Below are 57671 nucleotides of genomic sequence, written 5' to 3' on the forward strand. Positions count from 1 at the left end.
TCGGGCAGGCGCTGGTTGTGGTCAGCCAGCGTGTAGCCCAGCGCGTTATAGGCATGCGCGTGGTCCGGGTCCAGCGCAATGACCTGACGCAGCATGCGTTCAAGATCGGCCAGACGGTTCTGGCGTTCGTACAGCATCGCCAGTTCGTATTTGATTTCGACCGTGTCCGGCAGCGCCTGGTCGGCGGCTTCCAGCGTGGTCACGGCTTGCCCCACGCGGTCGGCGTCACGCAGGATCTGCGCCTTGGTCAGCACGCCCAGGGTGCGTTCTTCTTCATCCTGCGGGCCGGCGGAATCAATCATGGCCAGCGCGTCGTCGACGCGGCCGCTCTTGGCGCGCAGCGCAGCCTGACGCATGCGCACGGAATAGCGCAGGGTCGGGTCGTCGATACGGCCAAGTTCATTGATGGCTTCGTCGTAGTGGCCCTGGTCTTCAGCGATGCGCGACAACAGCACATGCGCGTCGGCGGCGGCGGCCCCCGCGTCGGTTGCGCCCGGCACCGTGGCGCGCTGGCGTTGCTGCTGCACATCCAGATATTGCTGAAGCAGCGTCTTCGCCTGCGGCAACTGGCCCGCCTTGTAGGCCAGCTGGGCCTGCATGAAGAGCAGGTCGAAATCTTCCGGCGAGCGGCGGGCCATGGCCTGCAATTCGGCCAGCGCGCCGTTGTAGTCGCCGCTGTCGGCCAGTTGGCCGGCCAGCATCAKGCGAACCTTGCGGGCGCTGGGATTGCGGTTGATATAGGCGCGGGCTTCGGTTTGTGCGCGTTGGGGGTCGACCTTCGAGCCATATTCCAGCACGCGCTGGGCGGCGGGTTCGGACTTGGGGTCGGCCGCCAGCGCCGCGCGGGATTCCTGCGCCGCGCGCTCGTAGTCGCCCGCGGCCGAGGCCACGTCGGCCAGCGCCAAATGGGCGGCAGGCAGCTTGCGCACGCTGTCGCTCAAGGATTCGTCCAGGATGCGCAGCGCCAGACGGCGGTCGTTCAGGCGGCTCAACACGGCCAAGGCCTGGCCGATGGCGGCCGGCTTGTCGCGCGAAGCGTCGATACGGTTGCGCAACGCTTGAGCCAGGCCCTTGGTCTGCCCGTTGGCGGCGGCCAGCGCCAGCTCGGTGGAGCTGGCCTCGACGTCGTTGGGAGACAGGCGCGCCCAGACCCGGGCCGCGTCCAGCGCGCCGGGCAGGTTGCCGCCCGCGAGCTGGAATTCCAGGCCGCGACGGGCCAGGCGGGGGTCGCCCGTGTCCCGGGCGAGGCCGACCATGGTGGTGGCGGCCGTGCCGTACATGCCGCGCTGGGCGGCGATCTCCGACGCGAGGACGCGATAGAAGATGTCGGCGGTCAGTGATACGTAGGGCAATTGGCCCGGACGCAGGCGGATCACCTCGGTTTCTGGCTGGCGGTTCTGCGGGGCCATACGCGGCCCGGTCGCATCACGCGTCCGGCTGTCGGCCGCCTGGGCTGGCAGCGCAAAACCTGTTGCCAGCGCAAGCGCCAGCGCGGCGATCCCGATATTCATTTGTTTGAAAGACGACTTCACGCGGCCCGTCCGGTTGATGGCACAATCTTCGTACACGCAATTGATGATCTTACACTGGCTCATGCCGGAACTGCCTGAAGTCGAAACTACGCGTCGCGGAATCGACGCCGTCATCACCGGCCGAACGTTGAATCGTCTGGTCGTCCATGAACCCCGCATGCGCTGGCCCATCCCCCCAGATCTGCCTGCGCTGATCGGCGGCCGCGCCGTTCTGGAGTGCGCCCGCCGGGGCAAATATCTGCTGCTGCGCTTTGAACACGGTACCCAGATTGTGCATCTGGGCATGTCCGGGTCGTTGCGCCGCGTGGCTCCCGGTGAATTCTTGCGCAAGCACGACCACGTCGAATGGATTTTCGATGACGCCGTGCTGCGCCTGCATGACCCCCGCCGGTTCGGCGCGGTCTTGTGGCACCCCGAGGCCGACGGCCCGATCGACGCCCACCCGCTGTTGGCCAAGCTGGGCATCGAACCCTTCGACCCGCGCTTTGACGGTGCCTGGCTGCATCGCCACTTCAAGAACCACAGCGCCGCCATCAAACAGGTGCTGCTGGCGGGGATGGCGGTGGTGGGCGTGGGCAATATCTACGCATCGGAATCCCTGTTCCGCGCGCGCATCAACCCGAAGACGCCGGCCAACAAGCTGTCGCTTGCGCGCTGCGAGCGGCTGGCCGACATGGTGCGCGCCACGCTGGCCGACGCCCTGACCTCTGGCGGCAGCACCCTTCGCGACTACGTTGGCGCTACGGGCGAACCTGGGGCCTACTTCGAGATCCATGCCGCCGTCTACGAACGTGAAGGCCTGCCCTGCCGGGTGTGTTCCACCCCGATCCGGCGCTTCGTCCAGGGCCAGCGCGCCACGTATTACTGCCCGAAGTGCCAAAGGAACTGAATCATAAGTCCCCGAAAACCCTCGGGAAATCCCTGTAAAAACAAGGCCGTTTGTTTATAGCGAACGTATTGCACAAACACTAACGCCACGCTATATTCCTTCCACACACCTATTCCTATAACAGTGGAAGGAGCCTCCATGAGCAAGCAATTCGCCTCGCACGCCGATATGGACGACAAGGTCGTCTCGTTCGAAAAACTGTCCGACAACGCCTATGCCTACACGGCCGAAGGCGACCCCAACACGGGCGTGATCATCGGCGACGAGGCCGTCATGGTGATCGACACCCAGGCCACGCCGGTCATGGCGCAAGACGTCATCCGCCGCATCCGTGAAGTCACGGACAAGCCGATCAAATACATCCTGCTGTCGCACTACCATGCCGTGCGCGTGTTCGGCGCTTCCGCCTACAACGCCCAGGAAATCCTGGCCAGCCGCGACACCTACGACCTGATCGTCGAACGCGGCGAACAAGACAAGGCCAGCGAAATCGGCCGCTTCCCCCGCCTGTTCCGCAACGCGGAATCGATTCCGCCGGGCCTGGTCTGGCCGACGATGACGTTCAAGGGCGAAATGACCGTCAACCTGGGCAATCTGGAAGTCAAGCTGCTGCAAGTGGGCCGCGGCCACACCAAGGGCGACACCATCGCCTGGCTGCCCGAACAGAAGATTCTGTTCGCAGGCGACCTGGTCGAATACCAGTCCACCCCGTACTGCGGCGACGCCTACTTCCGCGACTGGCCCAGCACGCTGGACGCGCTGTCGGGCTTTGAAGCGGAAAAGATGGTGCCCGGACGCGGCCCCGCCTTGAAGAGCGCCACCGAAGTCCGCCAGGGCCTGGCCGGCACCCGCGCCTTCCTGACCGACCTGTACGGCGCCGTCAACCGCGGCGTGGCCGAAGGCAAAGACCTGAAGACGATCTACCGCGAGGTCTACGACTTCATGAAGCCGCGCTACAGCGACTGGGTCATCTTTGACCACTGCATGCCGTTTGACGTGTCGCGCGCCTACGACGAGGCCTCTGGCCACACCCACCCGCGCATCTGGACCGACAAGCGCGATCTGGAAATGTGGGCGCAGCTGGAAGGTTAAGGCGCACGGGCCGCTGAAGACGGCCCTGCCCGAACTGGAATTTGGCAAGAACCGAAGACGCGCGTCGCAAGACGGCGCGCGGCTTCGCGCATAAAAACAAAGTGACCCACACAGGAGACAACCGTGGGAGACATCGACTTTCAGGCGATGGAGTTCGCCTATGAAAAGCACGCCGACCAAAGCGCCGGCGCAGCGCCGCGCCACCAAGTGGTGGTGGTGGGCGCCGGCCCGGTCGGCCTGACCACCGCGCTGGATCTCGCCCGCCAAGGCGTGCGCGTGGTGGTGCTGGACGACGATTACCGCTTGTCCACAGGCTCGCGCGCCATCTGCTTTTCCAAGCGCACGCTGGAAATCTGGGACCGCCTGGGCGTCGGCCAGCGCATGATCGACAAAGGCGTGTCGTGGAATGTGGGCAAGGTGTTCTTCCGCGAACAGGAAGTGTGGCGCTTTGACCTGCTGCCCGAACCCGGCCACCGCCGCCCCGCCTTCATCAACCTGCAGCAGTACTACGCCGAAGGCTATCTGTACGAGCAGGCGCGCCAGGAACCGAATATCGACCTGCGCTGGAAGAACAAGGTGGCCGGCGTCACGCAGGCCGATGACGGCGTCGACCTGACGATCGAAACCCCCGAAGGCCCGTACACGCTTCACGCCGACTGGCTCGTCGCCTGCGACGGTGCGCGCTCGCCGGTGCGCAAGCTGATCGGCCAGGAAAGCCACGGCCGCATTTTCCGCGACCGCTTCCTGATTGCCGACGTGAAGATGAAGGCCGACTTCCCGACCGAACGCTGGTTCTGGTTCGACCCGCCCTTCCATCCCAACCAATCAGTACTACTGCACCGCCAGCCCGACAACGTCTGGCGCATCGACTTCCAGCTGGGCTGGAATGCCGACCCCGTTGAAGCCGTCAAGCCCGAGAACGTGCTGCCGCGCATCCGCGCCCTGCTCGGCCCCGACGCGCAGTTCGATCTGGAATGGGTCAGCGTCTACACGTTTGCGTGCGAACGCATGGACAAATTCCGCCACGGCCGCGTGGTGTTCGCCGGAGACTCCGCGCACCGAGTTTCGCCGTTTGGCGCACGCGGCGCCAACAGCGGCGTGCAAGATGCGGAGAACCTGGCGTGGAAGTTGAAGCTGGTGCTGGCGGGCCTGGCCCCCGATACGCTGATCGACAGCTACAGCGCTGAACGCGAGTTCGCCGCCGACGAGAACATCCTGAATTCGTCGCGCGCGACCGACTTCATCACCCCCAAGAGCGACATCAGCCGCAGCTTCCGCAACGCGGTGCTGAACCTGGCGAAGACGCATCCGTTCGCGCGTTCGCTGGTCAACAGCGGCCGCTTGTCATTGCCCGCAACCTACGCCGCGTCGCCCTTGAACACGCCGGATGCCGACGCGTTCACGGGCCGCATGGTGCCGGGCGCGGTGGCGCTGGACGCGCCTGTCGCCGCACACGGCGATGAAGGCTGGTGGATGTCGCAACTGGACGGCGGCTTTGTGCTGGCCGTGTTCTGTGACGGCGCGCTGCCCAGCCGCGATGTGCAATCCGCTTTGCAAGCGCTGCGCATGGCGGCGGTGCCCGTCAAGGCCGTGCTGGTGGCAGGCCCGCAGTGCGACGTGTCGGGCTTGTCTGCCGACCTGCCCGTGGTGACGGACGTTCAAGGGTGCCTGGCCAAACGCTATGACGCAGAAGCCGGCACGGCTTACCTGATCCGCCCCGACCAGCACATCGCCGCGCGCTGGCGCGCGTTCAACGCAGAAGCCGTCGCCGCCGCCGTAAAGCGCGCAACGGGCCACGCGTGAATCCAGAGGTCATTCCATCATGCTGATTACTGAAACCAATCTGAGCTCGCCGGACGACTTCTACGAGGCGCTGATCGAAACGCACCGCGACCTGAGCAACGAGCAAAGCCAGGAACTGAACGCGGCGCTGATTCTGCTGCTGGCCAACCATCTGGGCGATGTGGCGCTGCTGCGAGAGGCGTTGCAGCAAGCGCGGGCATCGGTGACGAACACAACGACGGTTTGAAGGGCCATAGGATGGGTGAAGCGCGCGGCCCGGCACGGAAATAATCATCCGCCCGAGGCGCGCGCCACACCCATCCTAGGCGCCCACCGCGAACGTGTTGACGATCAACGCGCGCAGCCATTGGTTGCCGCTGTCCCGGTCCACCCTGCGCTGCCAGTACAGGTTCGTCTGTAGCGCAGGCACTTTCACCGGCGGGGTCATGTAGCGCAGGCCGAATGGCGGCGCGGCGCTGGCGGCCAGCTTTTCAGGCACCGTCGCCAGCAAATCCGTTGCGCTGACGATGTACGGCACGGCCGAAAAATGCGGCACGCTGAAGTGCTCGGCCAGCACGATGCCCGCGCGCTCCATCGACTGATTGACCTGCCCGTAAGGCGCAGCGCGCGACACGATCAGATGGCGTTCCGCCCGGAACGCCTTGATGCCCATGCCCGCATGCGCCGTCGGATGCGCCTGCCGGAACAAGGTCGCATAACCCTGGCGAAACAGCATGCGTTGCAGCGTGCCCGCGCCCATTTCGTCGAACGCGCCGATGGCCAGATCGACGCGACCCGACTCCATTTCGCGCGGCAGGTCTGGCCCTTGCACCCGCACGGAATCGATGCGCACCTGCGGCGCGACTTGCACGCACACTTCCATCAAGCGCGGCATGAAGTGGATTTCGCCTACGTCCGTCATGGCTACGCGAAAGCGTCGCGTGCTGGTGGCGGCGTCGAACACATCCTGATCTTGCAAGGCCTGCGTCAGCACGGTCAGCGCTTCGCTGACGGGGCCGGCCAGCCGCTGCGCGCGAGGGGTGGGCAACATGCCCTGGGCGGTGCGCACGAACAGTTCATCACCAAAGGCGTCACGCAAACGGCGCAAGCCGTTGCTGACCGCAGGTTGCGTCAAATCCATGCGGCGCGCCACGGCCGACAGGTTGCGGTCTTCCAGCAGGTGCTGAAACAGGATCAACAGATTCAGATCGACATCACGCAATTCCGCCATCACGCCCCCTACTATTCACAAAATTTATAGTCTGTATTTTTGCATTCCCGTAGCCGTAGCGGGCGTTTTTTCCGACAATGGCGAATCGGCCCTGGGTACGCCCAGCACAGCCACCCCATACCGATCGCGCGGCCAAGCACCGCGCCGCCACCCAGGAGGATTCCATGGAACTGCAATATCTGACCGGTTTCGGCAACGACTGCGCCACCGAGGCTTTGCCCGGCGCGCTGCCCGTCGGCCGCAATTCGCCGCAGCAATGCCCTTACGGCCTGTACGCCGAACAGCTGTCCGGCACGGCCTTCACGGCCCCCCGGAACGAAAACCGCCGCTCGTGGCTCTACCGCATTCGCCCGGGCGCGCAGCACAAGCCGTTTGAAGCGTTTGGCGGCGCGGCGGGCTGGGAAAGCACGTTCGGCCACGGCCCGGTGACGCCGAATCAGTTGCGCTGGAGCCCGATGCCCATCCCGGATGCGCCCACCGACTTCCTGGAAGGCGTGAAGACGTGGGGCGGCAACGGCAGCCCCGACGAGCAAGGCGGCGTGGCCATACACATGTACGCGGCCAACCGTTCGATGCAGGGCCGTTTCTTCTACAACGCCGATGGCGAGCTGCTGCTGGTGCCGCAAGAAGGCCGTCTGCGTTTGGCCACCGAGCTGGGCCTGATCGACCTGGAACCCTTGGAAATCGCCGTGATTCCGCGGGGTGTGCGCTTTCGTGTCGAGCTGTTGGACAGCACGGCGCGCGGCTACATGCTGGAGAACTTTGGCGCCGCGCTGCGCTTGCCGGAACTGGGCCCCATCGGTTCGAACTGTCTGGCCAACGCGCGCGACTTCAAGACGCCGGTTGCCTGGTATGAAGACGTGGAAGGCGATTTCGAATTGATCGCCAAGTTCACGGGCGGCTTCTGGCGCGCGTCCATCGACCATTCGCCGTTGGACGTGGTGGCCTGGCACGGCACGCACGCGCCGTACAAATATGATCTGCGCCACTTCAACACCATCGGCTCGATCAGCTTCGACCACCCGGACCCGTCGATCTTCACCGTGCTGACCGCGCCGTCCGACACCCCGGGCACGGCCAACATGGATTTCGCGATTTTCCCGCCGCGCATCCTGGCGATGGAAAACACGTTCCGTCCGCCCTGGTTCCACCGCAACGTGGCCAGCGAATTCATGGGCCTGATCCAAGGCGTCTACGACGCCAAGGCCGATGGATTCGCCCCCGGCGGCGCCAGCCTGCACAACTGCATGAGCGGCCACGGCCCCGACGCCGAGACCTTCGAAAAGGCCTCGCACGCCGACACGCACGCCGCGCATTACATTCGTGACACGATGGCGTTCATGTTCGAAACTCGCCGCGTCATCCGCCCGACGGAGCAAGCGCTGGCGTCGGTAGAATTGCAGGGCGACTATTACCGGTGCTGGCAGGGTATCGTGAAGCACTTCGACCCCACGAAGGCGTGACGGCAGCCCCGCGCTGATCCCTCCACGGCGGTGCGCGACAGCGCATCGCCGTTTTGGCATTTCAGCGATACCGTATTTCGGCATTCCCATTCCCACCATTACAGAAGAGACACGCAGCCATGACCACCACGATCAACGAAACCCACGATCCGTCCTTGAAGAGCTGGATCGCCAGCGCCAACACCGGCACGTCAGATTTTCCGGTGCAAAACCTGCCGTATGGCGCGTTCCGCCGCAAGGGCGCACAAGAGTCGTTCCGCCCGGGCGTGGCGATCGGTGACCAGATTCTGGACCTGGCCGCGCTGGCCGCGAAAGCACCGTTCGAAGGTCTGGCCGCTGAAGCCTTGGCCGCCTGCGCGGGAGACAGCCTGAACGCGCTGATGGCGTTGGGCCAGCCGCACTGGAGCGCGCTGCGTCTGGCGTTGTCGCGTGCTTTGCGTGAAGGTGCCGCGTTGCGCGCCACGGTCGAGCCGCTGCTGGTGGCGCAGGCCGACGCGGAGTACACGACGCCCGCGCGCATTGGCGACTACACCGACTTCTATATTTCGGTGCACCACGCCACCGCAATCGGCAAGCAGTTCCGTCCCGATAACCCTTTGCTGCCGAACTACAAGTGGGTGCCGATCGGCTATCACGGCCGTGCATCGAGCATTGGCGTGGACCAGAAATTCCCGCGCCCGGTTGGCCAGACGCGTCCCGCTGCTGAAGGCGAAACGCCGCAATTCGGCCCRTGCGCACGGTTGGATTACGAACTGGAGCTGGGCATTTTTGTGGGTACGGGCAATGAGCAAGGCGAGCGAATCGGTCTGGCCGATGCTGACGCGCATGTGTTCGGGCTTTGCATTTTGAACGATTGGTCGGCGCGGGATATTCAGGCGTGGGAATACCAGCCGTTGGGGCCTTTCCTGTCGAAGAATTTTGCGTCGACGATTTCGCCGTGGATTGTGACGATGGAAGCGCTGGAGCCGTTCCGTACGCAATGGAATCGTGGCCCGGCCGAACCGCAGCCGATGCCGTATCTGGCGTCCGATGCAAACCGCGCGAAGGGTGCGTATGACGTGCAGTTGGAGGTGCTGATGACGACGGCGCAATCGCGTGAAGCGAAGCTGCCGCCGGTGTCGCTGTCACGCAGCAATTTCCGGGATGCTTACTGGAACGTGGCGCAGCTGATTACGCATCACACGGTGAACGGCTGCAATCTGCAACCGGGCGACATGCTGGGAACGGGCACGCTGTCAGGTCCGCAGCCGTCGGAAGCCGGGTCGTTGCTGGAGTTGAGCAATGGCGGGAAGACGGCGATTGATCTGCCTTGGGGGGAGAAGCGGACGTTCCTGCAGGACGGGGATCAGGTGATCATGCGGGCGGCTTGCGAGAAGGCGGGGTATCCGAGGGTTGGATTTGGTGAAGCGTCGGGGGTGGTGTTGCCGGCGCGGGGTTGATGATTGCTTGCTCGCGGGGGGGGTGTTTGCTCGCGGGGTTGAGGGGGGTTATTTGCGGGCGGCTTAGGGGGATGTAGGTCGCCCATCGGCGCGGTGGCCCTGGCGGCGTGCGCCCACGATTGCGGTCCGGAGCCTTCGCTCCGGACTTGCCTAGGCGGCCCCCCCCGTTGTCATCTTCGTCACCCGCCGTTGGCGGGTTCCTTCAGATTCCCTCGGGCGCATCGAGGTTGCACGCCGCCAGGGCCACCGCGCCGACGGGCTGCCGCCGTCTTGGGTCGGTGCGCTGCTAGGGTGTGCCTTATTCACGAGTGCTGCGGGGCCCGCCGAGTGGCGGCCGCGCGGGCGGCCTTACTCGGCATACGCACTGGGGGTCGCTCGCTTGGTGATCGCTTCGCGAATGCGGGGCGTGGTTTGTTGATGTCCCTCGCACGTGTTTTGTGGGGTAAAGGGTGGCGCGCGGTGGGCACTGCCTTGCGCGTGCCTACCCTTTGCGTGCCATCCCCCCTCAAGGCAACCGGTACTTTTCTTCGCGGTAGACCCAGCTTGCCCACAACGCGTGCGCTAACGCTTCTTCCGTCAGCGTCGGGTCGGCGGGCGTGATCGGGGCGTACACCTCGTCCTTGCCAACCGGGGCGGCCTCGTATTTGAACTCTCTGGGTTCCTTGGCGGGTTCCAGCACCAGCAGCTTGTCGCCTTGCAAATACCCGAAGTTGTCTGCGTATTGCATGATCGCGCGGTTGGGGTCGCGTTGGGTCAGGTCGGCGCCCAGCATCGGGTTCACGTTGTCCAGGCCGATCAACGACAACAGCGTGGGCGCCATGTCGATCTGGCTGACCAGGCGTTCGTCTTGGCGTGGCGTGATGCCTGCGCCCAGGAACATTGCCGGGATCTGGAAGTGGCGGACGGGGACGGGGATGGAACCGTAGACGCGGGAGTCGTGGTCGGCGATGACCAGGAACACCGTGTTGTCCCAGTACGGCGCCTGCTTGGCTTTCTCGAAGAACTGGCCCAGCGCCCAGTCCGCGTAGCGCACCGTGTTGTCCACAGTGGCGGGGTCGCCGACCGGTTTGATGCGGCCTTCGGGGTATTCCCACGGCGAGTGGTTGCTGACCGAGAACGCCAGCGTGAAGACGGGTTTGTCGCCGTCGGCGCGCAGCAGGCGGTCGACCTGGTTGAACATGTCTTCATCGGAGGCGCCCCATGACCCTTCGAACACCGGGTTCACGAATTTGGGGCGGTCGATGACTTCGTCGAAGCCGTTGCCCAGGAAGAAGGCGCGCATGTTGTCGAAGTGAGATTCGCCGCCGTACACGAAGCGCGAGTGGTAGCCGTGTTTGCCCAGTACCTGCGCCAGCGTGAAGAAGCCGGTTTGCGAGCGGGGGAGTTTGACCACGGCATCGGCGACGCTGGGCAGGAAGCCGGCGGTGACGGCTTCGATGCCGCGTACCGAGCGCGTGCCGGTGGCGTAGGCGCGGTGGAACATCCAGCCTTCTTTCGAGAGGCGGTCGATGTTGGGCGTGAGGTCGCGGCCGCCCAGGCTGCCGACGTATTGTGCGCCCAGGCTTTCCTGCAAGATGATGACCACGTTCAACGGTTTGTCGCGGCGTACCGTGGCTTTCTGTTCGTGCAGGCTGGGGTAACGCGGGTCCAGCGGCGCGCCGGTCAGGCCGGCCTTCTCGCGGACGATGGCGTTCATTTGGTCGACCGGCATCTTCGGATACATGGCGGCGGAGGAGCGTTCATCGCGCATGCGATAGGCTGCATCAAACACGCTGTACAGCGAGTTCAGCGCCAAGGAATTGACCATGGCGTCCGAGCTGAAGGCCACCTTGGCCGGGTTGATCGGGCGATGTTCCAGCGTGCCGCGTGCGCCCAGGAACACCAGCGCCAGGATCACGAACGATGCAATCGGGCGCTTCCACCATGCCATGAACGGGTCACGCGCACGCGTGGGGAACAGCTTCACGGCCAACCAGGCCGCCACCACCAGCACCACGAACGCGGCCAGCAGCACGCCCTTGTAGCCCTGCCACAGCATCGAACCCACTTCCTTCGGATTCAGCAGGTAGATGAAGTACAGCCGGTTCGGCCGTGTGTCGTATTCAGCGATGAATTGCGGCGTGGACACTTCCAGCAGCGCATACAGCATCCACCAGATGCGGAACCACCATGCGGTGATGCGGGCCGCCAAAGGACGGTGCCCGAACCAAGGCGAGAACACCGCCGGCAGCGCAATCACCATCGACAGCAGGCAGACGTCGATACGCAATCCGCCGAACAGCACCGGCCACAGGCCGCCAGCGGCTTGCACGCGGTCCCACATCCAGAACGACAGCCCCAGACGCGACAGCGTCAGCAGCGCCAGAATGGCAAGGATGAATCGAAGTGTCAGGCGGCGCATGCGGCGGCCCTCCCGAGATAGCGAGCGCTCGCCGTTTCAGATGAAAGAATGCCGCGGGGGGTGCCTAGCAAAGCCATGCTGCGTCGATGTCCGGAATGAAAACGGGCAAAGATTAACGCGGTTTTGCGCCAACCAGCGGCCGATCGCCTGACGTGAGCGTGACATCGTCGTAACGCCAAGGCGACGTAGGCGTCAGGCCAGCGTGACATCGTCGTAACGCCAGCGCGACGTAGGCGTCAGGCCAGCGTGATGTCGACGTCACGCCAGCGCGATGTCAAACGTTGTACGACATCGTATTTCGCAAACAGGGCCGCATCTGACGCGGCCCGTCTGTCGCCCTATTGCGCGCGGCGCAAGCGTTCGCGGCTGTTGCTCAAGTGCGTGCGCATGGCGGCGCGGGCGCTCTCGGCGTCTTGCCGCATGATGGCGCTGTAGATGTCTTCGTGTTCGAGATTCACGCGCGCCAGATAGGCGGCGCGGTCTTCATGCGCGAACTTGGCGGAATTGATGCGCGTGCGCGGAATGATGGCCGAGCCCAGGTGCGACATCAGGTCCGCAAAGTAGCGGTTGTCGGTGGATTGCGCGATCAGCAAATGGAATTGAAAGTCGGGCGTGATGGTGTCGCCGCCGCTTTCCAACGCGCTGCGAAACAGGTCGAGCGCGCGGCGCATGTCTTGCAACTGCGTGTCGCTGCGGCGAATGGCGGCCAGGCCCGCGGCCTCGCTTTCCAGGCAGATACGCAGTTCCAGCAGCACCAGCACATCGCGCACGGTGGCGATGTCGGCGGGGTCGACGCGGAAGTCGCCACTGCCGTTGGGCTCTAGCGCATAGGTGCCGACACCGTGATGCGTTTCAACCAGACCGGACGCTTGCAAGCGCGACAGCGCCTCGCGCACGACGGTGCGGCTGACACCAAACTGACGCATGATTTCGGATTCGGTGGGCAGCTTGTCGCCCGGGCGGATGTTGCCGCTGCGGATGCGTTCCGAGATGCTTTCCACCAGGCCTTGGGCCAGATTTCGGGGACGACGCTGCGGCAGAACAGAGGTATCGACTGGAGCGTTCACGGGATGTAGTCCGAAATTGATTGCACAAAGCTTGACGCTGAAATTTGGGGCTAATTATACTTTGCGCAGGTTGTACGACAACGTACCAGATCGCCCCCCCTCTGCACAGGCTTCTGGACGTTCATCCGCATGAGTATCTGCCTGGATATCCGTCTCTTTCACCGAGCGTTGCGACATGAACCAAACCGTCAACACCCCGCCTGCCGAGTTCCGCTGCCATCGTTTGCTATTGACCGGCGCCGCCGGCAACCTGGGCAAGGTGTTGCGTCCCCGTCTGAAAGCCCACGCGGATCTGCTGCGCGTGTCGGACGTGGCGGACGTCGGCCCCGCCGCCCCCGGCGAAGAAACCCTGCCCTGCGATCTGGCCGACGCGGCCGCCGTGTCCACCTTGGTTGAAGGGGTCGACGCCATTGTGCATCTGGGCGGCGTCTCGGTAGAGCAGCCTTTCGACGTCATCCTGCCCGCGAACATCCAGGGCATCTACAACCTGTACGAAGCCGCCCGCCTGCACGGCGTTCGACGCGTGGTGTTCGCCAGCTCGAACCACGTCATCGGCTTCTACGAACAAGGGCAGCAGCTGAATGCCGACGTCCCCTTGCGGCCCGACGGCTATTACGGCTTGAGCAAAGCCTACGGCGAACACCTGTCGCGCTTCTACTTCGACCGCTATGGCATCGAAACCGTGTGCGTGCGCATCGGCTCGTCGTTCCCCGAACCCAAGGACCGCCGCATGATGGTCACGTGGCTCAGCTACGACGACCTGACGGAGCTCGTCACGCGCGCCCTGTTCACCCCCGGCGTTGGCCATCTGATCGTCTACGGCGCGTCCGCCAACCGCGACCGCTGGTGGCACGATGACGCCGCGAAAGTACTGGGGTTCGTCCCCAAGGATTCTTCCGAACGCTTCCGCGCGCAAGTTGAAGCGCAGCCGCCGCTCGCGGCCGATGACCCGGCCGCCCGCTATCAAGGCGGCGCGTTCGTCAAGGCCGGCCCGTTTCCCTTACCCCCCGCCTCCAAGTAAACGCCACCATGTCCACCCTGGCTGAACGTATCGGGGATCTGGTTTGCGGCGTGGGCGAAAGCCCAGTCTGGCGCGCCACAGAGCAGGCCTACACCTGGACCGACATCCCCGGCAAAACGCTGCACCGGTGGTCGCCCTCCCATGGCACGTTCGAGCATTGGGCGCTGCCGCAGATGGCGGGCTGCATCGCGCCGCGCGGCGCGGGCTGGCTGTTGGCGATGGAAGACGGCCTGTACGGCTGCGGTCCGCTGCAAGCGGGCGCGCCCTGCCAACCTGAACGGATCGCTGCGGTCGCCCACGCGGCCAGCGGCATGCGCTTTAACGATGGGCGTTGCGACCGCCAAGGCCGCTTCCTGGCCGGCACGATGGTCATGGACATGGGCTTGGCGCAAGCCGCCGGCAAGCTCTACCGCTACGACCCCCACGGCGTGGCGGTGCTGCTGTCTGACCTGATCGTGCCCAACGGCCTGGCGTTCAGCCCGGACGGCAAGACGATGTACCTGTCAGACTCGCATCCGTCGCGCGCCAGGGTCTGGGCGTTTGACTACGACATCGACACCGGCACGCCGCACAGCCGCCGCCCCTTCATCGACGCCCTGCCCGCGGGCCGGCCCGATGGCGCGGCGGTGGACACCGATGGCGGCTACTGGATCTGCGGCAACGACGCCGGCCGCGTCTACCGCTACACGCCCGAGGGCAAACTCGACCGCACCTATACCGTGCCCGCCGCCAAAGTCGCGATGTGCGCCTTCGGTGGCGCGGCCATGGACACCCTCTTCATCACATCGATACGCCCCGCGAACGCCGCCCCTGGCGCGCCCGACGGTGGCGTATTCGCCCTGCGCCCCGGCGCGCAGGGCCTGGAGGAAACCGCAAGCACCGGTTAGCACCCGACCGGAGCGCCCGCATCGTCCCGCGCCCCACGCAAAGTAGGTCTGTACACATAGAGCTTCGAGGCCGACCCGGCCCTTAACGAAACGCCGTACTCCAACCGGAGGTAGACATGCTGCGCCCCACCCTGACCCGCGCCATCCTGGCGGCGGCTGCCTTGCTGACGCTGATTCCCGCCACCCAAGCCGCCGAACTGCGATCCGCCGACATCCATCCCGACGACTATCCCACCGTGCAGGCCGTGCGCCAGTTCGGTGAACTGGTCAAGCAACGCACCAATGGCCGCATCACCGTCAAGGTGTATGCCGGCGGCGCGTTGGGTAACGAAGACGATTCGATCGAACAGGTGAAGATGGGCGCGCTTGCCATGGCGCGCGTGTCCAGCGCCGCCATGCACAACATCTGCCAGACCACGCGCGTGCCGTCGCTGCCGTTCCTGTTCCGCTCGAAAGACCATCTGCACAAAGTGCTGGACAGCGAAATCGGCGACCAGATCCTGCGCTCGTGCGAAGCCGCGGGCTTTGTCGGGCTGGCCTGGTACGACAGCGGTTCGCGGTCGATGTACACGCGCAACAAGCCGATCAAGACGCTGGCCGACGCCAAGGGCTTGAAGATTCGTGTGCAGCAATCGGACCTGTCTGTGGCCATGGTCGAAGCGATGGGCGGCAACGCCACGCCGATGCCGATGGGCGAGGTCTATACGTCGCTCAAGACCGGGCTGGTGGATGCCGCGGAAAACAATTTCCCCAGCTACGAAAGCGCGCATCACTACGAGGTCGCCAAGTTCTACTCGATGACCGAACACACGATGACGCCGGAAATTCTGATCTATTCCAAGCGGCAGTGGGACAAGCTCACGCCCGAAGACCAGAAGATTCTGCGTGAGGCCGCGCGCGAATCGGTGCCCTATATGCGCAAGCTGTGGGACGAACGCGAGCAGAAATCCCGCGCGGTGGTAGAGAAGGCCGGGTCGCAGATCGTGGAGGTGGACAAGGCGTCGTTCCAGGGTGCGATGAAGCCGGTGTACGACCGCTTCGTCACCACGCCCGAGATGAAAGACCTGGTCGCAAAGATCCAGGCCGTCCAGTGAGGACATCATGTTGGCCACTCCTACGAATGAACCTGAGGTGACCGGGGGAGGCGGGGCGCAAGCCCTTGCCGCTCCGCTGGACGCCTACACGCGCGCCTGCGCGGGGATTGCCCGGGTCTGCATGTGGACCAGCGTGTTCGGGCTCGTCTGCCTGATCATCGCCGTCAGCCTGCAAATCTTTGGCCGCCACGTGCTCAACAGCACGCCCACCTGGGCCGAAAGCCTGGCGCTGCTGCTGGTGCTGTACGTCACCATGCTGGGCGCGGCGGTTGGCGTGCGCGATGCAGGCCATATCGGCTTTGAATCGCTGCTGGACGCCTTGCCCCCCGTTGGCCAGCGGCGGCTGCGGATCTTCATCCATCTGCTGGTGCTGCTGTTTGGCGTGCTGATGGCCTGGAACTGCGGGATGCTGGCGGAATCGGTGTCTGCCTACAAGATCCCCAACCTGGGCATTTCCAACGCCTGGAAATACATCCCCGCGACGCTGTCTGGCGCCCTGATCGCGCTCTTTTCCGTTGAGCACATCATCGCCATCCTGCGCAACCATAAGGTGGTACCGGCATGGCGCTGACACTGCTTTCCTTTACGTTCATGGGGTTTCTGGTGATCGGCGTGCCGGTGGCGTTCGCCATTGGCTTGTCGTCCATCACCGCCATCATGGTCGAAGACCTGCCCTTGCAGGTTGCGTTCCAGCAGATGACCTCGGGCATGAACGCCTTTTCGTTCCTGGCCATTCCCTTCTTCATCTTCACGGGCGAACTGATGCTGTACGGCGGCATCGCCGACCGCATCGTGACGTTTGCGAAGTCGCTGGTGGGGCACGTGCGCGGCGGGCTCGGCATGTCCAACGTGGTGGCCTGCACGCTGTTCGGCGGCGTGTCCGGGTCGCCCGTGGCCGATGTGTCGGCGATGGGGTCGGTGATGATCCCGATGATGAAGCGCGAGGGCTATCACGCCGACTACGCGGTGAACGTCACCACGCATGCGGCGCTGGTCGGCGCGCTGATGCCTACCAGCCACAACATCATCATCTACACGCTGGCGGCGGGCGGCAAGGTGTCGATCGCGGCGCTGATCGCGGCAGGTGTTGTGCCCGCGCTGATCCTGACCTTGTGCAATCTGGCGGCGGCGTACTTCGTGGCGCGCAGCCGCGGGTATCCCGCGGGCACGTTTCCGGGATGGCACATCGTGCTGCGTTCGCTGATCGCGGCGGCGCCTGGCCTGTTTGTTGTGGTGTTGATCATCACGGGCATCCTAAGCGGCGTTTTCACCGCAACGGAATCCGCGGCGGTGGCGGTGTTGTATGCGCTGGCGCTGACGATCTTCGTGTACCGCTCGCTGACGTGGGACCAGTTCGTGCGCGCCGCCAGCAAGGCCGTCAAGACAACCGGCGTCGTGCTGCTGCTGATTGGCATCTCGGCCACCTTCGGCTATCTGATCAGCTTTTATGGCGTGGCGGAAAAGACGGGCGAATTGATGGCGTCGGTATCGACCAGCCCGTGGGCCATCTTCTTGATGGTCAACATCATCCTGTTCGTGCTGGGCACGTTTCTGGACATGGCCGCCACCATCCTGATCTGCACGCCGATCTTCCTGCCGATCTGCATGCAGTACGGCATGGGGCCGGTGCAGTTCGGCATCGTGATGCTGCTGAATTGCGCGCTGGGCTTGAACACCCCGCCCGTGGGGACCACGCAGTTCGTGGGGTGCGCCATCGGCGGCGTGTCGGTCGGCACCGTGATGCGCACAATCTGGCCCTTTTACGGCGCGCTGCTGGCCGCGCTGGCGCTGGTGACCTATGTGCCCGCGTTTTCGCTGTGGTTGCCGGGCGTGCTGCTCAACTGAACCGGCGTTTGCCGGGCCGGGCCGCGCGCAGCGGCTCGGCCCACGATCACCGGGTAGAAGAACAGCGCGGCCAGAAACCAAAGCAAGGTGGCCGACCACAATGTCTGGCTCAGGAAATGGGCGCCTTGCAGAATACGCACCACGGAAAAGGCGACGCCTGCGGTCACGCCCAGGGCCAGGCCCCACCAGCGCCACGCCGGACGGTTCAGCGCCCAGCCCGCGAAATACAGCGTCAGCATCGAATAGCCGGCGCCCGCGTGGCCGCTGGGCAATGCGCCGCCCGCCCGCGCACGCGCCCACGTCCACCAGTACAGCGGGTATGGCGTGTAGCCGCCCAGCGTTTCCAAATCATAGGGACGCGGCAAGGTCGTGTGGTGTTTGAGCTGGTTAACCGCCAGTTGGCCAACCAGGCAGGTCGCCGCAAGCGCTAGCGCTGGGCCGCGCCAGGGACGCAAGGCGGGGATGCGAAAGCTTGCCACGGCCGCCGCCACGGCCGCCAACGCCACGCCAATCGGCAGCGCAAGCACCATGCGATGTCCGAACAGATCGAACCAACGATTCAGGTGCAGCGGGAAATCATCCAGGGCGGGATCGAACAGCGCGCGGGCGATGCGCAAATCCATGCCCGAGGCATTGGCCCACCACGCCAGGCACGCCAGCATCAGCGTGACGCCGACGAGCTGCGTGCTCAGATACCACGCAGGCGACGGCGCATGCGGCGCGGACAGCAAGGGGGACGACATGGATCAATGGACTGGGGACGCGTCGGACAAGCAGAGAGCTTAGAGCGCGGGCAGTCGAAAAATCGTCAAATTCGATCTTGTGTCTTGGGCGCAACGCCGGCTGTGGAGCCCGCGCGCGGGGTGCTGGACGTGGCGGAATTCGTGGCGGAATCAACGCCGGCTGCCGCGTCGAAGCGCAACGAGAATCGCGTGCCACGCGTTTCGGGTTCGCGCGACGACGCCACCGTCAGCGACCAGCCCTGCATGTCGCAAACGCGCTTGGCGATGGCCAGGCCCAAGCCGCGCGCGGTCTCGTCATGCGCGCCGACGCCGGAGTCGCGCAGCCGGCCGCTGTAGTAGCGGCGGAACAGGAACGGCAGATCGGCTTCGGCGATGCCTTTGCCGTCGTCGCTCAATTCCAGCACGCCATCGTCGGTGAATCGGGTGGTCAGCGTAGCCGGGGCGGCATGCTCGACCGCGTTGCGCACCAGGTTGCGCAGCACCGTCAGCAAGGCGTAGCGGTCCAGCGTCAGGATGTGGCCGGGGGCAATCTGGTTGTCCCAACGCAGGTTGGCGTGTTGCGCCTGCACCTCGTAACCGCGCCAGGCGTCTTCCATGCAGTCGGCGATATCAACCGGGGCAGGCAGCAGCAATTGGTCGCGCGCCATGGCCCGCGCGCTTTCCAGGCACACGATCACGTCGTCCACGTTGTCCATGACACGGGTCAGGCGCGTGCGCTGGTCGGGCGTCAGCGCCTGCGTCAGCAACATCAGTTCACTATCAGAGCGTATGGCGGCAAGCGGGGTGCGCACCTCGTGGCTCAGGTTGCCCGCAAACTCGCGTTCGCGGGCGATGGATCGGTCGACCTGGTTCTGCACCCGGTTGAAGGCTTCGATCAGGCGGCCGGCCTCGTCGTCGCGGGTGACGGCCATATCAGGCGACCCGGGCGCCCAGGTCGATAAACGGTCGGTCAAGTCCAAGAGCGGCCCCACCGCCACCGTAGCGACGCGCCGCGACAATGCGTAGGCGCCGACGACGCAAATGGCGCCTACGCCCAACACGATCAGGCCGAAATCGTGGACACGCTCTTCGTTGTCGGTCGCGTCGTACAGCAAATAGACCTTGCCGCGTCCGGTCTCGGCCACCATCACGTGCCAGGTGTAGGCGCCGGGCTCGATCAGGTGCAGCCCGTTATCCAGGCCCAGCACTTCATCGGGAATGCCGGCCGGACGCTGTCCGTCCACGCTCATCCAGGCGCGCATTGATCCGCCCAATTCGCGTGCGCCCTGGCGCGGCATGAATTCGTCGCTGGCGCGCGCATGCTGCACCAGCCGGTCCATTTCGGTATTGAGAATGTCGTTGACCAGGTCGTCTTCCATCTGGTCGAACGTCAGGTAGGCCAAGAGCGCCAGCGCCGTCACGAACAAGGCGACCGTGCCCGTCAGCGCCCACACCACGCGCTGCGTCAAGGTGCCGGTGGCAGCGCGCGTCATGCCGCGGCCCCGCCCAGCGTCAGGCGCCAACCGGTGCCGTGCATGGTCTCGATGCCATCAAAGCCGGCATCCGCCAGCGCGCGGCGCAGCAGATGGACCTGGCTGCGCAGCGCGTCGGAGGACGGCGGCTCGTTGCCCCACAGCATGGACTCCAGCTCTTCACGCGCCACGACCCGGCCGGGGTCGCGCATCAGCGCTTCCATGATCAGGCCCGCCTTGCGCGTCAGATGCACGGGCGTGCCGTTCACCGATACCGCACGGCTGCGCGTGTCGTACTGCACCGGGCCAAACACGCGCACCGAATCCACCGTTGAGCCCTTGGCGCGCTGAATCAGCGCCAGCAGACGTGCTTCGACTTCGAGCAACGCGAAGGGTTTGGTCAGGTAATCGTCGGCGCCATGGGAAAAACCCGCCAGCTTGTCTTCCAGGCTGTCGCGCGCGGTCAGGATCAGCACGGGCACATCCACGCGCCGTTCATTGCGCAACGCGTGCAGCACTGCGTTGCCGTCCATGCCCGGTAAGCCGATGTCCAGAATCAGCGCGTCAAAGCGTTGCTCTTTCATGCGTTCCAGCGCGGCGTGGCCGGTGTAGGCCACGTCCGGCAAAAACCCGCGCACCTCCAGGAAAGAGAACAGGTTGCCGGCAATGATGTGATCGTCTTCAACGATCAGCACCCGATGATTCGCACCCGCCGCGGGACTGACTGCCATCATTGAGGCTCCGTGTGAAATAAGGAACGCAGGGGGTAGCGGACCACGCCGCTCAGCCTTGCAGCACCTTGCCCGGATTCATGAGCCCTTGCGGGTCCAGCGCGCGCTTGATCCGGTGCATCAGCGCAAGTTCGACAGGGCTCTTGTAGCGCGGCAGTTCGTCGCGCTTGAGTTGGCCCACGCCATGCTCGGCGCTGATCGAGCCGCTATGCGCATGCACGCTGTCATGCACCACGCCGTAGATTTCGCTTTGCAGGGCGAGCAACTCGGCCTCGGTCTGGCCTGCGGCGTTCGCCACGTTGTAATGCAGATTGCCATCGCCCAGATGCCCGAAGATCACATGGCGCACGCCAGGAAAGCGGGATTGCAGCAAGGCATTGGTCTTGTGCACGAAACCGGCGATGGACGAAATGGGAATGGACACGTCGTGCTTGACCGACTTGCCCAGCTCGGCTTCGGCCAGCGGAATGCTTTCGCGCAAGTGCCATAGCGCCTTGCTCTGCGCCACGTTGGCGGCGATGACGGCATCGTCGACGAGACCGGCGTCGATGGCCTCGCCCAGCACCGCTTCAAAGCGTTCACGCGCATGCGCTTCGCTTTCGCTGTMGGACAACTCAAGCAACGCAAACCACGGAGACTCGGCGGAGGCGCCTTCGAAGGGCAGGCGCTGCTGCGGGAACAGCCGCACGACAGCTTGCAGGCAGGCGCCGCTCATCAATTCAAAGCCCGTCAACGCGGCACCAAAACCGGTGCGTGCGCGCGACAGCAATTCCACGGCGTGGTCGATCGTGTCGAGGGTGAGCAGCGCGGTGCACGACGCCACCGGCCGGGGGAACAGTTTCAGCGTGGCGGCGGTGATGATGCCCAGCGTGCCTTCGCTGCCGATATAGAGGTCGCGCAGGTCGTAGCCGGTGTTGTCCTTGCGCAGGCCGCGCAGCCCGTTCCAGATTTCGCCATCGGCCGTCACCACTTCCAGGCCCAGCGCCAGGTCGCGCGTGTTGCCGTAGCGCAGCACCTGCGTGCCGCCAGCGTTGGTGGCCAGGTTACCGCCGATGGTGCAGCTGCCTTCGGCCGCCAGGCTGAGCGGGAACAGGCGGTTGGCCGCGGCGGCGGCCTCTTGCACGGCTTGCAGGATGCAGCCTGCTTCCACGGTGATGGTGTCGTTGTCGGTATCCAGGTTGCGTATGGCGGTCAGGCGGGCGGTGGACAGCACCACGGCGCGGCCGGAGTCGTCTGGCGTGGCGCCCCCGCACAGGCCGGTATTGCCGCCTTGCGGCACCACCGGCACGCCGTGATGCAGGCACAGTTTCACGGCGTCGGCCACTTCCTGCGTGGACCCGGGGCGTATCACCGCCAGCGCGGACCCCCGATAGCGGCGGCGCCAATCCTGCACATAGGACTCGGCATCCACACCGGTCAACACATGGGTGAAACCCAGGAGGGACTGAAGATCGCTCAGCAATGTCATAGCAGCCGCACAAGAATGGCCTGGTCTCGCCCAGGCGCGGGTCTAGGGATGTGCGGACTATTGTAGGGGCGGAATCGCGCGGGCCGAAGCGCCGCGCTAGCCGACGGCCTGGTCCAGGCGCGTGCCGGTCAGGCCGGAGCAATAAGCGCGGGACGCGATGCGGTTCATCAGGAATGCCCGGTCAACGCCGGCGGGGCCGGGCATCTCGGACAGCGCCCGGTACGCGCGGCGCAGCGCCTCGCCCCGCGTCGCGCCGCAGACCAGCAGGCGCGTGCAGGGAAGGCGGCGGTCCACGCAGCCGTCGATGCGCATTTCCAGCGCGTGCGCGTTGTCGGGATCGGGGCTGACCATGGCCGAACCGCTGTGCGGCTGCGCATCGGCGCCTATCACCCTGAACACGCCGCTGCGGTCATCCAGCGCGAACGCCACGGTGCCCATGCCCTGCCAGCCGCGATCGCGCGCGACATCGGCGGCAACGGCGCGCAGCGCGGACTCAATGGAAGCGGGAAGATGCGGCGCCGGGCATTCAGCGATCAGGACGCGCGCGTCGCGCCAGACACAACGTTCCCAGGCGCGGCCAGACGACAATTCGCCGGCATCGGAGTGGAATACATGGATATCAAGCCGGCGTTCGCGGCCAGCGGCTGGCCCGGCGAAATCCGTGGGGGGGCCTCGCCGGCTGGTGGCGCCTCCCGATGACATGACAGTAGATACTTTGGCACCCATGGCCCCTCCCGGTCTTTCTACTTGCAGCGCAAGCGTATCACCTTCGGATGACGAGCAAGTTCCATGCCACGGCAGCGCCCCTGGGACAGGGCCTTTCAGCCCCGCCGCGTCATGCACCGGATCAAGGCGATCCGGCCGCGCCACGCACCAAACCAGGGCACGCGCTACCGTTAAGACGCCCTACGCCGACCGAGGGATGAAGGCGCATGCGCCGATGGAGGATAATTCACACCTTGACCCTCTTTTCAGGCGGGTTTTGGCATTCGGGTTTTCCATTAGTCCCGGCCGAATCCCCCGTTGCAACTCCCTTATCAAGGAATCGTCGTGGGCAATAACAAGTCGCAGTTTCCCGCCTCGGTCTTCAAGGCCTATGACATCCGCGGCACCGTGCCGGACCTGATCGACGCGTCGTTCGCGCGCGCCCTGGGCGTGGCGCTGGCCGGCCGCGCGCGCGAGGCCGGCGTGCAGACGCTGGTGGTGGGCCGGGATGGCCGCCTGAGCAGCGACATGCTGTCGATGGCTTTGCAGGAAGGCATGCTGGAAGGCGGTGTGGACACCGTGGACATCGGCATGGTCCCGACCCCGCTGGTCTATTTCGCCACGCACATCATGCAGTGCGGCTCGGGCGTGGCCATCACGGGCAGCCACAATCCGCCCAAGTACAACGGCTTCAAGATGATGATGGGCGGACGCGCCCTGTACGGCGATGACGTGCAGGCGCTGGGCGCCGCCATGAACGGCACGAGCCCCGCGCCCGCCGAGCGCGCCGGCGTGCGCCGCCAGCTCGATCTGGTGGCCGCCTACATCGCGCGCGTGGCCTCCGGCGTGAAGCTGGCCCGCCCCATGAAGATTGCGATCGACTGCGGCAACGGCGTGGCGGGCGCGGTCGCGCCCCAGCTGTTCCGCGAGCTGGGCTGCGAAGTGACCGAACTCTTCTGCGAAGTGGACGGCACGTTCCCCAACCACCACCCCGATCCCGCCGAACCCAAAAACCTGCAAGACCTGATCAAGTGCGTGCGCGAGACCGATTGCGAACTCGGTCTGGCGTTCGACGGTGACGGTGACCGCCTGGGCGTGGTCACGAAGTCGGGCCAGATCATCTGGCCGGATCGCCAACTGGTGCTGTTTGCCCGCGACGTGCTGGACCGCAACCCCGGCGCCACGATCATCTATGACGTGAAGTGCAGCCGCCACGTGGGCTTGTCGGTCGAAGCTGCGGGCGGCGTGCCGCTGATGTGGAAGACGGGCCATTCGCTGGTCAAGGCCAAGCTGGCTGAAACCGGCGCGCCGCTGGCGGGCGAAATGAGCGGCCACATCTTCTTCAAGGAACGCTGGTACGGCTTTGATGACGGCCTCTACACCGGCGCGCGCCTGCTCGAAATCGTGTCGCGCTTTGCCGACCCGTGCGCGCCGCTGGAAGCCTTGCCGCAAGACGTGTCCACGCCCGAACTGAAGCTGGAAATGGAAGAAGGCCAGCCCTTCACGCTGGTGAAAGCCTTGCAGGACCAGGGGCAATTCCCCGACGCCCGCCGCGTGATCACCATCGACGGCGTGCGCGCGGAATACGCCGACGGCTTTGGCCTGGCGCGTCCGTCGAACACCACGCCGGTGGTCGTGTTGCGCTTCGAGGCCGAGAACGCCGAGGCCCTCGCACGCATCCAGGCCGACTTCCGCCGCGAACTGGGCAAGCTGGCGCCAGACGCCAAACTGCCGTTCTGAGCCGTCCATGTCACTGTCCAACAGCCCAGCCTGGCAACGCTTCACCGCAGCGGCCCACGCCGCATCGCGGCGCGGCGAGCAATTGCGGCTGATCCCGGCGCCCGGTTTGCGCCTGGACCTGAGCACCCAGGCCCACTCGCCCGACTTGCAGGCGGCTTCCGGCGAACTGCTGGCGCGGCAAGGCTTTGACGCCGCGCGCGCCATGCTGTTCGACGGCGGCCACGCCAACTGGACGGAAGGCCGCGCCGCCTGGCACACCGCCTTGCGCGCGGCGGAGCCGCCGCCGGCAGTCGCCAACGCCGTGCAGGCCGAACGCGACCGTCTGCGCGAATTCGTGCGCGAGGCCGATGCCGCCGACCGCTACGGCTATGTGCTGCATCTGGGTATCGGCGGCAGCGACTGGGGGCCGCGCCTGGTCACCCGCGCGCTGCGCCATGGCGGCGCCCGCCGCGAAGTCCGCTTCGCGTCGAACGTCGATTCGCATTCGGTGGCCGACGCAATGAGCCGGCTGGACCCGCACGACACACTAGTCATCGTCGCGTCGAAATCGTTCACCACGACCGAACCGTTGGCCAACGCCGAAGTGGCGATGAACTGGCTGCGCGACGCGGGCGTGGCCGACCCGATCAAACAGGTTGTGGCGATCACCGCCAACGTGGAAGCCGCGCTGAACCTGGGCATTCTGCCCGACCACATCTTTCAGATCTGGGACTGGGTGGGCGGGCGCTATTCGCTGTGGTCGGCCATCGGTCTGCCCATCGCCTTGGCGCTGGGCAACGATGCGTTCGACCAGCTGCTGGCCGGCGCCGCCGCCATGGACGAACACTTCCGCACCGCGCCGCTGGCCGACAACGCGCCCGTGCAAATGGCGCTTGCCGGGGTCGTGAATCGCAGCGTGCTGGGGTATGACTCGCTGGTCATCGCGCCCTATGATTCCCGGCTGTATCACCTGGTGCCGTGGGCGCAGCAGCTGGAAATGGAATCGCTGGGCAAGGTCGCCACCGCCGACGGCAGCCCCGTGGGCGTGCCAACCGGCGCGGCGATCTGGGGCATGTCAGGCACCGACTGCCAGCACACCTTCTTCCAATGGCTGCATCAGGACACCATGGGCGCGCCCGTGGATTTCATCCTGTGCGAACAGCCCGACCACGATTACGCGCGCCATCACGAGCTGCTGATCGCCAATTGCCTGGCGCAGCGCTCGGCGCTGTTGCGCGGCAAATCGTTCGAGGAAGCGTTGGCGGAAACCTCCGCCACCGAACGCGACCCGGCCCGTGCGCGGCTGCTGGCGCAGCATCGCGTGCACCCGGGCGGCCGCCCGTCGTCACTGATTGTGTTGCCGCGTCTGGAAGCCTACACGCTGGGCGCGCTGCTGGCCCTGTACGAACACAAGGTGTTCACGCAAGGCGTGATCTGGGGCATCAACCCGTTTGATCAATGGGGCGTGGAATTCGGCAAGGTGCTGGCCAAGAGCATCATGCGTGAACTGGATGCGCCGCAGCCTGGCCAACAAGACCCGTCGACCCGTTTCTGGATCGACGCGATGGCGCGCCGCCACTAGGTTGCCCCGCGGAGTACGCCACGCGGCGTGCTCCACCCAGCACGCCCTATGCGTTCAGCCGGCTCAGGCGCTGAGCGCGTCGTACAGCTCCACATGGATGCGAGCGACGCGCTCGATATTGAATTCGCGTTCCGCCAGCACACGGCCCGCTGCCCCCATGGACTGACGCAGCGCGGCGTCTTCTGCCAAGCGTTCGATGGCGTCGGCCAAGGCTCGCGCATCACGCACGGGCACCAGCAAGCCCGTCTCATTCGGTTCGATGGCATCGCGGCAGCCGGGCACGTCGGTCGTCACCACCGCACGCCCGCAGGCCGCGGCTTCGATCAGTGACTTCGGCAGCCCCTCACGGTATGAGGGCAGCACGGCGATGTGGCACGCCGCGTACAGTTCGGCGATGTCCGACCGTTCGCCCAGCGCCTGGACCGCGCCATCACGTTGCCAGGCCTCGACCTCGGCCTGCGTCGCCGATGCCGGGTTGCCAGCGTCCACGCCGCCCACCAATTGCATCGTCACGGGCACGCCGCGTTCGCGCAGCAGCGACGCCGCCTGCACGAATTCCTGTACGCCCTTGTCGCGCAGCAAGCGCGCCACCATCGTCACCACGACGGGCGGCGCGGGCGGCTCGGGCAAGGCCCGGTACGCGTTCAGGTCCACGCCTGCGCCGCGGATGATGACGACCTGCTCATCGCGCACGGCGCCCAGCGACTTGAGCATGTCGCGGTCGCTGGTGTTCTGGAAAATCACCCGGCTATTGGGATGCCCCAGCGCCACGCGATACAGCCGCGCCACCACCGCGCGCACCATCCGCATCTTCAGCGAATTGGACAGGAACACGAAGCCCAGCCCGGAGATCGCGGCCACCATGCCGGGCACGCGCGCCAGACGCGCGGCGATGCCGCCATACAGCACGGGCTTGATCGTGACCAGGTGCACCACGTCAGGACGCACGCGGCGGAACAGCCGCAACAGCGCCATCAAGGTGCCCAGCTCCTGCAAGGGATGCTTGCCGCTGCGCGTCATCGGAATGGCGTGGTGCGTCATGCCGAGTGCCTGGATGTCGGCCACGGCGGGCCCGTCCATCGTCGCCACATGCACGTCATACCCCGCGCGTTGTGCGGCCAGCGCCACTGGCACGCGATGCGACATGAAGAACGCGGGGTTATTGACGACAAACATCAGGCGGCGGCCGGTGCTCATGCCTGGACTCCAGAAATGCGGCGCCATACGGCGATGTAACGTTGCACCATGCGGGCAAGGTCAAAATTTTCCAGCACGCGGGCGCGGCCGGCTTCGCCTGCACGGCCATGGCCGCGCGCGGCCACGTCGCACAAGGCGGTCTCGATGCCGCGCGCAAGCGCCTCGGCTTGTTCAGGCGGCACGACCACGCCAGTGTCGCCAACGATGTAGGCGGCGTCGCCCACGTCGGTCACCACGCAGTACACGCCGCAGGCCATGGCTTCGGCCACGACGTTGGGAAAGCCTTCGGCGCAGCTCGACAGCACGTGCAGGTCCAGGCCGTTCATCACGGCGGGAACATCGTCGCTGGGGCCGGCAAGTATCAGGCGGTCGCGCAGGTTCAGCTTGTCGATCAGGGCGGCAAGTTCGGGGTTGTCGGCGCTCATGCCGCGTCCGACCAGCACGCAACGCAGGCCGCCATCACGGCCATCGCGCACCAGCGCGGCCACGGCGCGCAGCAGATTGGCGTGGTCCTTGAGCGGGTCCCAGCGGGCCACGCAGCCGATCACCGGCGCGTCTTCCGACACGCCCCATTGCGCCCGCACGCGCGAACGTGCCAGCGCATCGGGGGCATAGCGCGATAAGTCATAGCCGTTGGAGATCACCTCCATGCGGTCGCGCCGATAACCCTTTTCGGCATGGCGCTCGGCGGCGTTCTGCGCGGCGCAGACAATGGCGCGAGGCACGCTGCCCGACAAGGCCGCGCACGCACGCAACACGATGCGCGCCGACCGGCTGCTGCGCTCCAGGTGCGCGCCCGAATTGCGGATGCCCCACGCAATGGCGCGCACGCCCGCCAGCCTTGCGGCCAGCCCGCCGATCAGGTCGGCGTGATACATCCACGTCTGCACGGCGTCGGGGCGCGCGTCGGCGATCAACCGGCGCAGGGCCAAAAAGCCGCCCAGGCTGACACGCCCGCGCTTCATGCCCAGCGCATGCACCGCAACGCCGGCTGCGCGCAGACGCTCGCCGTAGATACCTTCATCGGTCAGCGACACGACGGTGTGTTCCACCCCCGCCTCGGGATAGGTCGCCAGGCGCAGCAGCACGGATTCCGCGCCGCCCTGCCCCAGACCGGTGATGACATGCAGCACGCGTAGCGCGGGGGTGCTCATCGCCCCTCCCGCACCGCTTCGAACAGTTCGTCCCATTCCGTCAGCACCGCTTCCAACGCATAACGATGGCGCACGGCCGTTGCTCCTCGCTCGCCCAATTGACGGCGCAACGACACGTCGCTCAGCACGCGCTGCAACGCGTCGCGCAGCGCATCGCTGTCGCCTGCCGGCACCAGCAACGCGTCCTGGCCGTCGCGCGTCATTTCGCGCGGGCCGCTCGGGCAATCAAACGCCACGCACGGCAGGCCCAGCGACATGGCTTCCAGCAACACATTCGGAAAACCTTCCACCAGCGAGCTCAGCACGAAGGCCTGGCCGCGCGCCAGTTCTTCCCACGGCGTTTCGGTGCGGCCGGGCAGGCTGACCCGCGATTGCAGGCCCAGGCGCTCGATCTGCGCTTCCAGCGCGGCACGCTCGGGGCCTTCGCCCCAGATGCGCAGGTTCCAGTCGGGATTCAACGGCGCCAATTGCGCAAACACGTCGATCAGCAGATGGAATTGTTTGTCTGGCACCAGACGTCCCATGGCCAGCAGTTCACGCGGGCCGCCGTCTTCGCGCTGTTGCACGCGCGGCGCATCCAGCAAGGGCGCAGGCAAAGGATTGGGAATGACGGCCAGGCGCTTGATGCCCGGCACCTGACGCGAGAACGGGCCGGCGGTGTCTTCCGCCTGCACCGTCACCATGTCGGCGCGCGGATACAGCAGCCGGCGCAGCTTGCGCCACACCGAACCCGTGGTCGTTTCGGCGACGGGGTTGGTCCGTTCGCAAACGATGAGCGGCACGCCCAGCCCTCGCGTGGCGAGGATGGCGGCCACATTGACGTTGGTCAGGAAAGACACCACCACATCGGGCTTGGTGTCGCGGATGTGTTTGCGTAGCGCCATCAGGCGCTTGAACGCAGCCCACCCGCCCGAGGCCCGCGTGCCGGCGATATCGGCCAGCCAGGCAAGTTCGACCTTGTCCGATAAGGGATAAAAACACGTGCCCTTGGACGAGTAGGTGGGCGTCAAGGTGACGGCATCCCCGCGTTCGGCCCATGCGCTGACGAGTGTGGCAGCCACCCGCTCGGCGCCGCCCGCATGCATGGAACTGACCAGCATCAATATTCTCATTCGTCAAAGACTCCCAATAGATCCCCCTTGATCCGGTCCTGCACGATAACGATCCAGCCAGGCCTGCATCATCAGCACGCCCCACAGATGGCTGTCCCAGTTGCGATGGCCCGACGTGTGTTCGCGCCACTTGCGCAGAATGGGTTCGGGCTCGAACCAGCCTTCCTGGCGCAAGCGCGCCGGGTCCAGCAGCGCGTCCGCCCATTCCCGCAAGGGGCCGCGCAACCACGCGGCCAGCGGCACGGCGAAGCCGCGCTTGGGGCGGTCCACCAGCGCCTGCGGCACGTGGCGATGCAGCACCTGGCGCAGCAGCCACTTGCCCGTATTGCCGCGCACCTTGTATTGATGCGGCAGGCTCCAGGCGAATTCATACACGCGGTGATCGATCAGCGGCACGCGCGTTTCCAGGCTGACGGCCATGGCGGCGCGGTCAACCTTGACCAGGATGTCGTCGGGCAGGTAAGTCACCGTGTCCAGCTTCATCATGGCTTCGAAGGTCGTGCCTTGCATGGCGCGCGCAAATTCCGAGACGGGTTCGACGCCACCTTTGACGACCTGGGACGGGTCCGCCCAGTACGACACGAAGTGGCGATAGAAATCGCCGCGCGAATCGGTGCGCAACAGTTCGCCCAGCTTGCCGACTTTGCCGCGCCACGCGCCGCGCCCGGGCAGATGCGTCGATGCGGTGAGCAGCGCGCCAGCGGGTTTGCGAAACAGCGCCGGAACGCGCTCGCACTGCTGCCACCACTTGTTCACGCGGAAATAGCGCGAGTAGCCGCCAAAGAGTTCATCGCCGCCGTCGCCCGACAAGGCCACGGTGACGTGCTGGCGCGCCATCTTCGTGACGAGCGACGTCGGAATCTGCGACGAATCGGCGAACGGTTCGTCATACATGTCCGCCAGCGACGGCACGACCGCCAACGCATCCGCCGCGGTCACATAAAGTTCAGTGTGGTCCGTGCCCAGATGGGTGGCGACGGCCTTGGCGTGTTGCGCCTCGTCGTAGCCCTTTTCGTGGAAACCGATCGCGAAGGTGCGCACGGGCTTGGCGCTTTGCGCCTGCATCAGCGCGACGATGGTCGACGAATCAATGCCGCCCGACAGGAAGGCGCCCAAGCTCACGTCCGACAACATCTGCCCGCCGACCGCCTTGGACAACACGGCTTCCAGCGCTTCGGTGGCTTGCGCGTCGGACTCAAACGTCAGCCGCGATTTGGCGGCAGCGTCGGCGGCGTCGCGCGCCGACCAGTACACGCGCGGCTCGGGCATGCGGCGGCTGCGGGTGTCGTCGGCGGTAAATTCCACCCACGTGCCCGGCGGCAGTTTGGCGATGCCTTGATAGATGGATTGCGGCGCGGGGATGTAGTTGTGCCGCATGAACGACGCGAGCGCGTTGCGGTTCAGGTCGCGGCCAAATCCGGGGATGGGCATCAAGCCCTTGAGCTCGGAAGCGAACACCAGTTCAGCGCCCGAGTAGCCGTAGTACAGCGGCTTTTCGCCCATGCGGTCGCGCGCCAGCATCAGCTTGCGCGAGGCGCGGTCCCATAAGGCGATGGCGAACATGCCCACCGCCGCCTGCAACGTGGCCTCGATGCCCAGCGCGGTAAAACCGGCCAGCAGGGTTTCGGTGTCGGAATGGCCGCGCCACGACGGCGCCAGCGCCGATTGCTCAAGCTGCTTGCGGATGTCCAGGTGGTTATAGACCTCGCCGTTGAACACCATCACATAGCGGCCGCACGCGGACGTCATGGGCTGGTGGCCGGCTTCGGTCAGGTCCAGGATCGCCAGGCGCACGTGCGCAAGCGCCAGCTCGGCCTCGGGGTCTTCCCAGAAACCGTTGCTGTCCGGCCCGCGGTGGCGGATGCGGCGGCAGCTTTCCGCCAGCACGCGTTCCTTGTTCCCGATGGGGCCCCAAATTCCGACTATTCCACACATGATGAGGTTCTCGTGGTCACCGTAGCAACGGCATGCGGGCCAGGCCTAGCGGCCCGGCGCGCGCACGCCGTCAAAAAGTTCTTGCCATTGTTGCAGCACGCGCGCGGCCGAAAAACGGTCGCGCACATCGGTTGCTGCCTGCGCCATCCGCTGGCGCCCTGCGTCGTTATCCATGACGTCCGCCAGCGCCTTGCACAGCGCCGGCACGTCGCCGTTGGGGCGTACCAAAACGCCATCAATGCCCTCGCGCACGATCTCGCGCGGGCCGGTATCGCAATCAAACGAGACCGCAGCCAAGCCGCTGGCCATCGATTCAAGCAAGGTGTTCGACAAGCCTTCAAAGCGCGACGTCAGCACATAGAGGTCAGCGCTGCCGTACCAGTCGCCTACGTTGCCGGCGCGTCCCGGCATCGCAATGCGCGAGGCCAGCCCGGCGTTGGTGACCTGCGCTTCCAGCGCGCGGCGTTCATCGCCTTCGCCCAGAATAACCAGATCCCAGTCCGGATGCGATGGCGCCAGCGTGGCAAAAGCCTGGATCAGCAGATCGAAGCCCTTGTCCGCATGCAAGCGGCCCACCGCCAACAGGCGTTTGCGGCCGTCGCCCGAAACCGGCGTCAACACGGGTTCGGCGCGCGGCAACGGCCAGTGCACCGGGTTGGGAATGACAGCCAGGCGCGAGCCCGGCACGTGTTGCTCGATCCAGTCTGCTGTGCCGCGCGTTAGCGCAACCACGCGCGCGGCGCGCGGATACGTCATGCGGCGCAGACGCTGCCACAAGCCCGACAGGGTTTGCGACGGGGGATGCGTGTGTTCGGTTGCGATCACGCGGCACGACAGGCCGCTCGCGGCCAGCACGGACAGCACGGAGGCGGTTGTCATCATGCCCAGCACGATGTCCGGGCGGAACGCCTTGATCACGCGGCGCAAGGCGCGCACGCGCTGCACATTGCTCCAGATGCCGCGCAGGCCGCCGCCCTCGCCTGCCGTGTGCAGGACTTCGCGGCGCACTTTCGGATGCAGCGTATAGACGTCGCCATCGGCGCTGGCCTGGGTCACCACCATGACTTCGCGGCCCATGTCGGCCCAATGCGCGCTCAGGTCGGCGGCAACCCGCTCAGCGCCGCCGCCATGCAGCGAATGAATGAACAGCAGCACGCGCAGCGCGCGGCCGGAGTCGGCGTCGGACATTCAATCGGCCTCCTTGGGTTCGGCCTTGCGCATCGCCACCACCAGGTAGCACGCGTAAGACAGCACATACATGAGGCTGGTCGCCAGCATGATGCCGGCCGCGCCCATCTTGGGCGCCAGCACAGTGTTCAACACGGCCTTCAACGCAAAATTGGCCACGGCGATGGCGGCCATGATGCGGTAACGGTTCTGGCTGGCCAGCAATTGCACCAGGATCAGCACGCCGAAATAGAACGGCAATTGCAGCAGGCCCCAGCGCAACACGTGCGCCACGGCCTCGGTATTTTCAGCGGTGAATGCGCCACGCTGAAACAGCACGGACACGCCCCACGGCGCCAGCACCCAGCCGATCGCCACGGCGGCCGCGCCCGCGCCCACCATCAGCACCGACCATTTCAGCGCCATGCTGCGCGCCCGCGCGGTGTCGCCGCGCGCTTGCACGTCGGCCAGCACCGGCAGCGCAGCGCGGCCCACCGACACGGCGCCAATGCCCAGCAACAACGACAGCAGCCGGCTGGCGTAACCCAGCGTGGCGTTGGCGTTGGCGCCCAGGTTCGCCGCGGCGTATTGGTCCAGCGGGCCGACAAAGCTCATTGCAACTTGGCCGATCAGCATCACGCCCGCCGCGCCCATCAGTTCGGGCCAGTGCGGCGAACGCAAGGTCAGCCTGGGTGCGCCCCAGAACCCCTTGTCGGCGCGCGCAGCCAGCCAGGCCAGCCACACGGTTTGAATCGCGTAGCCGACGAGCGTGCCCCACAGCAGCGGCCCCACGCCATCGGCGCTTACGGCCAGCATCACCCAGGCCAGCGTCGCCACGGCGGGCACGCTGTCCAGCAAGGTGTTGACGTGGCGTTCATGCGCACGCAGGCGCGCGGCGCTGATGCCGGCGATGAGCAGCAGGGCCGACACCGGGGCAAAGGCCACAAGCAGGTCGCCCGTCATGCCGCGCACGCGTTCAGGCAAGCCCTTGCCCAGCGCGTCGACCACGTAGGGCCACGCGAACCACGTGCCGATCGCCAGCGCAATACCCGCCGCGGCGACCCAGCCTTGTAGCTCTTTGATGAATTGGTTGCGTTCGGCGTCTTCGGCGCGGTTCAGGCGCACCAGCACCGGAATCAGTACCACCGACAGCACGCCCACGATCGTGACCGGCAGCCAGGTGGCCATGGTCATCGTGAACTGGTAGGCGTCCACGGCGTCGCTGACGCCGTAGCGGTACGCCACCGCCATCTCTTTGATGGCGCCGGCGGCCTTGCCCAACAAGAGGAACACCGCCACCCGGAACGCGCCTTTGAAAATGCGCTGATGGTCCGGGTGGATGTTTCCGAGTTTGCGGAGAAGTGCTTTCAAATCAACGCAGGAATTGCGTGTACCAGGGCATGGCCACTTCCAGGCCTTGCAGCACGGTGTGTGACGGCGCATAGCCCAGCAGACGGCCGGCCTTGCTGACGTCGGCCTGCGAGTGGCGCACGTCCCCTGCGCGGAAGTCGGCATACACCGGCTTCTTGGCGTAGGTCACGCTTTGGTTGCCCAGCGCCTTGACCAGGAATCCGAACAGGTCGTTCAACGTGCTGCGGCCGCTGACAGCCACGTTGTAGACCTGGTTGCGGGCTTCCGGCGGGGCCATTGCGGCCAGCAGGTTGGCTTGCACCGCGTTATCCACAAAGCAGAAGTCGCGGCTGGTTTCGCCGTCGCCGTTGATGGTGACGTCGTCGCCCTTGATCATCGCGGCGGTCCACTTCGGGATCACGGCGGCGTAGGCGCCGTCCGGGTCCTGGCGTTTGCCGAACACGTTGAAATAGCGCAGGCCCACGGTTTCGAAGCCGTACGAACGGGCGAACACGTCGGCGTACAGCTCGTTCACGTACTTGGTCACGGCGTACGGAGACAAAGGCTTGCCGATGTTCTCTTCCACCTTCGGCAACGCCGGGTGGTCGCCGTACGTGGAGCTGGACGCGGCATACACGAACGACTTCACGCCGGCGTCGCGCGCGGCGACCAGCATGTTCAGAAAGCCGCCGATGTTCACTTCGTTCGTGGTGATCGGGTCTTTCAGCGAGCGCGGCACGGAACCCAGCGCGGCTTGGTGCAACACGAAGTCCACGCCTTCCGTGGCGCGCTGGCAAGCGGCCAGGTCACGGATATCGCCTTCAACGAAGGTGAAGCGCGCCCATTGCTCAGGCGACACCGAGTCGCGCACTTCATCCAGATTGCGCTGGTGGCCGGTGGCGAAGTTATCCAGGCCGGTGACGGTCTGGTTCAGTTTCAGCAGCGTTTCCAGCAGGTTGGAGCCGATGAAGCCGGCGCAGCCGGTCACGAGCCACTTGCGCGGCGCGGCCGACAGTTCCTGCTTGAGGGTCTCAAAACGTGTAGTCATGGCGCAATCCTTACAGACGCAGATCGGATTCGGCGGGCGACAGCACGTACTTCAAGTCGTACAGGATGTGTTGCGCCTTGCCCAGCTTGCGGATGCCTTCGGCGCCCATGGCCTTGAATTGGTTGTGCGCCACCGCGAGGATGACGGCGTCGTACTTGCCTTCCTCGGGCTTGGCGACCGGGGTCAGGCCGTATTCATGCACGGCTTCTTCCGGGTCGACCCACGGGTCGTACACGTCGACGTCGACGTTGTAGTCGCCCAGTTCACGCACGATGTCCACGATGCGCGTGTTGCGCAAGTCGGGGCAGTTTTCCTTGAAGGCCAGGCCCATGACCAGCACGCGCGCGCCTTGCACATGGATGCGCTGCTTGGTCATGGCCTTGACCAGCTGCGACACCACGTAGCCGCCCATCGAGTCATTCAGGCGGCGGCCCGCCAGGATGATCTCGGGGTGGTAGCCGATGGATTGCGCCTTGTGGGTCAGGTAGTACGGGTCCACGCCGATGCAGTGGCCGCCGACCAGACCCGGACGGAACGGCAGGAAGTTCCACTTGGTGCCGGCAGCTTGCAGCACGGCTTCGGTGTCGATGCCCATCTTGTTGAAGATCAGGGCCAGTTCGTTGATCAGCGCAATGTTCACGTCGCGCTGCGTGTTCTCGATCACCTTGGCGGCTTCGGCCACGCGGATGCTGGACGCCTTGTGCGTGCCGGCGGTGATGATTTCCTTGTACAGCTGGTCGACCAGTTCGGCGACTTCAGGCGTGGAGCCGGAGGTGACCTTCTTGATCGTGCTGACGCGGTGTTCTTTGTCGCCCGGGTTGATGCGCTCGGGGCTGTAGCCGGCGTAGAAGTCCACGTTGAACTTCAGGCCCGACACGCGTTCCAGCACCGGCACGCAATCTTCTTCGGTAGCGCCCGGATACACGGTCGATTCATAGATGACGATGTCGCCGCGCTTGAGCACGGCGCCGATCGTTTCGCTGGCCTTGACCAGCGGGGTCAGGTCGGGCTGCTTGTATTCGTCGATAGGCGTGGGCACGGTCACGATGAACACGTTGGCCTGGCCCAGTTCGGCGCGGTCGGCGGTATAGCTCAGCTGAGCGGCTTGGGCCAGCTCTTCGTCGCTGACTTCCAGCGTATGGTCGTGACCCGCTTTCAATGCATCGATACGGCGCGTATTGATATCGAACCCGATGACCGAGCGCTTCTTGCCGAACTCCACCGCCAGGGGCAGACCGACGTAGCCAAGGCCAACGACAGCGAGTTTCACATCCTGAATTCGCAACATAACTCTCCCTTCACCGTAGATCGACTACGGCATTTTAAATATGGTCGGGTGATTGATAACCGAGCCCCCGGCGGCATTCGCCGGGGCACTCAAAACTAATCCGAGGTCTTCAAAACGGACGGCAAGAGCAGCCATCCCGGACGGCGCCAGGACACCAGGCGCGCGTACAGCCAGATATAGACGCTGGCGAACACCACCAGACTGGCGCAGAGCGCCCAGGCGTTGTCCCACCAGATGGTGGCCGGCACCAACCCGATCAACGCCAGCACCCACATGTAGGGCGACGCCATCGCGTTGCACAGCGCCGGCACCGCATGACGGCGGCCGCGGCTGAACGTCACACGAACCAGGCGGCGGAACACCAACTGGTGCAAGTGCAACGCATCCGGCTGATCAACCGGCACGCCACGCTTGAAGCGGCGGCGCCAGATCGAAAAGCCCGTTTCGAATACCGGGTAAAACAGCACGGCCAAGGCGTAGAACGGCGACACCGAGGGGTTGCGCACCACCAGCAACACCGCCAGCTCGGCCAGCATGAAGCCCAGGAAGTACGCGCCGCCATCGCCCAGGAACACTCGGCCGAACGGGAAGTTCCAAACCAAGAACCCCAAGGTGGCCGAGGCCAGGGCCGCAGAAATCAGGAAGATCGGCACGTCGCCCACTTGCAGCGCCACCAAGCTGATCGACACCGCCATCAACGTGGCGACCATGCCGGCCAAGCCGTTCATGCCGTCAACGATGTTCAGCGCGTGCGTACAGCCGCCCACCGCAAACATGGTGAACAGCAGCGACACGGGCCAATAGGACAGCACGTAATCCACCGGCGCCATGCCGACACGGCTGACGCCGCCCAGCAGCCACCACGCGATTGCGGCCGACAAAAATGCCGCCAGCAAACGCTTGCTGGCGCCGATATCTTTGGTGATGTCTTCGAGCAAGCCCGCGACGAACACCGGCAAGGCGGCAACAAACAGCGCCGGCCAAAGCCAGGTCAGGGTCATGTTTGCGGGGCCCAGCACAAGCAGGCCCAGCAGCGTGCCAGCAAGCACGGCCAAACCGCCGACGCGAGGCGTGGCGCGGGAATGGTTGGCTTGCGGTTTATTGAGGTCGCTGTCGCCGGTAAAACGGCCATGCCAGCGTTCCGACCAGACGATCGCCCCGCCAACAAGGAACGCGACCACGCATATGTACAGCCAGGTCACAAGATCACCTCTGGTTGGTCTATCGAGACAGGCCCGCCATTATCGGGGGCAGGTGTAACGCCCATATATGGGAGCGATAAGGAAGTGCAATTCACAGGCACGAAACGTAACACCCGAATTTGGGCTGTTCGAAAGCCAACCCGCCGTGGCCGGGAAGGGGCGGATGCAACAACACCGCGAACGCGCGGAAGGTCAGGTTTCATGCGAAGGATTGTAGAGCTTTCCGCCTCGGAACACGCGAAATATCCCAGGGAAAACGCGGATGCCGCCATAGGGAGGAGACGGCGAATGGCCGCACTGGCGGTGTCGCGCGCCTTAAAAATAGGGACGGATTATTTTGACGTAAAAAAAAGCCCGAGATCGTGAGATCTCGGGCTAAATCCACCAAAGGAGGAGGGTGGAGGAGACAACCGTGGCATGTTGGGAGCTGACCTTCTGCTCGCTGCGCTGTCGGGGTTTTGCACCGCGCCGACTGCGTTTCAACATCCGATGAGTGAATAGTACCGAGGTTTTTTGTGCGTTGCAAGAATTTTTTTAATCTCTTTAGAAGGCCAGATTTCACGTTGCGTTTTTGCCGCAAATTTCAATCCGACCCTCTGAAGACCCGCACAAACAATAGGTCTAGCCAAAAAAAGGGTTTTTGCCGAATGGGTAAACCCCTTGGGGATTTACCCTGAACGGCACCGGGTAATCCCACCCTGTTTTTTGCACCAGATCAGTGCGCTGCGCACCACAACGTTGCGGAATTTGCGCACTGCAACATTTTAGCAACCGCCGATGTCAGATCCAGTACGCCGTCGTCGTCATGACCTTGGACATGGCGCGCATGGCCGTCTTTACTGGGCCCGGCAGCGGCACGCCCCCTGCCCGCTCGGCGCTGGCGCGGTGCTCGGCCTCGTCATCCTTCATCTTTCGGACGATTTCGCGCGAGCGCTCGTCCTGCACCGGTAAGGTGCGTAAATGTTCTTCCAGATGGGCCTCGACCTGCCGCTCGGTTTCAGCCATGAAGCCCAGATTTTTTGGCACGCCGGCCACGCTGGCCAGCACGCCCATGGCAAACGAACCCGCGTACCAGACCGGATTCAGCAGGCTGGGCCGGCTGTTCAGCTCGGTCAATCGCTCGTTGCACCAGACCAGATGGTCCACTTCTTCCGACGCAGCGTTCAGCAGCAACTCGCGCGGAGCGGGTTCGCGGCACACAGACGCCTGCCCCCGATACAACGCCTGCGCGCAGACCTCGCCCACATGGTTCACCCGCATCAAGCCCGCGGCGTGGCGTTTTTCCTGCGCGGACAGGGTATCCGGCGCCTCGGGKGCCTTGGCGGGATAGGGCCGGCCGGCGGTGGCGCTGTTGGACAGCACGCGCAGCGCGCGGTCGGCTTCGGCCAGCAAGGCATCCAGGGGGCTCGTCCGGCGCAGGAAGGAAACAGGGCCGGATCGGGACAGGGCGGTGGACATGGACTACTCCTCGAGAAGACTGGCGCGCACACCCCTGATGCGGGGCGGGGCTCTCGTGCCTGGAATTGTACGCAACAGGTATCATCAGCCATTGACTGCGCTCAAAGCTCAAGGACACTCGAAATGGAATGCACGATCGACTGGGGCGGCCCCAATGGCATGCTCTTTACCGCCAGCACCGGCAGCGGCCATGTGGCCGTGATGGATGGCGCTGTAGACGGCGGCGGACACAATCTGGCCCCCCGCCCGATGGAAATGCTGCTGGCCGGCACCGGCGGCTGCACGGCCTATGACGTGGTGCTGATCCTGAAGCGTGGCCGTCATGCGGTTACGGGTTGCAGCGTCAAGCTCCAGGCAGATCGCGCCGATACCGACCCGAAGGTCTTCACCCGCATCCATTTCGCATTCACCGTCACCGGCCGCAATCTGCCGCAAGCCGCCGTCGAACGCGCGGTGCAGTTGTCGCACGAGAAGTACTGCTCGGCCTCGGCCATGCTGGAAAAGACCGCGGCCATGACGTTCTCGGTTGAAATCGTCGACACGCAGGAAGCGCCCGCCGCTGCCTGAGGACCGCCATGAAACAATATCTAGACCTCGTTCAATCCATCCTGGACACCGGCTCGTGGCAGGAAAACCGAACGGGCATCCGCACGATCAGCATGCCGGGCGCGTCGCTGCGCTTTGACCTGCAAAAAGGCTTCCCCGCCGTCACCACCAAGAAGCTGGCCTTCAAGTCCGCCATTGGTGAAATGGTGGGTTTCATGCGGGCCTCGCGCAGCGCCGCGGAATTCCGTGAACTGGGCTGCAAGGTCTGGGACCAGAACGCCAACGAGAACAGCCAGTGGCTGGCCAACCCGTACCGCGAAGGCCCGGACGACCTGGGCCCCGTGTACGGCGTGCAATGGCGCCAGTGGCCCGCCTATAAGGTATTGGACGCCAGCCGCCCGGCCCAGATCGAAGACGCCTTGTCGCGCGGCTACGCCAAGGTCTCTGACCTGAATGAAGGCGGCGTGGCGAAGGTGCTGATGTACAAGGCCGTGGACCAGTTGCGTCAATGCCTGGACACCATCCATGAACGCCCGGGCGACCGCCGCATCCTGTTCCACGGCTGGAACTGGGCGCAGATCGAAGAAATGGCGCTGCCGCCCTGCCATCTGCTCTATCAATTCCTACCCAACGCGACCACGCGCGAGATCTCGCTCTGCCTGTACATCCGTTCCAACGATGTCGGGCTGGGCACGCCGTTCAATCTGACGGAAGGCGCCGCGCTGCTGCATCTGGTGGGGCGCCTGACCGGCTACACCCCGCGCTGGTTCACGTACTTCATTGGCGACGCGCACATCTACGAAAACCACCTGCCGATGCTGCGCGAACAGCTCACCCGCGAGCCGTACGAATCGCCCAAGCTGGTGCTCTCTGATCGCATCCCCGATTTCGCCGTCACGGGCCGCTACGAACCCGAATGGCTGGAAAAGGTGGAACCGGGCGATTTCTCGTTGTCCGGCTACACGCATCACGCCCCCCTCACCGCGCCCATGGCCGTGTAAGATCGCGCCCGGCTTGCCGACTCCGGCAATCCGGGACGCGACCCCTAACCGCCGCTGGCGCCGCCGCGGCGGGTTTGCCGCGCTCGTCGGCCTTAAGTGAAGATTGGTGAGCTTCTGGAAGCGCGATTTCGGTATAACCCATCCCTTAGCCACGGACGCGCGTCCAGAGTTTCGCGCGCGCCCAGGCTTCCGACCGGCCCATGCCGCGCCGCGCCTGTCGCTTGCCGCAATGCAGCGCGGCACACCCGGCAGCGCCAACCGCAGGCCATGCCCGCCGCATCCCCCTTCCCGACAAGAGAGTACGTAAATCGCCAGCGTCGACTGAAGCAGTGTCTTACGACCCAATTGCAACGGTTGACTACTAATTGATTTGATTTGAGGCCGGCGCGACAGCAGCAAGCGCTCAGGACAGGACCCCACACATGCTCGTTGGAACTTATAACCCTTCGCTCGTCCTCGTATCCCTAGGGGTCGCCATCCTGGCGTCATATACGGCGTTGGGCATGGCCAATCGCGTAAGGGCCTCGAACGGGCTGCCAGCCGCACGCTACTGGTTGGCAGGGGGTGCGTTCGCCATGGGCATCGGCATCTGGTCCATGCACTTTGTCGGCATGCTGGCCTTCAATCTGCCCATTCCCATGGGCTACGACCTGCCGCTGACCGCCTTGTCGCTGGCCATCGCCATCGGCTGCTCGGCCTTTGCTCTGTGGATTGTCTGCAAGGACGAACTGCCCTGGACCAGACTGGTGGCGGGCGCCCTGCTGATGGGCGCGGGCATTGCCGCGATGCATTACCTGGGCATGGCCGCCATGCGGATGGCGCCCGGCATCGACTACGACCCCAAATGGTTCGCGCTGTCGATCGGGATTGCCGTGGCCGCCTCGGGCGCCGCGCTGTGGATTACCTACCGGCTGCGCCATGACGGGCCGCGCGTGGCCTTGTCCCGCCCGTTGGCGTCCGTCGTCATGGGCATCGCCATCGTGGGCATGCATTATTCGGGCATGGAAGCTGCAAGTTTTCCTGCCGGCAGCATCTGCATGGCCGCCGACGGCGGCATCTCGGCCGGCTGGCTGGCCATTGCCGTTACCGCCGTCACGCTGAGCGTGCTGGCCATCGCCCTGGTCGTGGCCGTGCTGGACAACCGGCTGGAGGCGCGCACGTCGGCGCTAGCCTCTTCGTTGGCCGAAGCCAACGAAGAGCTGGTGCAACTGGCGCTGCATGACACGCTGACCAAGCTGCCCAACCGCATCCTGCTTGAAGACCGCATGGAGCAGGCGATTGAAAGCGCGAGCCGCCGCAAGGGCTATTTCGCGGTGTTGTTCTTCGACCTGGATGGCTTCAAGGCGGTCAACGACGCCTATGGCCACCACACCGGCGACGCGCTGCTGATCGACCTGGCCCAACGCATCCGCCAGGCGCTGCGCACGCAGGACACCGTTGCCCGCCTGGGTGGCGACGAATTCATCGTGTTAAGCGAAGTCATCGAACCCACCGACGCCGCCAACGTGGCCGACCGCCTGATCGAAGCCATCGCCCGCCCCGTCATGGTCTATGGCCACGAAGTGCTGGTGACCTCCAGCGTGGGCATCGCCATCTACCCCAACGATGGCGAAGACACCCATACGCTGCTGACCAACGCCGACGCCGCGATGTATCACGCCAAGCGCCTGGGCGGCACCGGCTACAGCTTCTTCGAGCCGTCCATGAACGCGGACGCGCATGAACAGATCGAATTGCTGCACGACCTGCGGCTGGCGCAGGAACGCGGCCAGTTCGTGCTGCACTATCAGCCCAAGTACGAAGCGCCCGCCGGCCCCATCATGGGCGCCGAAGCGCTGCTGCGCTGGAACCATCCCACGCGCGGCCTGGTTGGGCCCGATCAGTTCATTCCCACGGCCGAGAAGACGGGCCTGATCCTGTCGATCGGGGAATGGGTCATCAACGAAGCCTGCCGCCAGATGCGGGAATGGATCAACGCCGGCCAAGGCCACTGGACCATCGCCGTCAACATTTCGGCCTTGCAGTTCGCCCACGCCAGCCTGGTGGAAACCGTGCGCTCGGCGCTGGCGCGCCACGATGTGCCGCCCGCCTGCCTGACCCTGGAAGTGACCGAATCCACCGCCATGCGCGACGCCGAAGCCAGCCTGGCCGTGCTCAAACGCCTGTCGGGGCTGGGCGTCACCATTTCCATCGACGACTTCGGCACCGGGTATTCCAGCCTGCTGTATCTGAAGCGCCTGCCCGCCACCGAACTGAAGATTGACCGCGGCTTTGTGAACCAGCTGGAAAACGACAATGAGGACGCGGCCATTGTGTCCGCCATCGTCGCGCTGGCGCAGCAGCTGAATCTGCGGATCGTGGCCGAGGGCGTGGAAACCGCCGCACAACAGAAGTTCCTGACGGGCCTGGGTTGCGATTCGCTGCAAGGCTTCCTGCTGGGCCGCCCGATGCCGGCGACGGAATTCCTGGAACACGCGGTAGGTTGACGCGGTAGGTTGAAGCAGTAGGTTGACGCGGCCAATACGGCCGCACCGGACCTGACCGGGCGGCGGAATTTGCTACGCTTACGCCGTTGCGCTGGCCGACCCCCGGCCCGCCCCCAACCGTAGCAAGCCCGCATGCCCGCCAGCCTTACCCTGATCGTCGCCTACTCCACCAATCGCGCCATCGGCCGCGACAACGCCCTGCCCTGGAAACTGCCGGGCGATCTGGCGCACTTCAAGCGCAGCACGCTGGGCCACCCCATCATCATGGGCCGCAAGACCTGGGATTCGCTGGGCCGCCCGCTGCCGGGCCGACTCAACATCGTGATCAGCCGCAACCCGGACTTTGCCGCCACGGGCGCCACTGTCGTGCCCACGCTGGACGCCGCCATCGCCACCTGCGGCGATGTGGATCAAGCCTTCGTGATTGGCGGTGCGCAGATCTACACGCACGCGCTGCCGCTTGCCCAACGCGTGCTGGCAACGGAAGTTCATGCCGACGTGGAAGGCGACGCGTTTTTCCCGTTGCTGCCCGCCTTCCAGTGGAAGGAAACCGCGCGCGAAAAACAGCCGGCGGAAAACGGATATGAGTACGATTTTGTGACCTATGAAAGGTCGGGCGCCTGATGGGTTTGCGCGTTGGGCAGCTGGGTTCTTTTTTGCAGCTTTGCGCGCTACACCCATCCTACGGACGGCGGCGCAGCGGCGGCATCGGACCACACGCTCATCGCGCGTCACCCATCAAACCGCCCCCGCATTCCTCATGAACCGCCACAACGCTGGCGCTTCGGAATACGCCACGTTGAACCGCACCCAGGGCGTATCGGCTTCATCCACTTCAAAGTAAGACCCCGGCGCCAGCCAGATACCGTCCTTCAGCGCCAATTCGGCCAGGCCGTTCGCGCCGCGCGCCCGCCATTCGCCCGCCACCTTGGCCCACAGGAACAGGCCGCCTTGGGGCCGCCCATACACGTCGAATCCGTGCTGCCGCATCTGCTCGGCCACCACGGTATGCGCCCCGGCCAGCCGTTCCCGCGTGCGCGCGATGTGCGCGCGGTAGCGCCCTTCGCGAATGACCTGGTGCACGATGCGCTCCATGATCTCGGGTGAAGTCAGCCCCACCGCCATCTTCGTGCGCGCAATGTCACGCACCAGATCACGATGCGCCACCACATACCCCACCCGCACCGACGGGCTGATGACTTTGGAATAGCCGCCCAGATACACCACGCGCCGCGCGCCATCCAGCGCCGCCAGCATCGGCGTCACGCCCGGCGCGAGTTCGCGAGAGATATCGTCTTCAATCACCCACAAGCCATGCCGCTCGGCCGCTTGCAGAATCCGGAACGCGTTGGCCATGCCGATGCTGGCGCCCGACGGGTTCTGCAAGGCGGTGTTGATGAACAGCGCGCGCGGCCGGTGCTGGGCCGCCACGCGTTCCAGCGCGTCGCAATCCAGCCCGTCCACCGTGCGCGGCACCGATACCACACGCAGCCCCGCCAGCCGCAGCATCTGCAACAGGTTCGCGTAGGCGGGCTGTTCGACCACTACCGTGTCGCCCGGCCGCAGCAGCGTGCGGATCACCATGTCCAGACCGTGCGTGACGCCCTGGGTCAGCAGCACCTGCGACACCTCCACGTCCATGCCCTGCGCGCTTAACGTTGCCGCGATGGTCTCGCGCAACGGCGCGTAGCCGTACGGATGCCCATAATTGGCGATACGCATGGCCGGCACGCGCCCCACGTGCCGCAGCGCCACGTGCATGCCTTCTTCATTCAGCCATTCACCGGGCAGCCAGCCGCAACCCGACTTGATCGGGATGGAATGGTCCGCAAAGATGTCCGACAGCAGCCAGCCGGCATTCAGCCGCGGCGGCTCCCATGACAGCGGTTCGCCCCGGCGCGCGGGCGCGTCGGGCGTGGCCACCCGGTAGCCCGCGCCGGGCCGCGCCGCCAGCCAGCCCAAAGACACCAACCGGCTGTAGGCGCTGGCCACCGTGAAGGTGCTGACACCGTACTGCCGGGCAAACTCGCGCACCGAGGGTAGGGACATACCCGGACGCAGGGTCTGTTCCTCGATGGCGCGCAGAATGGCCGCGACCAGCTGTTCGACGAGTGTCGGCGCGAGTCCACGGGCACGGTTAGGCTGGAAATCAATCACGGAGATAACTGTACAGTTGGGCCACTCGTGACTATACAGTTAGCGGCCTTTGCGCAGATCGTATATTTTCATTCCCCGTAGGACGTACCAGAATCATTCGAATCGCGGCGGCTGCGCCCTATTCATGCAGACCCGCCGCTTGTCCTTACCCTGGAGCCGCCATGAACGCCCCCGCCGAGTTGCCCGATCTGTCTCATCTCTGGATGCCCTTCACTGCCAACAAGCAGTTCAAGGCGCACCCGCGCATGCTGGCAACGGCCAAAGGCATGCATTACACGTCGGCCGATGGCCGCCAGATTCTGGACGGCACCGCCGGCCTGTGGTGCGTCAACGCCGGCCATGGCCGCCAGGAAATCGTCGATGCGATCTCCCGCCAGGCCGGCATCATGGACTACGCGCCGGGCTTCCAGCTGGGCCACCCGCTGGCCTTTGAAGCCGCCACCGCCGTCGCCGGCCTGATGCCGCAAGGGCTGGACCGCGTCTTCTTCACGAACTCGGGTTCCGAATCCGTCGACACCTCGCTGAAAATTGCCCTGGCCTACCACCGCGCCCGCGGCGAAGGCCAGCGCACCCGCCTGATCGGCCGTGAACGCGGCTACCACGGCGTGGGCTTTGGCGGCATCTCGGTCGGCGGCATTTCGACCAACCGCAAGACCTTCTCGGGCGCGCTGCTGCCCGCCGTCGACCACCTGCCCCACACGCACAACCTGGAGCAGAACGCCTACTCCCAGGGCCAGCCTGCCTGGGGTGCGCACCTGGCCGAAGAACTGGAACGCATCGTCGCCCTGCACGACGCGTCCACCATTGCGGCAGTCATCGTCGAACCCATGGCGGGTTCCACCGGCGTGCTGATTCCGCCCAAGGGCTATCTGGAAAAGCTGCGCGAGATCACGTCCAAGCACGGCATCCTGCTGATTTTTGACGAAGTCATCACCGCCTACGGCCGCCTGGGCGCCGCCACTGCCTCCGAATTCTTCGGCGTCACGCCGGACATCATCGCCATGGCCAAGGGCGTCAGCAACGCCGCCGTGCCGGCCGGCGCAGTGGCCGTCAAACGCGAAGTCCACGACGCCATCGTCAACGGCCCGGCAGGCGGCATCGAATTCTTCCACGGCTATACCTATTCGGCGCACCCGCTGGCCGCCGCCGCCATTCTGGCCACGCTGGACATCTACCGCCGCGACGAACTTTTTGCCCGCGCCCGCAAGCTGTCTGGCGCCTTCCAGGACGCCGCCCACAGCCTGAAGGGCGCGCCGCACGTCATCGACGTGCGCAATCTGGGTCTCGTCGCCGGCATCGAACTGTCTTCGCGTGCCGGTGCGCCGGGCGCCCGCGCAGGCGAAGTGTTCCAGAAGTGCTTCGACAACGGCCTGATGGTGCGTTATACCGGCGACATCATCGCCGTCTCGCCGCCGCTGATCATCGACGAGGCCCAGATCGGCCAAATCTTCGAACAGATCGGCAAGGTGCTGAAAGAAGTCGCTTGAGCCTGATGTTGACCTCAACATGTTGGCCTCAAGATATTGACCTCAACACAGTGACCCCAAGATGGTGACCCAAACATCGCGGCCCTGCCGCGCATCCTGACCCAATCCCGCGGGCGGCCGATGGCCGCCCTCGGGCGTTTTTAAAGAACTCCGCTTCGAGCCTCCGCACCATGAAGAAGATTCCTCATTTCATCAACGGCCAACACTACGAAGGCCGCAGCAGCCGCTACGCTGATGGCTTCAACCCCGCCACCGGCGAGATCAGCTCGTCGATTCCCCTGGCGTCCAACGAAGACGTGGCGCTGGCCGTCGCCGCCGCCAAGGCTGCGTTCCCGGCCTGGTCGGAAACGCCGGCGCTCAAGCGCGCGCGCATCCTGTTCAACTTCAAGGCGCTGTTGGATCAGCACCAGGACGAACTGGCCGAACTCATCACCCGCGAACACGGCAAGGTCTTCTCCGACGCCAAGGGCGAAGTGATGCGCGGCATCGAAATCGTCGAATTCGCCTGCGGCATTCCGCAACTGCTCAAGGGCCAGTACTCCGACCAGATCGGCGGCGGCATCGACAACTGGAGCATGCGCCAGGCCCTGGGCGTGGTGGCTGGCGTTACGCCGTTCAACTTCCCGATGATGGTGCCGTGCTGGATGTTCCCGGTGGCCATCGCCTGCGGCAACACCTTCGTGCTCAAGCCGTCTGAACGCGACCCCTCGGCGTCCTTGCGTCTGGCCGAACTGCTGACCGAAGCCGGCCTGCCGCCGGGCGTCTTCAACGTCGTGCATGGCGACAAGCAATCCGTTGACGCGCTGATCGCGCATCCGGATGTTGAAGCGCTGTCGTTCGTCGGGTCGACCCCGATCGCCGAATACATCTACGCCGAAGGCACCAAGCGCGGCAAGCGCGTGCAGGCGCTGGGCGGCGCCAAGAACCACCTGGTGGTGATGCCCGATGCCGACCTCGACCAAGTCACCGACGCATTGATGGGCGCAGCCTACGGCTCGGCCGGCGAACGCTGCATGGCGATTTCCGTGGCCGTGGCGGTGGGCGACGTGGCCGACAAGGTGGTCGAACGCCTGATCCCGCGCGTGAAGGCGCTGATCGTCAAAGACGGCATGCAGTCAGACGCCGAAATGGGCCCGCTGGTTACCGCGCAGCACCGCAACAAGGTCGTGGGCTACATCGAAGACGGCATCGCGTCCGGCGCCGATCTGGTGGTGGATGGCCGCGGCCTGAAGGTGCCTGGCAACGAAAAGGGTTACTTCCTGGGCGGCACGCTGTTCGACAACGTCAAGCCCGCGATGAACATCTACCGCGAAGAAATCTTCGGCCCCGTGCTGTGCGTCGTGCGCGTGCCGGACTTCGCCAGCGCAGTCGAACTCATCAACGCGCATGAATTCGGCAACGGCGTGGCGTGCTTCACGTCCGACGGCGGCGTGGCGCGCGCCTTTGCCCGCCAGATCAAGGTGGGCATGGTCGGCATCAACGTGCCGATTCCCGTGCCGATGGCATGGCATTCGTTTGGCGGCTGGAAGCGTTCGCTGTTTGGCGACCACCACGCTTACGGCGAAGAAGGCATCCGCTTCTACTCGCGCTACAAGAGCGTGATGCAGCGCTGGCCGGACAGCATCGCCAAGGGCGCGGAATTCACCATGCCCGTGGCGAAGTAATCCTTCGCTTCGCCCCACGACGTTTCAACAAGCCCTACAGAAGGACGCATTACCCAGCTTGAGCACAGGGCGCGGCCACGGCCGCGCCCGCCCGGCAATACGACACAGCAACAACAGCAACAACACACATACAAGGGGATGCCTGATGCGCATCGGGATAGGCGGCTTTCAGCACGAAACCAATACGTTCGCGCCTTCGCGCGCCACGTGGGAAGACTTTGCAGAAAAAGGCGGAGGCTGGCCCAAGCTGGTCAGCGGCCCCGCGATGTTTCAGGCAGTAGCGGGTGCGAACATCCCTGTTGCCGGCTTCATCGAAGCCATGGCGCAGCACACGCTCGTGCCCACCACCTGGGCCGCGGCCAGCCCCTCTGGCCTGGTCACCAAAGACGCGTTCGAACGCATCAGCGCAATGATCCTGCAAGGCCTGTCGGCGGCGATGCCGCTAGACGGCGTGTACCTGGATCTGCACGGCGCGATGGTCACCGAGCATCTGGATGACGGCGAAGGTGAACTGCTCAAACGCGTGCGCGAATTGGTAGGGCCCGATGTGCCTGTGGTGGCCAGCCTGGACTTGCACGCGAACGTCACGCGCAAGATGGTGAGCCACGCCGACGCGCTGGTTTGTTATCGCACGTATCCCCACATCGACATGGCCGAGACCGGGCAACGCGCCGCCGCGCTGCTGTCCCTGCGTCTGGCCGGCGTGCCGCGCCCTTACGCGGCGTTGCGCGCCCTGCCCTATCTGATTTCGCTGTGCTGGCAATCCACCGACATCGAACCGTCGCGCAGCCTGTATGCGCTGGTGGGCGAGATCGAAACCCGCGGCGCCACGAGCCTGTCTTTCGCCACCGGCTTTCCCGCGGCAGACTTCCCCGAATGCGCGCCCACCGTGTGGGCCTACGGCGCCACGCAAGCTGACGCCGATGCCGCCGCCGATGAAATGACGCGCGCCGTGTTGAACGCGGAACGCGACTTCGGCGGCAAGCTCTACACGCCCGACGAAGCCGTGCAGGAAGCCATGCGGCTGGCACGCGACGCCACGAAACCCGTCGTCATCGCCGACGCGCAAGACAACCCCGGCGCAGGGGGCAGTTCCGACACCACCGGCATGCTGCGAGCACTGATCCGGCACGATGCGCGCGACACGGCGATTGGTCTGATTGTTGACCCCGCCGCGGCGTTGGCCGCGCATCGTGCAGGCGTTGGAAACAAGGTCCGGATTGCACTAGGTGGACACTCGGGTATTCCCGACGACGAACCGCTGGACAGCGAATTCATCGTCGAGAAAACGTCAGACGGACGCTTCGATACGCACGGCGCGTTCTACCGCGGATTCCACATGGACCTGGGCCCCAGCGCATGCCTGCGCATCGGCGGCGTACGCATCATCGTCGCCTCTAACAAGGTGCAGATGGCCGACCAGGAAATGTTCCGATTCGCCGGTGTCGAACCCACGCGCGCAGCGATTCTGGTGGTGAAGAGTTCCGCGCATTTCCGTGCGGATTTCACGGCCATCTCGCACACGATCCTGGTGTGCGCCGCCCCTGGCTCCATGCTGATGGATGCGGCAAAACAACCATGGACACGGTTGCGTCCCGGCATCAGAATGGCGCCTTGCGGGCCGGTCTTTTCCGGCCTGCCCGCAACAGCCTGACCCTCGCACGCCGCCATCGAGCGGCGCGTTAACGACGTAGCGGCCGACCGTGCCGCTCACACCGCTTCAAGGGGAACCTTCATGCTCAAGTTTGTTCGAGCGGCCGCGCTGGCCGGTGCAACGCTGATGATGGCTCACGGCGCTTACGCCGAAACCGTCATCAAGTCTGTGATGCACTCGCCGTTGCGCTTGACCGACCCGCACGCCACCACCGCGTACATCACGACGTGGCACGGCTACATGATCTACGACACGTTGCTGGCCACCGATGCCGACAACAAGATCCAGCCCCAGATGCTTGAGAAGTGGGAAGTCTCGCCTGATGGCAAGACCTACACGATGACGTTGCGCGCCGGCCAGAAATGGCACGATGGCAAGCCCGTCACGTCCGAAGATTGCGTGGCGTCGATCAAGCGCTGGGCCGCGGGCGACGGCATGGGCCGCACCTTGTTGAAGTTCACCGACAAGATTGAAGTTATCGACGACAACAGCTTTCGCATCGTCATGAAGGAACCCACGGACCTGGCGTTGCGCGCCCTGTCCAAGCCCACCGGCACGGCGCCGTTCATGATGCCCAAGCGCATCGCCGAACAGGCCATCGGCCAGCCCATCACCGACATGACGGGCTCCGGCCCGTTCAAGGTGATCGAGTTCAAGCCGGGCGTGAAGACGGTGTACGCCAAGAACGCCGACTACGTGCCGCGCAAGGAACCCGCAAGCGGCCTGGCCGGCGGCAAGGTCGTGAACGTGGACAAGGTGGAATGGGACGTCATGCCTGATGCGCTCACGACCGCCAACGCGCTCTTGGGCGGCGAGATCGATTTCGTCGAACAGTTCCCGTATGACCTGCTGCCGATGATTGAAGGCAACCCGGACCTGAAGGAAGAATCGCTCAGCCCGGTCGGTTACTTCACGATGTACCGCTTCAACTTCAAGCACCCGCCGTTCAACAACAAGAAGATCCGTCAGGCCGCGATGTACGCAATCGGCCAGGAAGACGTGATGAAGGCGCTGGTCGGCAATCCGAAGTACTGGAAGACCTGCGCCTCGTTGTGGGGCTGCGGCACGCCGATGGAAAGCGATATCGGCAAGGACGTCGTCGTTCCGTCGAACATCGAAAAGGCCAAGGCACTGCTGAAGGAAGCGGGTTACGACAACACGCCCATCCTCGTCATGCACGCCACCGACGTGGGCACGCTGTCCGCGCAACCTGTGGTGATGGCGCAAGCGCTGCGCAAGGCGGGCTTTAACGTCAACCTGGCTGCAATGGACTGGCAAAGCGTGGCAACGCGCCGCGCCTCCAAGGCCGCACCGGCCGAAGGCGGCTGGAACATCCACAACACCAACTGGTACGCCACTGACGTGATGGACCCGGTGCGTTCCGCGCCCGCCGCCGCCAACGGCGACAACGCCTGGTTCGGCTGGCCCGACATGCCGCAAGTGGAAGAACTGCGCACGAAGTTCGCGCTGACTTCCGACCCCGCCGAGCAAAAGAAGATCGCCGACGAATTGCAGCGCATCGGCATCGATGAAGGCCTGTACGTGCCGCTGGGCCAGATGTCCGTGCCCACCGTCTACTCGACCAAGCTCTCCGGCCTGGTGCATGCACCGGTCTTTGCGTTCTGGAACGTCAAGAAAGCTCCGTAAAGGGGCAAGCAGTTCAGGGGGAAATACATGCTGGCATTTGTCTCACGCCGGCTCCTCGCGACCATCCCCGTTTTGGTGATGGTCGCGGTGGTGGTCTTCGCGATATTGCGTTTCAGCCCGGGCGACCCGGCCATCATCATGGCGGGCGACGGCGCCACGCCTGAACGTATCGTCCAGATACGGCAGACGATGGGCCTGGATCAACCGGTCATCAAACAGTTCTTCATCTGGGGCGGCAAGCTTCTGCAAGGCGACCTGGGCACCTCGCTCATGTCTGGCGTGCCGGTCACCAAACTGATCGCGCAGCGCCTGGAACCGTCGCTGAGCCTGGCGGTGCTGACCTTGGTCTTCACGCTGCTTGTGGCCATTCCGCTGGGCATCCTGGCGGCGTGGCGGCAAGGCAAGCTGCTCGACCGCGCCGTGATGGGCTTTTCAGTACTGGGCTTTTCCGTGCCGGTGTTCGTCACTGGCTACCTGCTGATCTGGCTGTTCGCCATCAAGCTGGGCTGGTTCAACGTGCAAGGGTATGCGCCGCTGGACAAGGGCTTCTGGCTCTATCTGCACCGGCTCATTCTGCCGTCGCTGGCCTTGTCCACGGTCTATGTGGCGTTGATTGCGCGCATCACGCGCACCAGCGTCATTGAGGTCATGGGCGAAGACTTCATCCGCACCGCCCGCTCCAAGGGCCTGGGTGAAACTGGCGTGCTGCTGGGCCATGCGCTGCGCAATGCGGCCGTCCCCATCGCCACCGTCGTGGGCCTGGGCATCGCGCTCTTGATCAGCGGTGTGGTCGTGACCGAATCGGTGTTCAACATCCCCGGCCTGGGCCGGCTGGTGGTGGAAGCCGTGCTGGCGCGTGACTACCCCGTCATTCAGGGCCTGACCCTGTTCTTCGCGTTCGTCTACGTGTTCATCAATCTGGTTGTCGATTGCGCCTACACGGTGTTCGACCCGCGCATCCGATACTAGGGAAGAGCCATGCACACGCCAACCGATGCCGCCGTGCAAGCGGCTGCCGACCTCCCCGGAGGCGGTAATCCTCACACTACCGCCTGGCGGCAAATCCGCCAGGGCCTGAAAAGCTGGCCGGTCATGCTGGCGCTGGTGGTGCTGGTCACCATCGTCGCCATCGCCGTGTTCGCGCCGCTGCTCGGCACGGTGGACCCCACCTTCATCAACCCGGGCGCACGCCTGAAGCAACCCTTCACCGACTACCTGTTCGGCACCGACGCCTTTGGCCGCGACGTCTGGTCGCGCGTGGCCTATGGCGCGCGCATCTCGCTGATTGCGGGCCTGGGCGCCGCCGTCGTCAGTGTGGTCATTGGCCTGGTCATCGGCGTCATCGCCGGCTGGTTCCGTTCGCTGGACGGGCTGATCATGCGCACGATGGACGCCATCATGGCCATCCCCGGCATCCTGCTGGCGATTGCCCTGGTGTCCGTTACCGGCGCCAGCATCACGACCGTGCTTGTCGCCATCACCATCCCCGAAATTCCGCGGGTGGTGCGGCTGGTGCGCGGGCAGATCCTGACGGTGCGCGGAGAGCCTTACGTTGAAGCCGCGCTGGCGCTGGGCACGCCGCTGCCGCTGCTGCTGTGGCGCCACATGGTGCCCAGCACCATCGCGCCGCTGACGGTGCAAGGCACGTACGTGTTCGCGTCGGCCATGCTGACCGAGGCCATCTTGAGCTTCCTGGGCGCGGGCATCCCGCCCGAGATCGCGTCCTGGGGCAACATCATGTCCGAAGGCCGCATGTACTTCCGCATGCTGCCCGGCCTGATTCTCTTTCCCGGCCTGTTCCTGTCGCTGACGGTGCTCAGCGTGAACATCCTGGGCGACGCCCTGCGCGATGCGCTGGACCCGAAAATGGTGCGCAGGATCTGATGCCGATGACCTACTCCCCTACTCCCCCTGCGGGCGATACCTCGTCCGCCATCCTGGCCATTCGCAACCTGTCGGTGGAAGTTGCTGGCGCGGGCAACCGCGTGGTGCGCAACCTGAGCCTGGACGTGCACGCCGGCGAAACGGTGTGCGTGGTTGGCGAATCCGGCTCCGGCAAATCGGTCACGTCGCTGGCCGTGATGGGCTTGCTGCCGCCGGGCATACTTTCCATCAGCGCGGGTTCCATCCGCGTCGAAGGCGAAGATGTGGCCACCGCGTCGCAGCGCCGCCTGCGCGAGATGCGCGCGACCCGCATGGCCATGGTGTTCCAGGAACCCATGACCGCGCTGAACCCCGTGCATACCGTGGGCAAGCAGGTTGACGAAGTGCTGCGCCTGCATCGCAAGCGCATGAGCGGCGCCGAACGCCGCGCCAAGGTGCTGGACATGTTCCGCTCGGTACACCTGCCGGATGTCGAACGCATCTTCGATGCGTATCCGCATCAGTTGTCGGGCGGGCAGCGCCAGCGCATCGTGATCGCGATGGCGCTGATTCTTGAACCCAAGCTGCTCATCGCCGACGAGCCCACCACCGCGCTGGACGTCACCACGCAAAAGCAGATTCTGGCGCTGATCAAGGAACTGCAAATCAAGCACAAAACAGCCGTGCTGTTCATCACGCACGACTTCGGCGTGGTGGCAGAGATTTCGGATCGCATCGTCGTGATGAATCGGGGCGACCTGATCGAAAGCGGCACCCGCAACGAAATCCTGGCTGAACCCAAGCAGTCGTACACGCGGCGTCTGGTGTCGTCCGTACCGAGCCTCGTGCCGATGCGGCGCGACGCGCCGGACGGCCAGCCGGTGCTGCACGTGAAGGGGCTGGGCCGCACTTATGGCGGCAAGAGCTCGCTGTTTTCACGCAAGGCCGCGCAGAACGTCATTGCGGCTACCGACGTCAACCTGACGCTGCGCAAAGGCGAAATCCTGGGCATCGTGGGCGAGTCCGGCTCGGGCAAATCCACGGTGGCGCGCTGCATCGTGCGCCTGATCGAGCCCACTGCCGGCCACATGATGATGGGCGGCGAAGACTTGAGCACGTTGTCCGGCTCGGCGCTGCGCCCCGTGCGCCGCCGCATCCAGATTGTGTTCCAGGACCCGTACCGTTCACTGAACCCGCGCCRCACGGTGGGTGAATCCATCATCGAAGGTTTGCTCAACTTCGGCATGCCGCGCGAGCAGGCGTTGAAACGCGCAGGCGAAACGCTGACCGTCGTGGGCCTGAGCCCCGACGCCATGCGGCGGTATCCCCACCAATTTTCGGGCGGCCAGCGCCAGCGCATCTGCATTGCGCGCGCACTTGTCATGGACCCGGAAATTCTGGTGGCCGACGAAGCCGTGTCCGCGCTGGACGTGTCTGTACAGGCGCAGGTGCTGGAACTGCTGGAGCAAGTGCGCCAGCGTACTGGCGTGGGCGTGCTGTTCATCACGCACGACTTGCGCGTGGCCGCGCAGATTTGCGACACCATCATGGTCATGCAGCGCGGCAAGGTGGTGGAAACCGGCTCCGCCGAAACGGTGCTGACCGAACCGCGCCACGAATACACCCGCGCCCTGATCGACGCCGCCCCCGGCCGCGACTGGGACTTCCGCAACTTCCAGCCCGTTGCGGCGACGTTGGCGCAGGCTGCCGCGCCAGCACCGTAGCGCCCTGACGCGCGTTGGCTTTCCCCGATCTGCCCTCATTCGCAACACTGGAACCGAGATGCCACAACCGCATGAATTGTCTGCCCAGGAACTGCTGCAAGCGTATCGCGACAAGACCCTCTCGCCCGTTGAAGCCACGCGCTCCGTGCTGGAACACATCGAGCGCTGGGAACCGCACCTGAAGGCCACCTACGCGCTGGACCCTGAAGGCGCGCTGGCAATGGCGCGCGCATCGGAAGCGCGCTGGATGAAGGGCGAGCCACAGTCGGCCGGCGGCTATTCGCTGGATGGCGTGCCCGCCACCATCAAGGAAAACATCGCCACCCGTGGCACGCCCGTGCCACTGGGCACGGCCGCCACCGACCTGACGCCGGCCGCCGCCGATGCGCCGCCGGCTGCCCGCATGCGCGAAGCGGGCGCGGTATTGCTGGGCAAGACCACCATGCCCGACTTCGGCATGCTGTCATCCGGCCTGTCCAGCTTTCATGCGCTGACGCGCAACCCCTGGGACCTGACGAAGAACCCGGGCGGCTCCAGCGCGGGCGCAGGCGCCGCGGCCGCCGCAGGTTACGGCCCGCTGCACATCGGCACCGACATCGGCGGCTCGGTCCGTCTGCCGGCCGCCTGGTGCGGCATCGCCACGCTCAAGCCCAGCCTGGGCCGCATTCCCATCGACCCGCCCTTCATGGGCCGCTGCGCCGGCCCCATGACCCGCACCATCACCGACGCCGCATTGATGATGGGCGTGCTGTCGCAGCCCGACGCGCGCGACCACATGAGCCTGCCCTTCCAGGACTTCGATTGGCTGAACCTGAACCAGGACGTGCGCGGTTTGCGCATCGGCCTGTTGATGGACGCGGGCTGCGGCCTGCCACTGGACCCGGAAGTGCGTGACGCCGTGCAGGCGGCCGCCCGCGCCTTCGAAGCCGCCGGCGCCATCGTGACGCCGATGCTGCCGTGGATGACCCCTGACATGCTCGAAGGCGTCGACCGCTTCTGGCGCACGCGCTCGGCCATCGACCTGGCCGCGCTGCCCGAAGCGCGCCGCGCCAAGATCCTGCCGTTCATCCGCACCTGGGCGGAAAGCGGTGGCGGCCAAAGCGGCGAGGCCGTGTTCCGCAGCTACTACGAAACGTTGAACGTGCGAGCCAAGACGGTTGCCGCCTGCGCGCCCTTCGATTACGTGCTGTCGCCCGTGGCCCCCGTGGTGGCGTACAACGCCGAATGGCCGTCGCCCACCAATGAAGTCGCCACCACCATGCACCATATCGGCTTCACGCTGCCCTTCAACATGAGCGAGCAGCCTGCGGCGTCCGTCAACTGCGGCTACACGAAAGCCGGCCTGCCCATCGGCCTGCAAATCGCTGGCGCCCGCTTCGACGACCTGGGCGTCCTGCGCGTGGCGCGCGCCTGGGAAGAGATGCGTCCCGAGCAGCAACCGTGGCCGCAGCCGCCCAAGAACTGACTTTCCACAGCAACCCACAGGAATTCCCATGCGTTGGCTATTGGCAATGATCAAGCACGAGACGAATACCTATTCGCCCGTGCCGACCCCGCTTGAACGCTTCTTCCGCGGCAGCCCCGACATCCTGGCTGGCGAACGCGCCATCAAGGCCTACGAGAACACCGATAGCGGACTGGGCGGCTATATCGAAGTGGCCCGCCGCGAGGGCGCAGAAATGGTCGTGCCCGTGGCGGCCGAGTCCTGGCCCAGCGGCCCCACCAGCGCCGACACGCACGAGCAGCTGTGCAAGCTGGTGCTGGACCAGGTGAAGCGGGGCGGCTTTGACGCCATCCTGCTGGACCTGCACGGCGCCATGGTCGCCGAAGGCGTGGAAGATGCAGAAGGCGACCTCTTGCGCCGTCTGCGCGAAATCGATCCGAAAACGCCTGTCGCCGTCACGCTGGACATGCACGCCAACATCTACGACGACATCGTCAACAACGCCACCGTCATCAGCGGCTTTCACACGTATCCGCACGTGGACATCCGCGAAGCGGGCGTGCGTGCGGCGAACGTTATCGTCCGCACGCTCAAGGGCGAGATCAAGCCCGTGATGAGCTGGGCCAACAAGCCGATGCTGCCGCACATCATGTGCCAAGGCACGCATGCCGCGCCCAATAAGCCTTTGCAGGAACGCTGCAAGGAACTGGAAGCGAATGGCGTGCTGGCGGCGTCCGTCTTCGTGGGTTTTCCGCATGCGGACATTCGCGAAGCGGGCATGAGCGCCGTCGTCTGTACGGACGGCAAGCTGGAAGACGCCCAGAAGTACCGCGACGAACTGCTGGAACGCGCCTGGGCCGGCCGCGCCGATTGGGTGTTTCACCCGGAGCCGCTCGCGCCCACCATCGCGCGCGCCAAGCAGATCGAGCAAGGCCCGGTTGTGTT

46 protein-coding genes (2 of these 46 only partly in view) are annotated in these 57671 nt (G+C 65.2%); 26 read left to right on the top strand and 20 right to left on the bottom strand.

Annotated elements, in window-relative coordinates:
- Positions 1-1595 carry the 5' portion of a tetratricopeptide repeat protein gene (locus tag AC1DB0_RS23985; RefSeq protein ID WP_476758754.1) on the bottom strand. The gene continues 292 nt to the left of window position 1, outside the view, so the window shows 1595 of its 1887 coding nt (coding positions 1-1595); it begins with the start codon at positions 1593-1595; its stop codon lies off the left edge, out of view.
- Here AC1DB0_RS23985 and mutM point away from each other — a divergent pair.
- From mutM to AC1DB0_RS24005, 4 genes are all read left to right on the top strand, one after another.
- The gene (mutM, locus tag AC1DB0_RS23990) at positions 1594-2421 is read left to right on the top strand and encodes a bifunctional DNA-formamidopyrimidine glycosylase/DNA-(apurinic or apyrimidinic site) lyase (protein ID WP_054423149.1); all 828 of its coding nucleotides are present in this window, start codon (positions 1594-1596) and stop codon (positions 2419-2421) included. The genes AC1DB0_RS23985 and mutM overlap by 2 nt on opposite strands.
- A 138-nt stretch (positions 2422-2559) precedes the next feature.
- Positions 2560-3513, top strand: coding sequence for an MBL fold metallo-hydrolase (locus tag AC1DB0_RS23995; protein ID WP_175170904.1), 954 nt, complete (start codon positions 2560-2562; stop codon positions 3511-3513).
- Positions 3514-3636: 123 nt separating this feature from the next.
- Positions 3637-5316, top strand: a complete 1680-nt coding sequence (locus AC1DB0_RS24000) for an FAD-dependent oxidoreductase (RefSeq protein ID WP_476758105.1) — start codon at positions 3637-3639, stop codon at positions 5314-5316.
- Positions 5317-5335: 19 nt separating this feature from the next.
- Positions 5336-5542: a DUF2783 domain-containing protein gene (locus AC1DB0_RS24005; protein WP_427950646.1), complete on the top strand. Its 207-nt coding sequence runs from the start codon at positions 5336-5338 to the stop codon at positions 5540-5542.
- A 75-nt stretch (positions 5543-5617) separates the two neighbouring features.
- On the opposite strand, the gene AC1DB0_RS24010 is transcribed toward AC1DB0_RS24005, so the two are convergent.
- On the bottom strand, positions 5618-6526 hold the full coding sequence (locus AC1DB0_RS24010; RefSeq protein WP_342066239.1) for a LysR family transcriptional regulator: 909 nt from the start codon (positions 6524-6526) through the stop codon (positions 5618-5620).
- 164 nt (positions 6527-6690) lie between these two features.
- Here AC1DB0_RS24010 and hmgA point away from each other — a divergent pair, with 164 nt between their 5' ends.
- Positions 6691-7989, top strand: a complete 1299-nt coding sequence (gene hmgA, locus AC1DB0_RS24015) for a homogentisate 1,2-dioxygenase (protein WP_054423154.1) — start codon at positions 6691-6693, stop codon at positions 7987-7989.
- Between the two features lie 119 nt (positions 7990-8108).
- Positions 8109-9428 carry a fumarylacetoacetase gene (fahA, locus tag AC1DB0_RS24020; protein ID WP_342066238.1) on the top strand — a complete coding sequence of 440 codons (1320 nt, stop codon included), beginning with the start codon at positions 8109-8111 and terminating at the stop codon, positions 9426-9428.
- 505 nt (positions 9429-9933) lie between these two features.
- Here fahA and AC1DB0_RS24025 read toward each other — a convergent pair.
- Both AC1DB0_RS24025 and AC1DB0_RS24030 read right to left on the bottom strand, forming a co-directional pair.
- On the bottom strand, positions 9934-11829 hold the full coding sequence (locus AC1DB0_RS24025; RefSeq protein WP_054423156.1) for an LTA synthase family protein: 1896 nt from the start codon (positions 11827-11829) through the stop codon (positions 9934-9936).
- 338 nt (positions 11830-12167) lie between these two features.
- Positions 12168-12896: a FadR/GntR family transcriptional regulator gene (locus tag AC1DB0_RS24030; protein WP_054423157.1), complete on the bottom strand. Its 729-nt coding sequence runs from the start codon at positions 12894-12896 to the stop codon at positions 12168-12170.
- Between the two features lie 175 nt (positions 12897-13071).
- Between AC1DB0_RS24030 and AC1DB0_RS24035 the strand changes: the two genes are divergently transcribed.
- The 5 genes from AC1DB0_RS24035 to AC1DB0_RS24055 all read left to right on the top strand — a co-directional run bounded on the left by AC1DB0_RS24035 (position 13072) and on the right by AC1DB0_RS24055 (position 17743).
- A complete protein-coding gene (locus tag AC1DB0_RS24035) occupies positions 13072-13917 on the top strand; it encodes an NAD-dependent epimerase/dehydratase family protein (protein WP_346551509.1) in 846 nt (281 codons plus the stop codon).
- 8 nt (positions 13918-13925) lie between these two features.
- Complete coding sequence (locus AC1DB0_RS24040; RefSeq protein WP_447578753.1) at positions 13926-14804, top strand: SMP-30/gluconolactonase/LRE family protein; 879 nt, start codon at positions 13926-13928, stop codon at positions 14802-14804.
- 116 nt (positions 14805-14920) lie between these two features.
- The gene (locus AC1DB0_RS24045; protein ID WP_054423160.1) at positions 14921-15898 is read left to right on the top strand and encodes a TRAP transporter substrate-binding protein; all 978 of its coding nucleotides are present in this window, start codon (positions 14921-14923) and stop codon (positions 15896-15898) included.
- A gap of 7 nt (positions 15899-15905) precedes the next feature.
- Positions 15906-16469 carry a TRAP transporter small permease gene (locus AC1DB0_RS24050; RefSeq protein WP_476758106.1) on the top strand — a complete coding sequence of 188 codons (564 nt, stop codon included), beginning with the start codon at positions 15906-15908 and terminating at the stop codon, positions 16467-16469.
- On the top strand, positions 16460-17743 hold the full coding sequence (locus tag AC1DB0_RS24055) for a TRAP transporter large permease (RefSeq protein ID WP_054423161.1): 1284 nt from the start codon (positions 16460-16462) through the stop codon (positions 17741-17743). Before AC1DB0_RS24050 ends, AC1DB0_RS24055 begins: the two co-directional genes overlap by 10 nt.
- Here AC1DB0_RS24055 and AC1DB0_RS24060 read toward each other — a convergent pair.
- The 5 genes from AC1DB0_RS24060 to AC1DB0_RS24080 all read right to left on the bottom strand — a co-directional run bounded on the left by AC1DB0_RS24060 (position 17695) and on the right by AC1DB0_RS24080 (position 22862).
- Positions 17695-18486, bottom strand: coding sequence for a phosphatase PAP2 family protein (locus AC1DB0_RS24060; RefSeq protein WP_476758107.1), 792 nt, complete (start codon positions 18484-18486; stop codon positions 17695-17697). The two genes, AC1DB0_RS24055 and AC1DB0_RS24060, sit on opposite strands and share 49 nt — an antisense overlap.
- Before the next feature lie 65 nt (positions 18487-18551).
- On the bottom strand, positions 18552-19958 hold the full coding sequence (locus AC1DB0_RS24065) for a sensor histidine kinase (RefSeq protein ID WP_476758108.1): 1407 nt from the start codon (positions 19956-19958) through the stop codon (positions 18552-18554).
- On the bottom strand, positions 19955-20668 hold the full coding sequence (locus AC1DB0_RS24070; RefSeq protein WP_054423361.1) for a response regulator transcription factor: 714 nt from the start codon (positions 20666-20668) through the stop codon (positions 19955-19957). The genes AC1DB0_RS24065 and AC1DB0_RS24070 overlap by 4 nt, the downstream gene beginning before the upstream one ends.
- 52 nt (positions 20669-20720) lie before the next feature.
- Positions 20721-22136, bottom strand: coding sequence for an FAD-binding oxidoreductase (locus tag AC1DB0_RS24075; protein ID WP_476758755.1), 1416 nt, complete (start codon positions 22134-22136; stop codon positions 20721-20723).
- A 96-nt stretch (positions 22137-22232) separates the two neighbouring features.
- On the bottom strand, positions 22233-22862 hold the full coding sequence (locus tag AC1DB0_RS24080) for a BPTD_3102 family carboxylase-like protein (protein WP_175170914.1): 630 nt from the start codon (positions 22860-22862) through the stop codon (positions 22233-22235).
- A 324-nt stretch (positions 22863-23186) separates the two neighbouring features.
- Here AC1DB0_RS24080 and AC1DB0_RS24085 point away from each other — a divergent pair, with 324 nt between their 5' ends.
- Positions 23187-24581 (top strand): phosphomannomutase/phosphoglucomutase, encoded by a 1395-nt coding sequence (locus AC1DB0_RS24085; RefSeq protein ID WP_054423165.1) that lies wholly within the window; start codon positions 23187-23189, stop codon positions 24579-24581.
- 7 nt (positions 24582-24588) lie between these two features.
- Entirely contained in the window at positions 24589-26142 is a 1554-nt protein-coding gene (pgi, locus tag AC1DB0_RS24090; RefSeq protein WP_476758109.1) for a glucose-6-phosphate isomerase, read from the top strand.
- Positions 26143-26205: 63 nt separating this feature from the next.
- On the opposite strand, the gene AC1DB0_RS24095 is transcribed toward pgi, so the two are convergent.
- From AC1DB0_RS24095 to coq7, 10 genes are all read right to left on the bottom strand, one after another.
- Positions 26206-27339, bottom strand: a complete 1134-nt coding sequence (locus AC1DB0_RS24095) for a glycosyltransferase family 4 protein (RefSeq protein ID WP_054423167.1) — start codon at positions 27337-27339, stop codon at positions 26206-26208.
- Complete coding sequence (locus tag AC1DB0_RS24100; RefSeq protein WP_476758110.1) at positions 27336-28493, bottom strand: glycosyltransferase family 4 protein; 1158 nt, start codon at positions 28491-28493, stop codon at positions 27336-27338. Before AC1DB0_RS24100 ends, AC1DB0_RS24095 begins: the two co-directional genes overlap by 4 nt.
- Entirely contained in the window at positions 28490-29605 is a 1116-nt protein-coding gene (locus AC1DB0_RS24105) for a glycosyltransferase family 4 protein (RefSeq protein ID WP_447982632.1), read from the bottom strand. The genes AC1DB0_RS24100 and AC1DB0_RS24105 overlap by 4 nt, the downstream gene beginning before the upstream one ends.
- Before the next feature lie 3 nt (positions 29606-29608).
- Positions 29609-31540 (bottom strand): asparagine synthase (glutamine-hydrolyzing), encoded by a 1932-nt coding sequence (gene asnB / locus AC1DB0_RS24110; protein ID WP_342066231.1) that lies wholly within the window; start codon positions 31538-31540, stop codon positions 29609-29611.
- Between the two features lie 45 nt (positions 31541-31585).
- Positions 31586-32728, bottom strand: a complete 1143-nt coding sequence (locus AC1DB0_RS24115) for a glycosyltransferase family 4 protein (RefSeq protein ID WP_447578757.1) — start codon at positions 32726-32728, stop codon at positions 31586-31588.
- A complete protein-coding gene (gene murJ / locus AC1DB0_RS24120) occupies positions 32729-34078 on the bottom strand; it encodes a murein biosynthesis integral membrane protein MurJ (protein ID WP_054423172.1) in 1350 nt (449 codons plus the stop codon).
- A gap of 1 nt (position 34079) precedes the next feature.
- Positions 34080-35105: an SDR family oxidoreductase gene (locus AC1DB0_RS24125; RefSeq protein ID WP_441371609.1), complete on the bottom strand. Its 1026-nt coding sequence runs from the start codon at positions 35103-35105 to the stop codon at positions 34080-34082.
- A 10-nt stretch (positions 35106-35115) separates the two neighbouring features.
- Positions 35116-36393: a Vi polysaccharide biosynthesis UDP-N-acetylglucosamine C-6 dehydrogenase TviB gene (tviB, locus tag AC1DB0_RS24130; RefSeq protein ID WP_476758111.1), complete on the bottom strand. Its 1278-nt coding sequence runs from the start codon at positions 36391-36393 to the stop codon at positions 35116-35118.
- 95 nt (positions 36394-36488) lie between these two features.
- On the bottom strand, positions 36489-37595 hold the full coding sequence (locus tag AC1DB0_RS24135) for an MraY family glycosyltransferase (RefSeq protein ID WP_054423174.1): 1107 nt from the start codon (positions 37593-37595) through the stop codon (positions 36489-36491).
- Between the two features lie 780 nt (positions 37596-38375).
- Entirely contained in the window at positions 38376-39053 is a 678-nt protein-coding gene (gene coq7, locus AC1DB0_RS24140) for a 2-polyprenyl-3-methyl-6-methoxy-1,4-benzoquinone monooxygenase (protein ID WP_476758112.1), read from the bottom strand.
- 123 nt (positions 39054-39176) lie between these two features.
- On the opposite strand from coq7, the gene AC1DB0_RS24145 reads away from it, so the two are divergent.
- The 4 genes from AC1DB0_RS24145 to AC1DB0_RS24160 all read left to right on the top strand — a co-directional run bounded on the left by AC1DB0_RS24145 (position 39177) and on the right by AC1DB0_RS24160 (position 43710).
- The gene (locus AC1DB0_RS24145) at positions 39177-39620 is read left to right on the top strand and encodes an OsmC family protein (RefSeq protein ID WP_054423176.1); all 444 of its coding nucleotides are present in this window, start codon (positions 39177-39179) and stop codon (positions 39618-39620) included.
- A gap of 8 nt (positions 39621-39628) precedes the next feature.
- On the top strand, positions 39629-40600 hold the full coding sequence (locus tag AC1DB0_RS24150; protein ID WP_427949687.1) for a thymidylate synthase: 972 nt from the start codon (positions 39629-39631) through the stop codon (positions 40598-40600).
- A 422-nt stretch (positions 40601-41022) separates the two neighbouring features.
- Positions 41023-43086: a putative bifunctional diguanylate cyclase/phosphodiesterase gene (locus AC1DB0_RS24155; protein ID WP_054423178.1), complete on the top strand. Its 2064-nt coding sequence runs from the start codon at positions 41023-41025 to the stop codon at positions 43084-43086.
- 132 nt (positions 43087-43218) lie between these two features.
- Positions 43219-43710 (top strand): dihydrofolate reductase, encoded by a 492-nt coding sequence (locus AC1DB0_RS24160; RefSeq protein WP_447578758.1) that lies wholly within the window; start codon positions 43219-43221, stop codon positions 43708-43710.
- Positions 43711-43824: 114 nt separating this feature from the next.
- Here AC1DB0_RS24160 and AC1DB0_RS24165 read toward each other — a convergent pair whose 3' ends face one another.
- Complete coding sequence (locus AC1DB0_RS24165) at positions 43825-45243, bottom strand: aminotransferase-like domain-containing protein (RefSeq protein ID WP_175170924.1); 1419 nt, start codon at positions 45241-45243, stop codon at positions 43825-43827.
- 161 nt (positions 45244-45404) lie between these two features.
- Here AC1DB0_RS24165 and aptA point away from each other — a divergent pair, with 161 nt between their 5' ends.
- The 9 genes from aptA to AC1DB0_RS24210 form a co-directional block, all read left to right on the top strand.
- Positions 45405-46730 carry an omega-aminotransferase AptA gene (gene aptA / locus AC1DB0_RS24170; RefSeq protein WP_054423181.1) on the top strand — a complete coding sequence of 442 codons (1326 nt, stop codon included), beginning with the start codon at positions 45405-45407 and terminating at the stop codon, positions 46728-46730.
- 170 nt (positions 46731-46900) lie between these two features.
- Entirely contained in the window at positions 46901-48394 is a 1494-nt protein-coding gene (locus AC1DB0_RS24175) for a CoA-acylating methylmalonate-semialdehyde dehydrogenase (protein WP_054423182.1), read from the top strand.
- Between the two features lie 145 nt (positions 48395-48539).
- A complete protein-coding gene (locus AC1DB0_RS24180; RefSeq protein ID WP_427949682.1) occupies positions 48540-50048 on the top strand; it encodes a M81 family metallopeptidase in 1509 nt (502 codons plus the stop codon).
- Between the two features lie 81 nt (positions 50049-50129).
- Positions 50130-51695 carry an ABC transporter substrate-binding protein gene (locus AC1DB0_RS24185; RefSeq protein WP_054423184.1) on the top strand — a complete coding sequence of 522 codons (1566 nt, stop codon included), beginning with the start codon at positions 50130-50132 and terminating at the stop codon, positions 51693-51695.
- 27 nt (positions 51696-51722) lie between these two features.
- Positions 51723-52664, top strand: a complete 942-nt coding sequence (locus AC1DB0_RS24190) for an ABC transporter permease (RefSeq protein ID WP_054423185.1) — start codon at positions 51723-51725, stop codon at positions 52662-52664.
- A gap of 9 nt (positions 52665-52673) precedes the next feature.
- Positions 52674-53579 (top strand): ABC transporter permease, encoded by a 906-nt coding sequence (locus AC1DB0_RS24195; protein WP_175170928.1) that lies wholly within the window; start codon positions 52674-52676, stop codon positions 53577-53579.
- A gap of 5 nt (positions 53580-53584) precedes the next feature.
- A complete protein-coding gene (locus AC1DB0_RS24200; RefSeq protein ID WP_476758756.1) occupies positions 53585-55282 on the top strand; it encodes an ABC transporter ATP-binding protein in 1698 nt (565 codons plus the stop codon).
- 58 nt (positions 55283-55340) lie between these two features.
- Positions 55341-56747 carry an amidase gene (locus tag AC1DB0_RS24205; protein ID WP_054423188.1) on the top strand — a complete coding sequence of 469 codons (1407 nt, stop codon included), beginning with the start codon at positions 55341-55343 and terminating at the stop codon, positions 56745-56747.
- Positions 56748-56775: 28 nt separating this feature from the next.
- A protein-coding gene (locus AC1DB0_RS24210) for a M81 family metallopeptidase (protein WP_476758113.1) crosses the window boundary here: on the top strand, positions 56776-57671 show its 5' portion. The gene runs 580 nt beyond the window's last position; 896 of the gene's 1476 nt are visible here — the first part of the coding sequence; its start codon is at positions 56776-56778; the stop codon falls past the right edge of the window.

Source organism: Achromobacter sp. 10T422 (genome assembly GCF_056394065.1).

Bases quoted from the DNA above. Each gene is read 5' to 3' on its own strand.
- AC1DB0_RS24065 (WP_476758108.1), bottom strand. From the start codon at position 19,958: ATGACGCGCGCTGCCACCGGCACCTTGACGCAGCGCGTGGTGTGGGCG.
- AC1DB0_RS24100 (WP_476758110.1), bottom strand. From the start codon at position 28,493: ATGAGCACCCCCGCGCTACGCGTGCTGCATGTCATCACCGGTCTGGGG.
- AC1DB0_RS24040 (WP_447578753.1), top strand. From the start codon at position 13,926: ATGTCCACCCTGGCTGAACGTATCGGGGATCTGGTTTGCGGCGTGGGC.
- AC1DB0_RS24125 (WP_441371609.1), bottom strand. From the start codon at position 35,105: ATGACTACACGTTTTGAGACCCTCAAGCAGGAACTGTCGGCCGCGCCG.
- AC1DB0_RS24055 (WP_054423161.1), top strand. From the start codon at position 16,460: ATGGCGCTGACACTGCTTTCCTTTACGTTCATGGGGTTTCTGGTGATC.
- AC1DB0_RS24045 (WP_054423160.1), top strand. From the start codon at position 14,921: ATGCTGCGCCCCACCCTGACCCGCGCCATCCTGGCGGCGGCTGCCTTG.
- tviB (WP_476758111.1), bottom strand. From the start codon at position 36,393: ATGTTGCGAATTCAGGATGTGAAACTCGCTGTCGTTGGCCTTGGCTAC.
- asnB (WP_342066231.1), bottom strand. From the start codon at position 31,540: ATGTGTGGAATAGTCGGAATTTGGGGCCCCATCGGGAACAAGGAACGC.
- AC1DB0_RS24145 (WP_054423176.1), top strand. From the start codon at position 39,177: ATGGAATGCACGATCGACTGGGGCGGCCCCAATGGCATGCTCTTTACC.
- AC1DB0_RS24205 (WP_054423188.1), top strand. From the start codon at position 55,341: ATGCCACAACCGCATGAATTGTCTGCCCAGGAACTGCTGCAAGCGTAT.
- AC1DB0_RS24115 (WP_447578757.1), bottom strand. From the start codon at position 32,728: ATGTCCGACGCCGACTCCGGCCGCGCGCTGCGCGTGCTGCTGTTCATT.
- AC1DB0_RS24060 (WP_476758107.1), bottom strand. From the start codon at position 18,486: ATGTCGTCCCCCTTGCTGTCCGCGCCGCATGCGCCGTCGCCTGCGTGG.
- AC1DB0_RS24005 (WP_427950646.1), top strand. From the start codon at position 5,336: ATGCTGATTACTGAAACCAATCTGAGCTCGCCGGACGACTTCTACGAG.
- AC1DB0_RS24155 (WP_054423178.1), top strand. From the start codon at position 41,023: ATGCTCGTTGGAACTTATAACCCTTCGCTCGTCCTCGTATCCCTAGGG.
- AC1DB0_RS24080 (WP_175170914.1), bottom strand. From the start codon at position 22,862: ATGGGTGCCAAAGTATCTACTGTCATGTCATCGGGAGGCGCCACCAGC.
- AC1DB0_RS24185 (WP_054423184.1), top strand. From the start codon at position 50,130: ATGCTCAAGTTTGTTCGAGCGGCCGCGCTGGCCGGTGCAACGCTGATG.
- AC1DB0_RS24175 (WP_054423182.1), top strand. From the start codon at position 46,901: ATGAAGAAGATTCCTCATTTCATCAACGGCCAACACTACGAAGGCCGC.
- AC1DB0_RS24180 (WP_427949682.1), top strand. From the start codon at position 48,540: ATGCGCATCGGGATAGGCGGCTTTCAGCACGAAACCAATACGTTCGCG.
- AC1DB0_RS24035 (WP_346551509.1), top strand. From the start codon at position 13,072: ATGAACCAAACCGTCAACACCCCGCCTGCCGAGTTCCGCTGCCATCGT.
- hmgA (WP_054423154.1), top strand. From the start codon at position 6,691: ATGGAACTGCAATATCTGACCGGTTTCGGCAACGACTGCGCCACCGAG.
- AC1DB0_RS24150 (WP_427949687.1), top strand. From the start codon at position 39,629: ATGAAACAATATCTAGACCTCGTTCAATCCATCCTGGACACCGGCTCG.
- aptA (WP_054423181.1), top strand. From the start codon at position 45,405: ATGAACGCCCCCGCCGAGTTGCCCGATCTGTCTCATCTCTGGATGCCC.
- AC1DB0_RS24095 (WP_054423167.1), bottom strand. From the start codon at position 27,339: ATGAGCACCGGCCGCCGCCTGATGTTTGTCGTCAATAACCCCGCGTTC.
- mutM (WP_054423149.1), top strand. From the start codon at position 1,594: ATGCCGGAACTGCCTGAAGTCGAAACTACGCGTCGCGGAATCGACGCC.
- AC1DB0_RS24105 (WP_447982632.1), bottom strand. From the start codon at position 29,605: ATGAGAATATTGATGCTGGTCAGTTCCATGCATGCGGGCGGCGCCGAG.
- AC1DB0_RS24050 (WP_476758106.1), top strand. From the start codon at position 15,906: ATGTTGGCCACTCCTACGAATGAACCTGAGGTGACCGGGGGAGGCGGG.
- AC1DB0_RS23995 (WP_175170904.1), top strand. From the start codon at position 2,560: ATGAGCAAGCAATTCGCCTCGCACGCCGATATGGACGACAAGGTCGTC.
- pgi (WP_476758109.1), top strand. From the start codon at position 24,589: ATGTCACTGTCCAACAGCCCAGCCTGGCAACGCTTCACCGCAGCGGCC.
- AC1DB0_RS24025 (WP_054423156.1), bottom strand. From the start codon at position 11,829: ATGCGCCGCCTGACACTTCGATTCATCCTTGCCATTCTGGCGCTGCTG.
- AC1DB0_RS24190 (WP_054423185.1), top strand. From the start codon at position 51,723: ATGCTGGCATTTGTCTCACGCCGGCTCCTCGCGACCATCCCCGTTTTG.
- AC1DB0_RS24010 (WP_342066239.1), bottom strand. From the start codon at position 6,526: ATGGCGGAATTGCGTGATGTCGATCTGAATCTGTTGATCCTGTTTCAG.
- AC1DB0_RS24070 (WP_054423361.1), bottom strand. From the start codon at position 20,668: ATGGCAGTCAGTCCCGCGGCGGGTGCGAATCATCGGGTGCTGATCGTT.
- AC1DB0_RS24160 (WP_447578758.1), top strand. From the start codon at position 43,219: ATGCCCGCCAGCCTTACCCTGATCGTCGCCTACTCCACCAATCGCGCC.
- AC1DB0_RS24195 (WP_175170928.1), top strand. From the start codon at position 52,674: ATGCACACGCCAACCGATGCCGCCGTGCAAGCGGCTGCCGACCTCCCC.